The 57,671-nt window shown below is 56.9% G+C and carries 45 protein-coding genes and 4 pseudogenes (2 of these 49 running past the window's edge); 25 read left to right on the plus strand and 24 right to left on the minus strand.

The window, feature by feature from the left end; translation table 11 throughout:
- The 7 genes from KGB06_RS28475 to KGB06_RS28505 form a co-directional block, all read left to right on the plus strand.
- Positions 1–893 carry the 3' portion of an acetyl-CoA C-acyltransferase gene (locus KGB06_RS28475; RefSeq protein WP_223521699.1) on the plus strand. 316 nt of this gene lie to the left of the window's left edge, so only the last 893 of its 1,209 coding nucleotides appear in the window; the start codon falls outside the window, past its left edge; the stop codon is at positions 891–893.
- Between the two features lie 75 nt (positions 894–968).
- Positions 969–2,171 (plus strand): helix-turn-helix transcriptional regulator, encoded by a 1,203-nt coding sequence (locus tag KGB06_RS28480; protein ID WP_223521701.1) that lies wholly within the window; start codon positions 969–971, stop codon positions 2,169–2,171.
- 101 nt (positions 2,172–2,272) lie between these two features.
- Positions 2,273–3,649: a DUF1329 domain-containing protein gene (locus tag KGB06_RS28485; RefSeq protein WP_223521702.1), complete on the plus strand. Its 1,377-nt coding sequence runs from the start codon at positions 2,273–2,275 to the stop codon at positions 3,647–3,649.
- 180 nt (positions 3,650–3,829) lie between these two features.
- A complete protein-coding gene (locus KGB06_RS28490; protein ID WP_223521704.1) occupies positions 3,830–4,870 on the plus strand; it encodes a Rieske 2Fe-2S domain-containing protein in 1,041 nt (346 codons plus the stop codon).
- 33 nt (positions 4,871–4,903) lie between these two features.
- Positions 4,904–5,155: a hypothetical protein gene (locus KGB06_RS28495; protein WP_223521706.1), complete on the plus strand. Its 252-nt coding sequence runs from the start codon at positions 4,904–4,906 to the stop codon at positions 5,153–5,155.
- Between the two features lie 219 nt (positions 5,156–5,374).
- Positions 5,375–6,052: a dTMP kinase gene (locus tag KGB06_RS28500; protein WP_223521707.1), complete on the plus strand. Its 678-nt coding sequence runs from the start codon at positions 5,375–5,377 to the stop codon at positions 6,050–6,052.
- A 456-nt stretch (positions 6,053–6,508) separates the two neighbouring features.
- Positions 6,509–7,414 carry an NmrA/HSCARG family protein gene (locus tag KGB06_RS28505; protein WP_223521709.1) on the plus strand — a complete coding sequence of 302 codons (906 nt, stop codon included), beginning with the start codon at positions 6,509–6,511 and terminating at the stop codon, positions 7,412–7,414.
- An 18-nt stretch (positions 7,415–7,432) separates the two neighbouring features.
- Here the strand turns inward: KGB06_RS28505 and KGB06_RS28510 are convergent, their stop codons facing one another.
- Entirely contained in the window at positions 7,433–8,344 is a 912-nt protein-coding gene (locus tag KGB06_RS28510) for a LysR family transcriptional regulator (protein WP_223521711.1), read from the minus strand.
- 128 nt (positions 8,345–8,472) lie between these two features.
- Between KGB06_RS28510 and KGB06_RS28515 the strand changes: the two genes are divergently transcribed.
- Together KGB06_RS28515 and wrbA are read left to right on the plus strand one after the other, a co-directional pair.
- Entirely contained in the window at positions 8,473–9,378 is a 906-nt protein-coding gene (locus tag KGB06_RS28515; protein WP_223521713.1) for a pirin family protein, read from the plus strand.
- Between the two features lie 354 nt (positions 9,379–9,732).
- A complete protein-coding gene (gene wrbA, locus KGB06_RS28520) occupies positions 9,733–10,335 on the plus strand; it encodes an NAD(P)H:quinone oxidoreductase (RefSeq protein WP_223521715.1) in 603 nt (200 codons plus the stop codon).
- A 180-nt stretch (positions 10,336–10,515) separates the two neighbouring features.
- Here wrbA and KGB06_RS28525 read toward each other — a convergent pair whose 3' ends face one another.
- The 4 genes from KGB06_RS28525 to KGB06_RS28540 all read right to left on the minus strand — a co-directional run bounded on the left by KGB06_RS28525 (position 10,516) and on the right by KGB06_RS28540 (position 14,482).
- Complete coding sequence (locus tag KGB06_RS28525; protein ID WP_223521716.1) at positions 10,516–11,382, minus strand: patatin-like phospholipase family protein; 867 nt, start codon at positions 11,380–11,382, stop codon at positions 10,516–10,518.
- Positions 11,383–11,606: 224 nt separating this feature from the next.
- Positions 11,607–12,470 carry a phytanoyl-CoA dioxygenase family protein gene (locus tag KGB06_RS28530; protein ID WP_223521719.1) on the minus strand — a complete coding sequence of 288 codons (864 nt, stop codon included), beginning with the start codon at positions 12,468–12,470 and terminating at the stop codon, positions 11,607–11,609.
- 10 nt (positions 12,471–12,480) lie between these two features.
- Positions 12,481–13,260, minus strand: a complete 780-nt coding sequence (locus KGB06_RS28535; RefSeq protein ID WP_223521721.1) for an ABC transporter substrate-binding protein — start codon at positions 13,258–13,260, stop codon at positions 12,481–12,483.
- Positions 13,261–13,306: 46 nt separating this feature from the next.
- A complete protein-coding gene (locus KGB06_RS28540; protein WP_223521723.1) occupies positions 13,307–14,482 on the minus strand; it encodes a M20 aminoacylase family protein in 1,176 nt (391 codons plus the stop codon).
- A 235-nt stretch (positions 14,483–14,717) separates the two neighbouring features.
- Between KGB06_RS28540 and KGB06_RS28545 the strand changes: the two genes are divergently transcribed.
- Complete coding sequence (locus KGB06_RS28545) at positions 14,718–15,632, plus strand: LysR family transcriptional regulator (protein WP_223521725.1); 915 nt, start codon at positions 14,718–14,720, stop codon at positions 15,630–15,632.
- A 671-nt stretch (positions 15,633–16,303) separates the two neighbouring features.
- On the opposite strand, the gene KGB06_RS28550 is transcribed toward KGB06_RS28545, so the two are convergent.
- From KGB06_RS28550 to KGB06_RS28580, 7 genes and pseudogenes are all read right to left on the minus strand, one after another.
- Positions 16,304–16,492 (minus strand): AbrB/MazE/SpoVT family DNA-binding domain-containing protein, encoded by a 189-nt coding sequence (locus tag KGB06_RS28550; protein WP_223521727.1) that lies wholly within the window; start codon positions 16,490–16,492, stop codon positions 16,304–16,306.
- A 339-nt stretch (positions 16,493–16,831) separates the two neighbouring features.
- A complete protein-coding gene (locus KGB06_RS28555) occupies positions 16,832–17,965 on the minus strand; it encodes an aminotransferase class V-fold PLP-dependent enzyme (RefSeq protein ID WP_223521729.1) in 1,134 nt (377 codons plus the stop codon).
- A 127-nt stretch (positions 17,966–18,092) separates the two neighbouring features.
- Positions 18,093–18,889, minus strand: a pseudogene (locus KGB06_RS28560) (transposase); the annotation flags it as partial.
- Positions 18,890–19,228: 339 nt separating this feature from the next.
- A complete protein-coding gene (locus KGB06_RS28565) occupies positions 19,229–20,239 on the minus strand; it encodes a YeiH family protein (protein ID WP_223521731.1) in 1,011 nt (336 codons plus the stop codon).
- A gap of 58 nt (positions 20,240–20,297) precedes the next feature.
- Positions 20,298–21,614 carry an MFS transporter gene (locus KGB06_RS28570; RefSeq protein WP_223521733.1) on the minus strand — a complete coding sequence of 439 codons (1,317 nt, stop codon included), beginning with the start codon at positions 21,612–21,614 and terminating at the stop codon, positions 20,298–20,300.
- A gap of 141 nt (positions 21,615–21,755) precedes the next feature.
- Entirely contained in the window at positions 21,756–23,411 is a 1,656-nt protein-coding gene (locus tag KGB06_RS28575) for a 3-(methylthio)propionyl-CoA ligase (RefSeq protein ID WP_317849419.1), read from the minus strand.
- Positions 23,412–23,448: 37 nt separating this feature from the next.
- A complete protein-coding gene (locus tag KGB06_RS28580; protein WP_223521734.1) occupies positions 23,449–23,787 on the minus strand; it encodes an alpha/beta fold hydrolase in 339 nt (112 codons plus the stop codon).
- Between the two features lie 19 nt (positions 23,788–23,806).
- Here KGB06_RS28580 and KGB06_RS28585 point away from each other — a divergent pair.
- Positions 23,807–24,292 (plus strand): annotated as a pseudogene (locus KGB06_RS28585) (LysR substrate-binding domain-containing protein); the annotation flags it as partial.
- A gap of 49 nt (positions 24,293–24,341) precedes the next feature.
- Here KGB06_RS28585 and leuD read toward each other — a convergent pair.
- The 6 genes from leuD to KGB06_RS28610 all read right to left on the minus strand — a co-directional run bounded on the left by leuD (position 24,342) and on the right by KGB06_RS28610 (position 29,049).
- Complete coding sequence (gene leuD / locus KGB06_RS28590; RefSeq protein WP_223521742.1) at positions 24,342–24,950, minus strand: 3-isopropylmalate dehydratase small subunit; 609 nt, start codon at positions 24,948–24,950, stop codon at positions 24,342–24,344.
- Between the two features lie 3 nt (positions 24,951–24,953).
- On the minus strand, positions 24,954–26,375 hold the full coding sequence (gene leuC, locus KGB06_RS28595; RefSeq protein WP_223521744.1) for a 3-isopropylmalate dehydratase large subunit: 1,422 nt from the start codon (positions 26,373–26,375) through the stop codon (positions 24,954–24,956).
- A gap of 159 nt (positions 26,376–26,534) precedes the next feature.
- Entirely contained in the window at positions 26,535–27,284 is a 750-nt protein-coding gene (locus tag KGB06_RS28600; protein WP_223521746.1) for a sulfite exporter TauE/SafE family protein, read from the minus strand.
- Between the two features lie 123 nt (positions 27,285–27,407).
- Positions 27,408–27,767, minus strand: coding sequence for a hypothetical protein (locus KGB06_RS29945; protein ID WP_263288437.1), 360 nt, complete (start codon positions 27,765–27,767; stop codon positions 27,408–27,410).
- Positions 27,712–27,978, minus strand: coding sequence for a hypothetical protein (locus KGB06_RS29950; protein ID WP_317849420.1), 267 nt, complete (start codon positions 27,976–27,978; stop codon positions 27,712–27,714). Before KGB06_RS29950 ends, KGB06_RS29945 begins: the two co-directional genes overlap by 56 nt.
- 195 nt (positions 27,979–28,173) lie before the next feature.
- Complete coding sequence (locus KGB06_RS28610; RefSeq protein ID WP_223521747.1) at positions 28,174–29,049, minus strand: LysR family transcriptional regulator; 876 nt, start codon at positions 29,047–29,049, stop codon at positions 28,174–28,176.
- Positions 29,050–29,148: 99 nt separating this feature from the next.
- Between KGB06_RS28610 and KGB06_RS28615 the strand changes: the two genes are divergently transcribed.
- The 5 genes from KGB06_RS28615 (at position 29,149) to KGB06_RS28635 (ending at position 35,125) form a co-directional block, all read left to right on the plus strand.
- Positions 29,149–30,318 carry a mandelate racemase/muconate lactonizing enzyme family protein gene (locus KGB06_RS28615; RefSeq protein WP_223521749.1) on the plus strand — a complete coding sequence of 390 codons (1,170 nt, stop codon included), beginning with the start codon at positions 29,149–29,151 and terminating at the stop codon, positions 30,316–30,318.
- Positions 30,319–30,421: 103 nt separating this feature from the next.
- Positions 30,422–31,729: a C4-dicarboxylate transporter DctA gene (dctA, locus tag KGB06_RS28620; protein ID WP_223521751.1), complete on the plus strand. Its 1,308-nt coding sequence runs from the start codon at positions 30,422–30,424 to the stop codon at positions 31,727–31,729.
- Positions 31,730–31,853: 124 nt separating this feature from the next.
- Positions 31,854–32,726 (plus strand): oxaloacetate decarboxylase, encoded by an 873-nt coding sequence (locus KGB06_RS28625; RefSeq protein WP_223521753.1) that lies wholly within the window; start codon positions 31,854–31,856, stop codon positions 32,724–32,726.
- A gap of 304 nt (positions 32,727–33,030) precedes the next feature.
- Positions 33,031–34,323: an MFS transporter gene (locus tag KGB06_RS28630; protein ID WP_223521755.1), complete on the plus strand. Its 1,293-nt coding sequence runs from the start codon at positions 33,031–33,033 to the stop codon at positions 34,321–34,323.
- 25 nt (positions 34,324–34,348) lie between these two features.
- Entirely contained in the window at positions 34,349–35,125 is a 777-nt protein-coding gene (locus tag KGB06_RS28635; protein ID WP_223521756.1) for a substrate-binding domain-containing protein, read from the plus strand.
- Here the strand turns inward: KGB06_RS28635 and KGB06_RS28640 are convergent.
- Positions 35,115–36,020, minus strand: coding sequence for a LysR family transcriptional regulator (locus KGB06_RS28640; protein WP_223521758.1), 906 nt, complete (start codon positions 36,018–36,020; stop codon positions 35,115–35,117). The two genes, KGB06_RS28635 and KGB06_RS28640, sit on opposite strands and share 11 nt — an antisense overlap.
- A gap of 383 nt (positions 36,021–36,403) precedes the next feature.
- Positions 36,404–38,227 (minus strand): NAD(P)/FAD-dependent oxidoreductase, encoded by a 1,824-nt coding sequence (locus KGB06_RS28645; RefSeq protein ID WP_223521759.1) that lies wholly within the window; start codon positions 38,225–38,227, stop codon positions 36,404–36,406.
- Positions 38,228–38,472: 245 nt separating this feature from the next.
- Here KGB06_RS28645 and KGB06_RS28650 point away from each other — a divergent pair, with 245 nt between their 5' ends.
- On the plus strand, positions 38,473–40,368 hold the full coding sequence (locus KGB06_RS28650; RefSeq protein WP_223521760.1) for a sigma-54-dependent Fis family transcriptional regulator: 1,896 nt from the start codon (positions 38,473–38,475) through the stop codon (positions 40,366–40,368).
- A gap of 267 nt (positions 40,369–40,635) precedes the next feature.
- Positions 40,636–40,851, plus strand: a complete 216-nt coding sequence (locus KGB06_RS28655; RefSeq protein WP_223521762.1) for a hypothetical protein — start codon at positions 40,636–40,638, stop codon at positions 40,849–40,851.
- 130 nt (positions 40,852–40,981) lie between these two features.
- Here KGB06_RS28655 and KGB06_RS28660 read toward each other — a convergent pair whose 3' ends face one another.
- The 3 genes and pseudogenes from KGB06_RS28660 to KGB06_RS28670 all read right to left on the minus strand — a co-directional run.
- Entirely contained in the window at positions 40,982–41,161 is a 180-nt protein-coding gene (locus KGB06_RS28660; RefSeq protein WP_223521763.1) for a hypothetical protein, read from the minus strand.
- Between the two features lie 196 nt (positions 41,162–41,357).
- Entirely contained in the window at positions 41,358–41,978 is a 621-nt protein-coding gene (locus tag KGB06_RS28665) for a LysE family translocator (protein ID WP_223521764.1), read from the minus strand.
- 630 nt (positions 41,979–42,608) lie between these two features.
- Positions 42,609–42,931 (minus strand): annotated as a pseudogene (locus tag KGB06_RS28670) (transposase); the annotation flags it as partial.
- On the opposite strand from KGB06_RS28670, the pseudogene KGB06_RS28675 reads away from it, so the two are divergent.
- The 5 genes and pseudogenes from KGB06_RS28675 to KGB06_RS28695 all read left to right on the plus strand — a co-directional run.
- A pseudogene (locus tag KGB06_RS28675) lies at positions 42,917–43,209 on the plus strand (hypothetical protein); the annotation flags it as partial. The pseudogenes KGB06_RS28670 and KGB06_RS28675 overlap by 15 nt on opposite strands.
- Positions 43,210–43,442: 233 nt before the next feature.
- A complete protein-coding gene (locus KGB06_RS28680; RefSeq protein WP_223521765.1) occupies positions 43,443–46,694 on the plus strand; it encodes a CHAT domain-containing protein in 3,252 nt (1,083 codons plus the stop codon).
- A gap of 94 nt (positions 46,695–46,788) precedes the next feature.
- Positions 46,789–49,350 (plus strand): AAA family ATPase, encoded by a 2,562-nt coding sequence (locus KGB06_RS28685; protein ID WP_223521766.1) that lies wholly within the window; start codon positions 46,789–46,791, stop codon positions 49,348–49,350.
- On the plus strand, positions 49,347–52,136 hold the full coding sequence (locus tag KGB06_RS28690) for an NACHT domain-containing protein (RefSeq protein ID WP_223521767.1): 2,790 nt from the start codon (positions 49,347–49,349) through the stop codon (positions 52,134–52,136). The genes KGB06_RS28685 and KGB06_RS28690 overlap by 4 nt, the downstream gene beginning before the upstream one ends.
- A complete protein-coding gene (locus tag KGB06_RS28695) occupies positions 52,136–53,182 on the plus strand; it encodes an MBL fold metallo-hydrolase (RefSeq protein WP_223521768.1) in 1,047 nt (348 codons plus the stop codon). The genes KGB06_RS28690 and KGB06_RS28695 overlap by 1 nt, the downstream gene beginning before the upstream one ends.
- 29 nt (positions 53,183–53,211) lie before the next feature.
- Here the strand turns inward: KGB06_RS28695 and KGB06_RS28700 are convergent, their stop codons facing one another.
- Positions 53,212–55,434: a patatin-like phospholipase family protein gene (locus KGB06_RS28700; RefSeq protein ID WP_223521769.1), complete on the minus strand. Its 2,223-nt coding sequence runs from the start codon at positions 55,432–55,434 to the stop codon at positions 53,212–53,214.
- A gap of 428 nt (positions 55,435–55,862) precedes the next feature.
- Here KGB06_RS28700 and KGB06_RS28705 point away from each other — a divergent pair, with 428 nt between their 5' ends.
- Together KGB06_RS28705 and KGB06_RS28710 are read left to right on the plus strand one after the other, a co-directional pair.
- Entirely contained in the window at positions 55,863–56,312 is a 450-nt protein-coding gene (locus KGB06_RS28705) for a hypothetical protein (RefSeq protein ID WP_223521770.1), read from the plus strand.
- A 75-nt stretch (positions 56,313–56,387) separates the two neighbouring features.
- Positions 56,388–57,671: the 5' portion of a Dyp-type peroxidase gene (locus tag KGB06_RS28710; RefSeq protein WP_223521771.1), read on the plus strand. The gene runs 84 nt beyond the window's last position; only the first 1,284 of its 1,368 coding nucleotides appear in the window; its start codon is at positions 56,388–56,390; its stop codon lies off the right edge, out of view.

Raw genomic sequence — 57,671 nt, forward strand, 5'->3', positions numbered from 1 at the left:
TCATGAGTGGTGAGATGAGCATCGCCATCGGTGGCGGCGTGGAGTCCCTGTCGCTGACCCAGACCAAACACAAAAACAGCTTCCGCGCCCAGTCCGAAGCCGTACTGCAGGTGATGCCCAGCGCCTACATCCCGATGATTGAAACCGCCGAGATTGTGTCCCGTCGCTATGGCATCAGTCGTGCCGCTCAGGATGAGTATTCGTTGCAAAGCCAGCTGCGCACTGCTGCCGCTCAACGGGATGGCCTTTTCGACGAGGAAATCGTCGGCCTGAGCGTGGACAAGCTGCTGTTCGCCGCCGATGGACAGCCCAATGGTCATGAACGCGTGAAGGTCTTGCGTGATGAATGCAATCGGCCCAGCACGCGCCTTGAGGACCTGGCAAATCTGAAACCGGTGTGGAAGGACGGAAAATGGATCGAGCAGGGCGAGTTCGTCACCGCCGGCAACGCCTCGCAGTTCTCTGACGGTGCCTCGGCCAGCCTTTTGATGAGTCGTGCCGAGGCCAGGCGCCGCGGGTTGACGCCACTGGGCATCTACCGGGGCATTGCCGTGGGTGGGTGCGCACCGGAGGAAATGGGCATCGGTCCGGTGATCGCCATTCCCAAGCTGCTCAAGCGCTTCGGCCTGGGGGTAGCGGATATCGGTCTGTGGGAGATCAACGAAGCCTTTGCCAGCCAGGTGTTGCATTGCCGTGATGCGCTGCAGATCCCTGCAGAGCGCCTGAACGTCAATGGCGGTGCGATTGCCATCGGTCACCCATTCGGTATGTCCGGCGCGCGGATGGTGGGCCACGCCTTGCTCGAAGGGCGGCGGCGCGGTGCGCGTTATGTGGTGATTGCCATGTGCATCGGTGGCGGCATGGGCGCCGCCGGTCTGTTCGAGCTGCCGTAAAGCGAGCGGGGCGCCGCCACACACTCGATTAAATCCATGGGGCCCGCAGGTCGGGCCCGCTGCTGGGGAATGGATATGCATAGTTGTTTGCCCAATGCACAGGTCCTGGCGCAAATGGGCCTGGAGTTGGCCGAGTACGAGCGGATCATTGGCAACATCTACGATTCAGCGATGAACACCGCCTCTTTGAGCGACTCGTTGCGCGAGATCCGTGCGCTGTTCAAGGCTAATTTCGTGACCTTGATCCTGCGGGTTCAGGATGAGCCGCTGTTGTCACCGATGGTGGTTGCCGGTGATATCGAACTGGGGCAGGGCGGCATCAACCATTACGCCTACTACGCCAAATCCACCCTGTTCGACGGTTTGCCCACCGACACTGTGTTCACCATCGATGAGCTGATGAGCGATGCCGAATGGGCCAGTTCGGCGTTTTACCTGCTGTACTGCCAACCCTACGATTGTTACCAAATGCTCGGTGCCGATATCCGCATGCCGGATGGCGGCACGGTGCGTTTTCGGATCAATCGACCACAGGGTCACCCACGTTTCAGTGATACCGAGCGGGCCATGTGCGCCATGTTGTTGCCACATTTGCGCCGGTCTTTGCACATGTATTCGCAACTCGACCGCAGCGAGTCGCTCGGCAGCCTGTATTCGCAGACGATCAGCCGCCTCGCAGTGGCGACCTTCGTGCTCGATGAAAACGGCTGCGTGGTGCAACTCAACCCTGTGGCCCGGGAAATCCTCGACAGTCAGGACGGCCTCAAAGTGGTTGGCGGTCGCCTGGAGGCGACCTACCCCAGTGACAATCGGGAATTGGCGCGCCTGGTGCTCAATGCCTTTCAGCGTACCAGGCAAGGCGCCGGCAAGGGGGTGCAGGTGGCCGAGGCGACGTCGATTTCCCGTCCTTCAGGGCAGGTCAGTCTGGGCGTTGTGGTGGAGTTGATTCCATCCCGGGAACTGCTCGAAGGCAACGGTAAACCCACGGTGGTTGTGTATGTGCGCGACGCCGTGAGCAAGTCGCTGGTGAGCACGGTGCTGACTTCGCAACTGTACAGCCTGACCCCAGCGGAAACTGCGCTGGCACTGGAACTGGCCAACGGCTTGTCGCTGGAGGAAGCCTCGGAAATCCTCAATATCAGACGCAATACCGCGCGCGCGCATCTGCGTTCGATATTTTCCAAGACGGGCGTGCGGCGCCAGACCGAGCTGGTGCGGATCATGCTCAATAGCGTGGTAGCTCTGGGCGCGCCGCAGCCGGCCGGGTCCCGGCTGTGACGCGGGCCCGGGTAAAAATGCGTTAGTCCGTGCGGACGATGCTGTCGGGTTCCTGGCCTGTCGATACTGGGAAACCGTTGTCGAACCCATGGAGAAGAAAAATGACCGGCAGTAATCAGTCCCCTGGCTGGGCTTTGACGTTGTTATTGGGATGCTGTGCCATCGGCACGGTGAATGCCGCACCGGAAGACATCCCGCGCCTTGGCAAAGACTTGACGTGCCTGGGCGCGGAAAAGGCCGGCAATGCAGACGGCAGCATTCCCGCGTTCAGCGGCAAGTGGTTGGGCGTGCCGCCCCATGTTGATTTCAAAGGCACGGGTAACCACCCGGTGGATCCGTACCCGGACGAAAAACCGTTGTTCGTGATAACCGCGCAGAACATTGCGCAATACAGCGACTCCCTGTCTGACGGCCAAAAAGCCCTGTTCAAGCTCTACCCGGCCACCTACAAAATACCGGTCTATCCCTCGCATAGGGATTTCCGCGTCAATGACGCGGTATGCCGGGCCACTCAGGAGAACGCCAGCGTGGCGCGTCTGGTGGATGACGGCGAAGGGGTGGTCGGCAAGACCGGCGGCACACCATTCCCCGTGCCGCGCAGCGGCCTGGAGCTGTTGAAAAACGCCTCGGCCTTTTCCTTGCGGGCCTGGACCGAAGAGTACACGTCCGACAACGCCTATGTGCTCAAGGACGGCAACATCAACTGGGGCCGCGTGCATTCGCGCAACCTGGCGCCAGCGCTGGAGCCAGGAAAGATTGCCGATACCACCGGCAACTCGTCGTTCTATCTCAATGAAACCCTGCTGCCGCAACGGGACAAGGGTGAGATCAATACCGGGACCGAGTTCTGGAACGACAAGACCGAACCGCGCCAGGCCTGGCGTTACGATCCGGGCACTCGGCGTGTGCGCCAGTCGCCAGGCTATGGTTTCGACATGTCGTTCCCCGGCAGCGGTGGGTCGATCACCGTGGACGAAGTGCGCCTGTTCAACGGTTCAGGTCAGCGCTACGACTGGAAGATCGTCGGCAAGCGTGAGATGTACATTCCTTACAACACCTATCGTCTGCACGACGCCAAACTCAAATATGCCGACCTGTTGACCCCCGGCCATATCAATCCCGATGTCATGCGTTATGAGCGCCATAGGGTCTGGGAGCTGGAAGGCACCCTCAAGCCTGGCTATCGCCACCTGTATGGAAAACGCAAGTTGTATGTCGACGAAGACACCTGGTTTCCGATGCTCGCCGACAACTACGACAACCGTGGCGAGCTGTGGCGCACCTCGATGGTCAACTACTTCTATGCCTACGAAAGCCAGGCCCAGCAGGCGGGCGTCGGCCTGTATTACGACCTCAATGCCGGCAGCTACCTGGCGTTCAATCTGATCAACGAGCAGCGCAACGGCTACCTGTTGAATAAACCCGGTTTCAGTCCCCGGGACTTCGGTCCGGAAGCCGCTCGCCGCTTCGGCCAGTGACCAGGAAGTTTGGCGCCCGCTTTGAGCAGGGGCGCCCTTTGAGAGTCGCTCCCATTTGATCTAGTCCAACTGAACGATGATCTCCTTGTGCGTCCTGCTCAATGATGTCCGCCATGGGATCACCCTGTATTTCTTGGGGGCATTGCCTGCCCCGAAGTCTGCATTCGAGGAACAATAACAATGACGAAACTCGCTGAAATCAACATAGAGAACGCCCAGCGCACCCACCGTTACGCGCGCGGCTGGCACTGCCTGGGCAATGCCAACGATTACCGTGATGGCAAGCCCCATACCCTGGAAATCTTTGGCACCCGCCTGGTGGCCTTTGCCGATAGCCAGGGCACCATCAGCATTCTGGATGCCTACTGCCCGCACATGGGCGCCGACCTGTCCCAGGGCACCATCGAGAACGACAGGCTGGTGTGCCCGTTCCACCACTGGAAATACGACACCGGCGGCAAATGCGTGGAGATCCCTTACTGCAAGCGCATTCCACCCAAGGCCAAGACGCGCAGCTGGTTGACTTGCGAGGAAAACTATCTGCTGTTCGTCTGGAACAACCCCGAAGGCCGTCCGCCAAAAGAGGGCGTGGTCATTCCGCACCTGCCCGAGATGGATGATCCAGACTGGATTCATGACTGGAACATCGACACCATGCTGATCGAGACCAACCCACGGGAGTTAGTCGATAACCTGGTGGACGCCCAGCACTTCGGGCCGGTGCACGGTACACCGACCAAGTATTTCGCCAACATATTCGAAGGGCATATCGGTCATCAGATTTTCCATGGCGACTCCGAGCGCTTGGGCGGCGACCTGATCGCGCCATCGGCCTACTACGGGCCGGCCACTCACTTCACGCATATCAGTTCGATGTTCGGCGATGCGCGGATCCACGCCATTCTGCTCAACAGCCACGTGCCGGTGACGCCAAACAGTTTCGACCTGCGCTTTGGTTGCATGGTCAAGCGCGTGCCGGGCTGGACTGAAGAGCAGAACCAGGAAGTAGCCAGGGCCTATGTCCAAGGCAACCGTGAATCGTTCTATCAGGACGTGGTGATCTGGAAGCACAAAATCCGTATCGACAAGCCGGTGCTGGCAGAAACCGACGGCCCGGTCTATCAGTTGCGCGAGTGGTATGAGCAATTCTTCACCGATGAGGATGACGTGCCCGCGTCAATGGCGGAGCGTCGCGAGTTCATTACGGTCGACGAGCGCTGATAGAGGAGCAGGGCGCCTTCGAGAGGCAAGCGATTGTCTCTCGACGGCGCCGCTCCCAAGGGCACTGCCGCCCTTGAGGTCATGGTCATGACTCAGGTCCGATTTGAAGGCAATGAGGGAATGCATAATGAAAATAAAAACGGCCTATACCTTTCCTTTGTTAGTAGTGTTTCTCTTGGTTTCGGTTGTACAGGTTTCGGTGCCGCCGGAATCGGCCAGCGTCAAGGCGTGCAAGCGTTATGCGAGCTGTCTCACCATGAGTTCGAGAGTTTCGAACTGGCTTGATTTCCGCTAGGGGTGTTCTGGCGAGCCTCTTCGTTTTGTAGTGACCGTTGTTCAAAAGCGGCTACACCCTGGATTTTGAGACCTGTTAGCCAGAAAGCAGGTTAGAGTGTTCATCAATGTCTGTTCATAAGGGCCCTCCACTCGATTCGCGTAGTCACGCCAAGCGGCTCCAGCGAACGACCGGGCAAAAAAAACCGTATATCAATCGTTATGTGAAGAATGAATCGTCCGCTGTTTGTTTCTTTAGATGGGCCCAAGGGAGCCGGTAAAACCACACTGTTGGAGGCCGTTACGAAAGTACTGAGGGCAGACAACAAAAAGGTGATCCGGCTTTGCGAGAAAAAAAGCGATCCCTATAGGGGTGAAACAATGACCCTCGTTAACAAACTCGTCAGAAATCCCACCCGGGATTTGGAGTTGGAGGTTTGTGAGCGCTTTGCTGATAGCCGTACCTGGATTTCCCAGCACGTGCTGGCTAAACAGCCACCAGGCAGCATTATCTTGATCGATCGCTGGTACCCATCTGATGCCGCGTTTCGCCGGATAGTACCGTTTGCAGAAATTCTACAATTGAACATTGATCGAAACGTGCAAGTGCCAGACCTGCATGTCGGGGTTGTCACCAACCCTGAAATTTCATGGGCAAGGGCAGCGGCACGACGGCGTGGGCTGAGCAGTACGGTGATCCATAAGCTGGAAGAACATGTCGCTTGTACCCAGGCGTTCGAGCAAGCGATTGCAGATCACGGCTGGGTTTTATGCCGTAATGAAGGAACGATCGAAGACGCAACGATGCAGGTGGTTTCTGAGATCTATAGAGTCCTTCAATGCCCCGTAGGCGAAGTTCGCTGCGCCGGCCTTGATGCGGTTGAGATAGCCGTAGATATAGATCGTTAGCAGAATCGAAGGGTTGATTTGTCGCCGCAGCGGTAGCCGGCTGACGCTTTGATCTGGGTGCCAGTCATCGAACTCTGAGCCGAAGCTGCCCGGGGTGGGTCTTACATGATCAGACGGTTCGAGCGCCCATTGCTGGAGATGTATGCCAAGTGAGTACCACGCGGGCATGATTCTTTATCGCGAGATGTAGAAGCCTGGCGCGGCAGTGGCGGGTTGACTGCAAGCCTCGTGTTTTCCCGCAACTCTCCCGCCAGTTCCAGGTCACTTGGCCGCGCGCTGATCTCCTCGCCAATGTTCTCGAAAGTGGTGCATGACGGGTCATTCCTCTTGCAGGTGGATGAGTGCAATCCAATTGTCTCGGCTAGTCAATCAATCGGTCCAACTCTACTGTTTCTGGCATCGGGTCGTGAGGCCCGCCGATTTTTCTATCCAGCCAACTTTCACAGGAAAACGACCATGTCAGACACCCGGAAACTCATCGCCGTTGTCGGTGCCACCGGTCATCAGGGCGGCGCAGTTGTGCGTGCGTTGCAGGCGAACGGTCAATTCAAGGTCCGTGCATTGACGCGCAATCCGGCGGAACATCCGCAGTTGGCGGACGAAGTCGTGCTGGCGGATCTGACGCATCCGCAAACCCTGGAAGCCGCGTTTGCCGGGGTACACGGGGTGTTTCTGGTCACCAATTTCTGGGAGCCTGGCACGGACGAGCACACCCAGGCACTCGCGGCTATCCACGCGGCGAAAGCTGCCGGCGTTCAACACTTCATCTGGTCGACGTTGCCGAACGTGGAGTCGATCAGCCAAGGTAAGCTCGATGTCCCGCATTTCACCAACAAGGCAAAAATCGACCAAATCGTGAGTGAAGCCGGATTCGCGCACCACACCTTCGTGATCGCGCCGTTCTTCTACCAGAATCTGCTCGGCGTAATGGCTCCGACTCAACAAGCCGATGGAACCATTGGCTGGGCGATGCCGATCGACCCGCAGCAGCGCGTTATTCACATGGGCGACATCACCGAGCTTGGCCACGTCGTTGTCGGGGCATTCACGCAGCCTGAACTCGCCGGTAACGGCGAATATCTGCCGATGGTCGGTGACTTCCTGAGCTTCAACGAGGTAATTACCGAGTTGAATCGGCTGGGGCACCATTTCTCGTTCAAGCACGTCCCGCAAGAAGTTTTTGCCGGCTGGTTCCCGGGGGCCGGGGAAGTCGCGCAAATGCTCGCCTACTTCGAGGCCCATACCTACCTCGGTGCGGATTCGCCCGATGCCATCGCGCTGGCCAACCGAGTCGCCGGCCGACAGCCGACGAAATTTGCCGCGTGGGCCCGGGAGAACTTCGAAATTCCGGCGTCCGCCTGACGCAACAATCGCCACTCGCTATCGATACCCTTGCGGCGTGTCTGGCGCATTCATCTTCTGGATCACCAGCCCGATGAACGCCGACACGGCAAGTGGCAGCTGCCGGCGGCTCGGGTACAGCACGTTCAGTCCATAGCCTTTGGGCTGGTATTGCGGCAGCACCGGGACGAGCACGCCGGCCTCTACTTCAAGCCTGGCCATCACGGGCGGCAGCAGCGCGATGCCCAGCCCGGCCGCGGCAGCCTTGCGCAGGGCCTGGGCGGTATTGCCGCTGAAGCGCCCGGCAACTTGCACTTCTTCCTCGCCATCGGGACCGACCAAACGCCATGTGGCGTGGCCGCCGGGTTGCGCGGAGATCACGCAGTCGTGGCTCGCCAGATCCTGCAACGTGCGGGGTGAACCACGCTCCGCGATGTAGGCGGGGCTGGCCACCATCCCGACGCTAAGCGGGGCAAGGATCTGACGGCCGACATAGCCCGAGTCGCGCAATGGCCCACCGCGAAAGGCGACGTCGATCTGCTCTGCGATCAGATCGGCCTTCGCATCGCTGAGCACGAAATCGAGTCGCACACGCGGATGCGCGGCCAGAAACCCGGTGACCCATTCCATCAGGAAAAAGTCGAAAAAGTCGGCCGGAGCTGCCACGCGCACCAGCCCACTGGGCTCGTTGCTGCCCGTCATCAACGCCTGTCCCGCTTCGAGCAGGCCATCGACGGCACCCACGCATCGCTCGTGAAAGCCTTGGCCGGCACTGGTGAGCGTGAGCTTGCGAGTGGAGCGTTGCAGCAGCCGCGTGCCGAGTTGCGCTTCGAGCTGCTGGATGCGGCGACTCACGGTATTGGCTGGCATGCCCAGCCGCCGTGCCGCTTCGGCAAAGCTGCCGCAGCGTACAACCTGCACAAACATGGCGATGTCATTGAGGTCGATCATAACGGGACATTCCTGCCGTTGGTGGACGAGTGCAATCCAATTGTATCGACTAATCAAGTAATCGCCCGGGCCTTATTGTTTGAGGCATCGGCCCTACAGCCTCCCAACTTCGCACGGCAGGTTTACCCATGGCCCTACTACAAACTCAAATCGGTACTCGCTCTGACCGCGAAACCATCACCGACCGCGCAATTAGCTACCGCACCACCGGTAGCAGGCATGGCTCTATTGTCCGGTTGATGAGCCCTTCCGATCTGGGCCACCTGATCAAGCCTTTTGTGTTCCTCGACCTGTTTGAAGGTGAGAGCTCATTCATCAACGGCATGCCAATGCACCCGCACTCGGGCATCGCCACCGTCACCGTTATTACCGAAGGCAATTTGCGCTTCGAAGATGCTGATTCGGGCAAGGGGATGATTGACTATGGCGGTGTCGAATGGATGCGGGCCGGAGGTGGCGTGTGGCACGGCAAGGAAATGTCGGTCGGTACATCGAAGCGGATTCAGGGGTTTCAACTGTGGGTGGCACTCCCACCGGCGTTGGAAAACGCCAGCGTCGACAGCCAATACCTCGAGTCGAGGGTGATGCCAGAAGTGGGGCCGGCGCGTGTGATTCTCGGATCGTATCAAGGGGTTCAAAGCCCGGTCCGCGCTCCCGCCGGGATGAACTACCTGCTGGTCACGCTGCCCGCCGGGGAATCCTGGACCTATATTCCACCCAATGGACACGAGTCATTGTGGTTGAGTGTCAGCCGCGGAACCCTTTCCGTTCCCGGTGTGGTCATGGCGGGAGAAATGGTCATCTTCGAGCCAGGTAACGGTGCTGTTACGCTCAAGGCCATGCACAAGGATACGGTCTTCGTGATCGGCTCGGCAGAACCTCATCCCTACGATCTGGCTCTGGGGAACTACTCGGTGCACACCAACCCGCACGCCTTGCGGTCGGGGGAGGCGAAAATTGCCGAGATTGGCGCCCGGCTGCGTGAATACCTGAAAAAGTCAAACGGGTCAGCCAGCGTACCGGTTTTCAAGTGACCCACTGAAACTCTGATGCTTTTGCTGTTGGTCGATTTCAGCCTGTCGCGAAGGGCTATAAACGACCCATAGCCGACGCTCACCGAATGAATGACTCAATTGGAGGCCAAACGGTTTCATAGCATCGCATTGGACATCACGCTTGAAGGGCGATGGCTACGATCCTGCTCAGAAGCGCCATGCCATGTCTGACGGCAGGCAAACTACTGAGCTGCTAGTGTTAGTCAGCACGCCGTCAAAGTCTCAGCAGTCTCATGGGGCATCCGGCGCTATGCCTACGCTGTTGTCCATCGACGGCGGGGTAATCCAAGGTGTTTCAAACCGATCGAATGGTTCTGAACCGAGGAAAAAATCATGGCGAAGGTACTTGTTCTCTATTACTCAATGTACGGTCACCTCGAAACGATGGCTGGCGCAGTGGCCGAAGGCGCACGATCCGTACCCGGTACCGATGTGACGCTCAAGCGTGTCGCCGAAACCATCCCGGCCGAACAGGCAGCTGCCATCGGCGTCAAACTCGACCAGAAGGCACCGGTGGCGACACCTGACGAGCTTGGCAATTACGATGCCATCATCTTTGGTACACCGACGCGCTTTGGCAATATGGCGGGACAGATGCGTACGTTTCTCGACCAGACCGGCGGACTGTGGATGAGCGGCGCGCTGGTCGGGAAAATCGGCAGTGTCTTTGCGTCGACCGGCACCCAGCACGGTGGCCAGGAAACCACTATTACGTCGTTCCACAGCACACTCCTGCATCAGGGAATGGTCATCGTGGGTGTGCCTTACACCTGTGCAGGGCTGACCAACATGAGCGAGATCACCGGCGGTACGCCCTATGGCGCGACCACCCTGGCAGGTGCCGACGGAAAACGACAACCGTCACAGAATGAACTGGATATTGCGCGCTTCCAGGGTAAGCACGTCGCTGAGCTTGCAAAAAAGCTCGCCGGTTAATCCGTGATGGACTAGCACTTTCAAATGATTGGTGCGACGGTTGGCAAACAAAAAAGCACACAGCGCGGCTGCGCTGCACCAGACGCCGTGACCACCTGCGCTATCAAAGCAGGCATCGTTCTGGGTGCTCCGGCCTGAAGGTTCGCTGGTGCGGGCCTTTTTTTTGGTAATTCACATCACTCAATGCTCATGGGCATGCGAATGGATGGTGAGGGCACCAGGAACCTTGGTGCGTTCGAGCCCCCCACGTTCCAGCCACCGGAGGGTCTGCTCATAGGCACGCTGCAGCAAAGACTCGGTCTGGTCAAAGTTGAAAACCGAGACATCCACCGGGCACAAGGGCGGGACGATGTGCAGACTGGTGAAAGTGCGGAAGTGTTCGATGTCGCTCACCAGTTGGCGCATGCTCATCAGATTGACGGTGTGCAGGGCTAAGGCGACCAGTCCTCGGGGAGGTTGCCTTAGGTCGCAACTCATTCCGGTGGGGATTACCACGACGTTGGTGGCTCCCAAGGCTACGGCAGTCGAAATAGGTGTATTGCTTGCCACGCCGCCGTCAACCAGGAACTGATCGGCGATTTGTACGCAGGGGAACACCAGCGGAATGGCAGCGCTGGCCAGTAACGCCTGCTCGAGTTCGCCACTGGACAGAACCGTCTCGGCACCACTGAGCAGGTTGGTGGTGACGATGTATAGGGGCAGCACCGCATCCTCAATGCGGTGAATGGGCAGTGCCTGACCCAGCAGCCGATTCAAGGCCGACGGCTGCAACAGATAGCCACGCCGTTTGATCAATCCTCTACAGGTATCGAACCAAGAGAGGGGGAAGATGTCAGTTTTACTCAGTCCGCGCCAGAATCCGGCGAGCGCCTCGACGCCGTCGGAGTCGGGCCTTGCGGCAAAGTAGGCACCGTTGATAGCGCCTACCGAAGCGCCAACCACCATATCGCATCGAACATTGGCCTCAACCAGGGCCCGCAACATGCCCACCTGCACCGCCCCCAAACTGCCACCGCCAGCGAATACGATTGCGGTTTTGGTCGCCATGGCGGAAGTCTCTGTGCGGAAATGTATCGAATGAGTGTAGCTGGCGGGTCGGCATTACTTCCGGCAGCCCGCCACATGATCGATATTTCGCAAGTCAGGAGTTACGGACCATGCCGAATCCCAACGGAAACGGGATGAATGCGTAACATGCCCCGGCTTTCCTGTTCCGTGAAACAACCGACCCACTCCCATCACCTGTTTTTGAGCCATTCTGCATCATAAACTTATCGCTCGGAGATTCTGGTTTCTCGATGCCAGAGCGTCGGAAAAAGCTCGTGCTCCATAGGTACATCTGATGCCAGAGCATCTTTCAGCCCTGGAAAGTCGGGTGAGGTGGCCCAAGGTCTCGGCGCATGCCGCACGTCATCGCCTATGACCCTCACTGAAAACGCGCGGCGACGGTTATGCCCGCCCACGCCAGCAGAGGCATGCAAAGTCAACATGTTGAAACACACCATGTCCCCCGGCGACAACGTCCATCCGAGAATGGGAAAGTCCTCGCGATGGCTTTCAATATCCGGTAGCTCGCCTAGTGTTCCCTCGGAGAACCATTTGGCTTGGCTGTCCATGAAGGACCGAGGCATCAACCAGGGGCCCTTGTGTGAGCCGGCGATGAATTCGAGGGTCGATTCCCTGGGCACGGGGTCAACTGGAATCCAGAAACTCACGGTGTCCGAACCAGTGATGTTGTAGTAAGGCTGGTCCTGGTGCCAAGGCGTGCGTTGGCGCGTATTGGGCTCTTTCACCAGCAAGTGATCATGGTGCAGGCGCACCTGTTGGCTGTTCAGCAGGGCGGCCGCGATTGGGGCGATGGCGGAGTTGAAGATGAAGTCGCGATAGTGTGCATTCTCTTGCCAGTTACAAAAGTCCTCGAAGAACCATCCCGGATCTGTAGGGCTGCTCGCCACTTTTGCGCGAGGGCTGGGATGGGCAAGGTTGCGCTCGATGCCTTGCGTCAGTTCGCTGATTTGCTGCGCAGTAAACGCATTACGGATACACACTGCACCATCAGTTTGAAAGGCACGCACAGTCTCGTCGCTGACGGGGAAGGCAAAACGAGATTCACCGCGTTGTGTCATTTCGTCCATGGGGATTACCTCATTCGCCGTAAATATCGAAGTTGAAGTACTGCTTCGCGATCTGGTCGTACTGGCCTGATTGGCGAATACTGGCAATGGCCGTGTTCAGCTGCTCTCTGAGATCAGGCTCGTTTTTTCGGACACCGATAGCAACGCCATCGCCAATGATGCTTTTGTCGGTGATGGGCTCACCGGCGAAGGCAAAGCCCTGGCCTTGAGGCTTTTGCAGTAATCCGATGTCGGCTTGTACCGAAGCCTGGAACGAGGCATCCAGGCGTCCAGTGATGAGGTCTGAAAACACCTGGTCTTGGGTTTGGTAGGAAAGGATATTGACGCCTTGGCGGCCCCATTGCGACTTGGCATAACTTTCATGTAGCGAGCCTTGAACCACCCCAACCGACTTGCCTTTCAATGATTCTGCCGTCGGCAGCAATCCGGTGTCTTTTCTGGCAACGAGAGAAGACGGCGCGGTGTAGATTTTGTTGCTGAAATCGACCTGCTGGCGACGTGCCTCGGTGGCGCTGAATGCAGACAGGATGGCGTCAAATTTCTTCGCCTTTAACGCAGGGATCATGCTGTCGAAGGTCTGCTCGACCCAAATACACTTGACCCGCAACTCGGCACATAGGGCATTGCCCAGATCGATATCAAAACCACTCAATGAACCATCTGGCTGCTTTTGCTCGAAAGGTGGGTAGCTAGGGTCGACGCCGAATTTGATCACCGGTTCTGCCTGCGATAGCGGGGTGATGATCAACCCGAATAGCAGGGTGATGTATTGAAATTTGCATAGTTGCATGATGACCTCATTTTTTATTGGTTTTCACGGTTTGGCAGGTCTTTGCTCAAGCGTCGAGTGGCAAGAAGGCCTCAGTCAACTTGACCCAATAGCCAGCGCCCCGTATCAGGATGTCGTCATTGAAGTCGTAGCGAGGGTCGTGAGCCATGCAGCTCTTTTCACCGTCGCCATTGCCGATAATCAGATAGCTGCCAGGGCATTGCTGCAGGAAGTAGGCGAAATCCTCGCTGCCATTGAAGGGCACGATGTCGTTCATCACCTCGTCCTCACCGAGCCAGTCGATGGCCACCTGGCTGGCAAACCGGGTCATTTCTTCGTCATTTACCAGCAAGGGGTAGTCGGCACTGTAGTCGATCTCGGCGGTCGCGCCGAATGCCTGCGCCTGGGCGTGAATGAGGTGTTTTATCTGGCTCTCCAGACGGTCCCGGACGGCATTGTTCAGTGAGCGGACGGAAATCAGCATGTGCGCGCTGTCCGGGATCACGTTGGACGCCTTACCTGCGTTAATGGCCCCGACGGTGATAACGCTCATTTCCTGAGGTGAAGTGTTGCGCGAGACGATTGTCTGCAGGGCCATGATGATGCTTGCGCAGACCACCACAGGGTCGACGCTCAGATGCGGCATCGCGCCGTGACCGCCTTTTCCGTGAATCGTGACATTGACCTGGTCGGCGGAGGCCATGAAGGGCCCGGCTCGGAACCCGAGTTTTCCGACAGGGTAACCAGGCATGTTGTGTGCAGCGAACACTGCATCGCAGGGGAACTGTTGCAGCACGCCTTCCTGAATCATTCGTCGGGCGCCGGCCAGACCTTCTTCGGCCGGCTGGAAAATCAGACGGACCGTGCCATCGAACGGATGGCCATGGGCGAGGGCGTAGGCGGCGGCGAGGAGCATGACCGTATGCCCGTCATGGCCACACGCGTGCATCTTGCCCGGTATCCGGCTTGCATAGGGGAGCCCGGTTTTTTCCAGAATTGGCAGTGCGTCCATGTCAGCCCGTATGCCGATCACACGCGAACTGGTGCCTTTCTTCAGCGTGGCGATGACCGCGGTTTCGGCGAAGCCGCGCGTCACGTCATAACCCCATTTGATCAATCGTTCGGCTACCAACTCACTAGTCTCGACCTCCTGATAACCGAGTTCAGGGTTGGCATGGATCTGGTGGCGCAGTTCGCGCATTTCCTGCTCAATCTCTTTTAACAGCGTGATGGACTGTGTCATTGGCAGCGTTTTTCCTTGGTGACCAAGAGGAGAAACCAATCTGTCGCAAGGGGCACATCCTACGATGGCTTACGGCATCATGCGTTTCATCAAAGTGCCCGGGCTTTTTCTGGTACGGTCTTTTGGTGAGGTTCGAAGCCCAGGTGGTGTTGGTCCGAGAGTAGAGGGCCAAGGCAGCAGCTGACAGGCAACCGAAAGTGAACAAGGCAACCCAGGGTTAACACCGGCGGACACTATGAAGTTCTATCAACTCAATGCACTGGTGGCGGTGGCCGATGCGGGCAGTATCCGCGGCGCTGCAAAAAGGCTCGACACTTCGCCGGCAGCGGTCACCAAGGCCATCCAGAAGCTGGAGGCAGACACCGCGACACAATTGCTGATCCGTAATACCTCAGGGATTGTGTTTACCGAACTCGGCAAGAAGCTGTTGATTCAGGCACGTCTGCTGGTGGCACAGATGGTCAGTGCCCGTCAGGTGTTGCCTGATTGCAAGGGGGAACTGGAGGGGTGCTTGTCGGTAGCCGTGACACCCTGGTTGGCGATGACACTCATGCCTAAATCCGTCGTGCGTTTTCGCCAGCTGTTTCCAAAGGTGCAACTTGAGTTGTATGAGGGGCTTTCATCGGTCGCGTGTCCGCTGCTGCGGGATGCGAGCGTCGATCTGTTTATCGGACGGCTTGATACCCGGTTTTCCAGTGCCGACCTGACCTATCTGCCGCTGTTTACGGCCGACTGTGCGGTGGTGGCCCGTCAGCAACACCCGTTGTCGAACAGCAGGACCATGGAGGATCTGGCGTCGGCTGACTGGATACTGGCCTCGCAACAAGACGGAACGATTTCGACGCAGGGGCATGTGCATTTCGCCCATTCGCTCTCGATCATCTTGAGCTTGCTGCGTGAAACCGACATGTTAAGCATCTTTCCCTGGCCGCTGGTGGAGATATGTGCTCAGCGCGAAGGCTTGTGCGCCTTGCCTCTGCGCGAGCCGGTCGGCAGTGCCTCGGTGGGCGCCATCAGCCGAAGCGGGCAGCCCCTGCGGCCGGCGGCCGAACGGTTTCTGGAGTGTCTGATCGAAACCATTCACCTGGAGATGGGGCATGCGCATTCTCCTTATCGACGGATGTTGCAGACCGTCGATTTACTGGTCTGAGAGCGGTTATCGAAACTGAGTGGAACGTCACTGGTTTCATAGTCATACCTCACTGTCCGCTCCTGGCCGAGCCCTGCCTGTCGTGACCGACCATGTAACCGGTCATTGAGCAGAACTTCATGCCCAGTTCGCTTGTCAGGTACGTCGGGTAGGGCGCGTATGCTGTTGATTTCCGGGGATTCTGGTGATTAACGGCAAAGTCCGGTTTTTAGGTACCTGTGACAGCGATAGAAGTTCCATCCAGACACATCATTTATGGGCGATGTTTACTGTTCATAAGTGGGCCGGTGCCTCGTCCTGCTGGGGGTTTAGGGCTAATGCCGTGGGCGAATGTTCATCGATCTATGTTCATGGAGCTGGCCAGCGACTTCCGGACCTACCCGCTTCTGTAGGCCGGGTTTCTTCAATGCAGTGTGCTCCCGGATTCGAGCGTGTTGTTTTGGCTACGGTTTGCGTTTGCTACCCACATCCTCACGTCTTTCCGCCCTGGACATCGGCGGGGATGGCAACTACTAATCATTTCACATGGTCGATTGCTGCCTGTCAGCAAGTACGGCTTGCGACCCAATGTAGCGGACTTTCGCCGACGGCAATTTAGTCCGATCGTTGCCGCTCAGATGTGCCGTTCGCGTATGCCCGTTTGAAGACTAGGTAAAGCGCGCCAGTTCGATTCAGCGTGTAGCTGAGTGGCTCGACTTCGGCGTCAGAACTATCGCGCCGTCGATCACTTCTATGGTCAGTACGTCGCCGACGCTCAATCCTAAACTGGCGAGTAGTTCAGGTGGCAAGTCGACGATGACGTCGCCACTTCCATCCGCAGGATCTTGGCATTTCACTGTCCAGCGTTGGGCTTCGGTCATGATGTTACTCACATGCGGGGATGACTCATTATGCTCGCAATGTCTTTGCCGGTTGAAGCGTGCTGCTGACTGGTGATGACTTCTCCTGGCCGATCCAAGTCATACAGCCGCCAATCATCCGCCCCGTGAAAGGCTTCGTTGGAACCCTTTTTTGATAGCGCTGAAGGGCGCACGTGTCAGTAAGACGCGTGCACGGGCTTTCCCTTATGGTTCTAACATGACGTCCGGGCGACCAGCGTCATATTCGTCGAAGATCAGCGCCATGGGCCGGCAGTGCCCAGGGCAGGATGCCTTCCTGGAATTCACAAGTTCGGTATGTGCTGCGGGCAAGATGAGGGCTTAGTTAACCATCACCTCGTCCAGTGCCTGCTCGAGGGTGCTGACCGTGCGCTCGATATTGTGCAGCTTTTCGAGTCCGAACAGACCGATGCGGAAGGTCTGGAAGTCAGCCGGCTCGTCGCATTGCAACGGCACTCCGGCGGCGATCTGTAGGCCGTGGTTGGCAAATTTCTTACCGCTCTTGATGTCGGCATCATCGGTGTAGCTCACCACTACGCCAGGGGCCTGAAAGCCGGCTGCGGCCACGCTTTTGATGCCTTTGCCGGTCAACATTGCGCGCACCCGATCGCCCAGAGCCTGTTGTTCGCCGCGGACCTTGTCGAAACCGTAGGCTTGCGTCTCTTTCATCACTTCGTTAAATCGCGCGAGGGAATCGCTGGGCATGGTCGCATGGTAGGCATGTCCGCCCTGTTCGTAGGCCTGCATGATCTGAAGCCACTTTTTCAGGTCGCAGGCGAAGCTGCTGCTATGCGTCTGTTCGATGCGCTCGAGGGCCAAAGAACTGAGCATCACCAGGGCGCAGCAAGGGGAGGCGCTCCAGCCTTTCTGCGGTGCGCTGATCAGCAGGTCGACTGCGCATTTCTGCATATCAACCCAAAGCGTGCCAGAGGCGATGCAGTCCAGCACGAACAGGCCACCCACCGCATGCACGGCGTCGCCGACGGCCCGCAGGTAGTCGTTGGGCAGGATAATTCCTGATGAGGTTTCAACGTGGGGGGCGAAGACAATCTGCGGCTTCTGCGCCTGAATGGCTGCCAGCACTTCGTCCAGAGGGGGTGGGGCGTAGGCAGCCTGGCGACCAGTGTCGACCGGTCGGGCTTTCAGCACCGTGGTGGCCACCGGGATGTTGCCCATCTCAAGGATCTGGCTCCAGCGATAACTGAACCAGCCGTTGCGTATCACCAGGCATTGCTGGTCGGTGGCAAACTGTCGCGCCACCGCTTCCATGCCGAATGTGCCGCTGCCCGGGACCACCGCTACAGCCTGGGCGTTGTAGACCTGTTTCAGGGTCCTGGAAATGTTCTTCATCACGGCTTGAAATGACTGCGACATGTGGTTGAGCGAGCGGTCGGTGTAGACCACTGAGTACTCGACCAGCCCCTCAGGGTCGATACTGGGATATAGCTTTGACATGGGGTGACTCCTTTGGCAGAGATGTCAGTGGTATCGACCCTGCCCTAAGCCTTGGCAAATGACAAGATTGCTCGGGATTGAATTGCGACTTCTGTCGAGCGGCTGGCATCACCTGTGGGCGGCAACTCTCATGGGCAATGATCAGATGGTGCTTGTCGTCAACAGCTGTTTGGACGTTATAGCCAACCGTTCCGGTGCCTCGGCCGCTCGTGGCCATTGAGCGTGCATCGGATCGGTAAGAGAGATTTGTTGGTCTGGACTGTCGTGGAGCTGCGCCTCGATGTCCTTGAGTTTCTGCATCTGCTGTTTCAGGGTTTCGATTTTTTCTTTCAGCCGCTCGGCTTTGGCCTCGGCCACTTCGGGCGTTGCCCGATCCACCGAATCCATCGCCGCCAGATAACGATCAATGCGCTGTTCGATCTGTTGCATGCGCGCCTTCACTTTGCCCTGGGTGAAGTTACGGTCACGGTTGTTGACGGCTTTGAACTTGCTGCCATCGATGGCGATGATCGATTGAGAGAAGAGGTCGAGGTTACGGCAAAGCACTACGAACTGGCGGCAGACGCTGCGAATGGCTTTGCCGTTGTCCTTGCGAAAGTCGGCAATGGTTTTGAAGTCTGGAGCCAAACGTCCCGTCAGCCACATCAACTCGCCGTTACGCTCGGCCTCACGCTCAAGCCGACGGCTGGACTGAATCCGATTGAGGTAGCCGTAGATATAGATCTTTAGCAAGGTCGCTGGATGGTAGGCCGGACGCCCCGTTGCTGCAGGATCAACACCCTCAAACCCAAGTGCACCCAGGTCGAGTTCATCGACGAAAACGTCGACCACTCGCACTGGGTTTTCTTCGGCTACGTAATCGTCCAGACACTCCGGCAGCAACGTGACTTGCGTCCGGGCCTCACCTTCAATGAATCGCTTCATTATCGTCCCCGCCACGATCTCGACGATTTGAAGGTTAGACAATCGCAGGCGTTTTCACACAGCCTGGACCCAGAGCGGACATTCGTAAGAAGGCGGGGCGGCTCTGTTGCGTCCGGAGAAAAACACCTCTGACACCGCGTTATAGCGTCATGTTTCTTTCATGCAAGCGGTAACCGACCCGACTGCTCAGGCGCTCGTAATAGTTCCTCACGGTAGGTAAGCCCGAACAAGCAAATTTCGAGATAAAAAATGCCGCGTAACGGAGCAGCTGGTACACAGCTCCGACGCGGCAAAAAGCTCTGTTTGACGAGAGCGTCGATAACCCCGCAGGGGTTCGGTTTACATGGCCCAGTGCAGCATTGCCAGCACCAGTGCGCCAAGGAATACGGTTTCTCCCACCATCAATAGAATGGGTTTGATCCCCACTGAGGCCAGCTCCTTGAGCTGCGTCTTCATGCCCAGTGCGCTGATGGCGATCACCAGGCACCAGCGTGACAGGCTGTTGCCGGCGTCCTGAACCATCTGTGGAATGAACCCGGTGCTGTTGACTGCGGCAAGGATTACGAATCCCACCGCGAACCACGGCAGCAGCGGTGGTCGCTTGCTGCCAGGTTCGACGCCGCGGGCGCGGGTGATCATGGCCGCACACAGAATTACCGGTAGCAGCATCGCCACGCGCATCAGTTTCACGACCGTGGCGCTGTCGCCGGTCTCGTGTGACATGCCGTAGCCGGCGCCAACCACCTGGGCGACATCGTGAATGGTTCCGCCGAGGAAAAAGCCTGCATGGAGTGGGCTTAGGTTGAAAAATTGGGCGATCATTGGGTAAAGGATCATTGCCATGGTGGATAGCGCCGAAACGCCAATGACCGTGAACAGCGTCGCCCGCTCTTTCTTCTCATGGCTGGGCAGCGCTGCCGCCAGGGCAAGGGCTGCCGAAGCGCCACAAATTGCGGTGGCACCGCCGGTAAGCAGGCCGAACAAGGTGCTGAAGCCCATGGCACGAGCCGCGACGATGGACACCAGGATAGTCACCACCACCAGCGTCACCACCATCAAAACTGGCTGCCAGCCAAGGGCAACGATCTGCTCCAGGGTGATGCGGATGCCGAGCAACGCAACACCGACCCGAAGGATCTCGCGGGCCGTGAATTCGATGCCAGGCTTGCATACGCCGTCACCGGAAAGAAAATTCATCGCCATGCCCAGTAGCAGTGCGAAGAGCATCACCGGTGCACCGTAGTGCTCGGAGAGGAACGTGGCCGCAGCGGCGACCATGGCGCTGACGATAAAGCCGGGCATCAGCAATTGGCTGCGTACCCCCAGCGAGGCAATGGTTGCGGAGCTCATGCAGGACTCTCCTGAGGGCAGGGCAGTGGTTGTGCCACGGGCAGCTCGACGGGGGCGCTCATGACATTCTTCCGGCTGGCGATGTACCTGTGACAGTCGTCACGAGTCTCTGGATATCGCGGTGGTAGTGGCGCTTGCCGTAGCAGAACACCAAGGCTGCAGCGATGCTGACCAGCGGGATCAACTGGAAAGCGCGATCGAGACCAAAGGCGTCAGCCAGCAGGCCGGTGACATAGGGACCGGGCCCCTGACCGAGCAGGTTGTTGGCCAGGGCCAGAATGGCAAAGGCCGTGCCGTGCACCGAAGGGTGGGTCAAGTTGGCAATCACGGCGCCGGCGGGGCCAAACGTGCCGGTGACCACCAGCATGGCCAGAGCAATGCATACCAGTTGCGCCAGGCCTGGGGTCAATAGCATGGCCACTGACAGCAACAGGCTAGTAATCAGGCAGTAGGCGATGGCGAGGGAAATCTTGCGCCCGGGAGCTTTACGGCATAGGCGGTCGCTAAGGATGCCGCAGAGAATCATGCCGGCGCCACCCGCCAGGATCAGGATGGCGGAAATCATGCCAGCCCGATCGGTGCCCATGTGGTAGTAACGGTTAAGGTAGCTGGGCAACCAGGCAATCAACGAGCCGGCGATGAACATCTGCAGACCGCTGCCGATATAAGCGCTGATGACCGAGCGGCTGGCGAACAGCGTACGCAGAGGATTCTTGCCGCTTGCTTCGGCGTATTGGCCTGCGCCCTTATCGCAATTGCCAAGGCGCGACTCCTTGACTACCAGTGGATAGAGGATGGCGAGCGTCATGCCAAAAATCGCCATGATGATGAAAGCGGTGCGCCAGCCCAGGTGCTGGGCGATGACGCCACCGAGTGCCATGCCCAGTACTGAGCCAAACATGCCGCCAGCCATGAAGGTGCTGATGAGGGTCGCACGCAGCTGCTTGGGGAACACCGAAAGCACCACCGCGACGCCAACGCTGGCATAGGCCGCCTCGCCGATGCCGACCAACGATCTGGCGAGGAGCATGTGCTGGTAATTTTGCGCAAGGCCGCAGCCCAGAGTAGCCAGGCTCCAAAGCGCGGCCATCAGTACCAGGCTGCGGACTCTCCCCCAGCGGTCGGCCATTATTGACAAGGGTACGGCCAACAGGCCCACCATCAGAGCGACGATGCCGCTCAGCAGGCCGAGCTGGGAGTCGCTCAGGGTCCACTCGGACTTGAGCAGTGGAAAGATTGCGTTGAGCACTTGTCGCGACATGTAGTCTGAAATCAGCAAACCGAAACTTAGTGCAAATACGCACCAGGCATACAGCCGGGGCACGCTGACGGTCGAAGTTTCGATATTGTCAGCAAGGGCGTGGTGAACATTCATGGCGTTTCCTTGAATCTGGGCTTCTTGTTGTTATTGCACGGCCCTGATCGGACTCGTGAACCGGGCCTTGACCTGCGTGCGGCTCGGGCAAGCATCGGTGCGTGTCACTACCCGCCCGAGCGCATTGAGCGAGGCCGGCCCTCAGGCGGTGGGCAGACGGTAGTCGTGGAACATCTCGCGAAGCTTGTTCTTCAGCATCTTGCCGGTCGCGCCGAGCGGGATGCTGTCGACGAATACCACGTCATCCGGGGTCCACCATCTGGCGATCTTGCCTTCATAGAAGCCAAGCAATTCGTCGCGCGAAACTTCGCTACCGGGCTTGCGGGTCACGACCAGGAGCGGGCGCTCATCCCACTTCGGATGGTAGGCCGCAATACACGCGGCCATCGCCACCGCCGGGTGGGCCATGGCGATGTTTTCCAGGTCAATGGAACCGATCCACTCACCTCCGGACTTGATGACATCCTTGCTGCGGTCGGTGATCTGCATGAAGCCCTCGGCATCGATGGTCGAGACATCGCCTGTTGGGAACCAGCCATCGACCAGCGAATCGCCAGTGTCGCTCTTGTAGTAAGAGGAGATGATCCAGGGACCGCGCACCATCAGCTCGCCCGAGGTTTTGCCGTCGCGGGGGAGTTCCTTGCCATCATCGCCGACGATTTTCATGTCGACGCCGTATACGACCCGACCCTGTTTGGCCTGCAGGACGCGGCGTTCGGCGCTGTCCATGGCGAGGTGCCTGGCCTTGGGGGTGCAAACGGTCCCGAGCGGACTCAGCTCGGTCATGCCCCAGACGTGCAGCACCTGTACGTCATAGCGGTCCTCGAAAGCCGCCATCATGGCCGAAGGGCAGGCCGAGCCACCGATAATCGTCCGGCGCATGGTCGAAAATGTCTTGCCCGTTGCCTCGACATGCGCGAGCAAACCTTGCCAGACGGTGGGCACGCCGGCGGACAGGGTGACTTTCTCCGCCTCGAACAACTCGTAGAGCGATTCGCCGTCGAGCATTGGCCCGGGAAAAACCAGCTTGGCGCCGACCATGCAGGCCATGTACGGCAAACCCCAGGCGTTGACATGGAACATCGGCACCACCGGCAGGATGGTGTCGCGCGCCGAACAGTTCAAGGTGTCGGGGAGGGCGGCGGCGTAGGTGTGCAGAAGCGTCGAACGGTGGCTGTAGAGCACACCTTTGGGATGGCCGGTGGTACCGGAGGTGTAGCACAGCGACGATGCACTGTTCTCATCGAAGGTTGGCCAAACGAAGTCGTCGGTGTGGGTTTCGATCAAATCTTCGTAGCACAGCAGATCGGGGATCGAGGTAACCGCCGGCATATGCGCTCGGTCGGTCATGAGCACGAAACGGGTGATGGTCGAGACTTTTCCGGCGATGGATTCGACCAGCGGCAGGAAGGTCAGGTCGAAGAAGAGCACGCGGTCCTCTGCGTGGTCGGCAATCCACTGCACCTGGTCGGCATGCAGGCGTGGGTTCAACGTGTGCAGCACGGCACCCGAGCCGGATACGGCGTAGTACAGCTCCATGTGGCGGTAGCCGTTCCAGGCGAGCGTGCCGACGCGGTCACCAAAGCTGACGCCGAGCGTGGCGAGCGCATTGGCCAGGCAGCGTGCGCGTTGCCCAAGGTCGCGATAGGTTTGTCGATGGATATCGCCTTCGACGCGGCGGGAGACGACCTCCTGGTAGCCATGGTGGCGCTCGGCATGGGTGAGGAGCGTCGAAATAAGCAGCTGCTGTTGCTGCATCAGTCCATTCATGTTGGACACCGTCTTATTGTTGTTCATGTGAAATACCTTGGCGAATAGCCAACGAGGGATCGACTCAGTTGTCGTCCAGTTGTTCGAGGAACTCGAGAAGCAACGCGTTGATCTGCTCTGGCGTTTCTTCCGCCGCGGCGTGGCCCACACCGGGTAGCAGTACTTTCTTGCGCAGCCCGACCAGATAGGTTTCGAGCTGGTCATACAGCCTACGAATCTGTGGCGGCTCGATGGATGGGTCGTTGGCGCCACCGATGAACATGCTGGGCTGGCGCACCACCGCGCCATCGAGAAAGGCGGAGATCTCCCAGTTGCGGTCGCGGCAACGGTAGTAGTTCAGGGGGCCGGTGAAGCCAGCACGGGTGTACTCATCCACGTAGTAGTCGATCGCCTGGGGGCTCAACCAAGCGGGAAATGCTACAGGGTTCGATTTGGAGATACGTGTGGGAGATGACCTGCCGGGTCAGCATTTGGGGCGCAAGCTTGTGAGTAATCGGCGCGTGCTGTGTGCAACGCCCGAGTATCTGGAGCGGCGGGGCACGCCTCAGTCGTTGGAAGATCTCAAAAACCATGATTGCCTGGTGCTGAAAGAGCGAAACAACGCTTTTGGCGTGTGGAACCTCACCAGAAACGGGCAGGAAGAATCCGTGCGCGTCAGCGGCCCGTTGTCTTCCAACAGTGGCGAGATTGTTTTGGAGTGGGCGCTGAGTGGTGGCGGCATTCTGCTGCGTTCGATGTGGGATGTGAAACCGATGCTGGAAAAAGGACGTCTGGTGCAGGTGCTTGCTGATTACTCACAGAGCGCCAATGTCTGGGCTGTTTATCCCACTCGCCTAAGCGAGTCGGCTAAATTGCGCGTCTGCGTCGAATTTCTGGAAGAGTACTTTCGCGATCTGTCGGTTGGGTGACTTCCGGGGCGGAAGATCAACACACGTGATCTTCCGCCAGGAATTTTCATCAGCTCAACCAGGGGTTTTCCGCCAGATGCCGAGATTCGAAGCTTCGAATCTGATCGGCCCGCTGCAACGTCGTACCAATCGCATCAAGTCCTAGCAAAAGGGACTGTTTGCGCAGTTGGTCGATCTCGAAAGGAATCACAGTACCGTCCGCCAATTCGATTGTTTGCTCTGGTAAATTCACTTCGATCCGTGCTGTCGGCGCGTCACTGATTACCCTGGCAATCTGCTTTAGCTGGGCTTCAGAAAGCTGTATGGCCAACACACCATTGCGCTGGCAGTTGTCATAAAAAATACCGGCAAAACTGGTACCGATGAGTGCTCTGATGCCGACTTGTTTCAGGCCCCAAACGGCATGTTCTCGACTAGACCCACAACCGAAGTTGGGGCCGACCACCAGGAAGGCTGCGTCGTTCCAGGCTGGTTGATTGAGAATGAACTCAGGGTTGGGTTCGCCTGACTCCAGAAAGCGCAAATCGAAGAACAAACCGCGATCCAATCCCTTGCGATCAATACCCTTGAGAAACTGTTTGGGCATGATCACGTCGGTGTCAATGTTGGAAGCCAAAAGTGGCGCGGCGCTGCCGCTGACCGTGTTGAAAGGTTGCATGCTTCAAGCCTCCAGAGCGAATGAGCGAACGTCGGTCAAATGTCCGGTGATCGCTGCAGCTGCGACCATCGCCGGACTCATGAGATGGGTGCGCGCGCCGGCACCTTGGCGACCTTCAAAATTGCGATTTGTACTTGATGCGCAGCGGTCACCTGGAGCGAGGACATCGTCATTCATGGCCAGGCACATCGAGCAACCCGACTGCCGCCATTCAAAACCGGCATCCAGGAATATCTGCGCAAGGCCTTCCTGTTCGGCTTGAGTACGAACCAGTGTTGAGCCGGGAACGATCATTGCTCGTACATGTGCCGCTACGCGCTTGCCGCGCACCACACGGGCAACGTCACGCAAGTCTTCAATTCGTGCATTAGTGCAGGAGCCGATAAACGCATGGCTGATGACCACGTCGCTCAGCGGCATGCCCGCCTGCAGACCCATGTAATCCAAAGCGCGTTGCATACCTTGGCGAAGAATGAGGTCGGGTTGAGTGGCAGGGTCTGGCACATAACCGCCGACTGGCGAGGCTTGATCGGGGCTTGTACCCCAAGTGACCATCGGTTCCAGATCATCAACGTTGAGTATTACCTCGCGGTCAAATACAGCGCCTTCGTCAGTGTGCAGTTCTTTCCACTTAGCAACTGCCTGCTTCCACATTTCGCCTTGAGGCGCACGTGGTTTGGTTTGCAGATAAGCGAAGACTTTGTCATCCGGAGCCATGAACGCGCCCCTGGCACCCGCTTCGACGGCCATGTTGCAGATCGTCATTCTGGCCTCGACACTTAGCTCAGAGATCGCCGGCCCGGCGAATTCGATTGCATAGCCAGTGGCGCCTGATGCGCCGATATTTTCGATCAGCGCCATGATGATATCTTTGGACGTGACACCGCTACTGAGCAGCCCGTTCACTGTAACTCGCATGGTTTTCAGGCGTTTGTAGACCAGTGTTTGCGACGCCAGCAGGTGCTCGATTTCAGAGGTGCCGATGCCAAATCCGAAAGCACCCAATGCACCGTAAGTCGTGGTGTGGCTGTCACCTGCAGCGACGACCATCCCAGGTAATATGAAGCCTTGCTCTGGCGCTACGACGTGCTCAATGCCTTGTCTCTTGTCCAGCACATCAAAGAGCTCGATTCCAAAGTCTCGGCAGTTTTCTTCAAAGTACGAGACCTGTTGCGCACCGCCGGCATCCGGCATGGTCGCAATACGAACCGGTGCGGTCGGGTTCACGTGGTCGACCACCGCAAGCGTCGCGTTTGGCCGCCATACTTTACGGCCTGCTTCGCGCATCCCGCTAAATGCCTGGGGGCTCGTGTATTCGTTAGCGACCTGGCGATCAATGTACAAAAGCACGTGGCCTTGATTATCAAGAGGGCAAACGGTGTGGCTATCGATGTGTTTCTGGTAGAGCGTTCGAGGCATATTCATGGCTGGATTCTTTCTCTGTCTTATTCGAGATCACGGGTACAAACATGCCTACAGCATATTGATCCCTGATCACGCATCAAGAGCGTGAAAGTGAACGCGTTCAGCACGAATTGTGAATAATCGAATTAACCCGTTTTCAGTGTGATTGCTCAATGCGTCTCAAGCTTTAGTGATCATCAAGGCAGCACACACCATAAGAAACAGGCAAAACCAGGTGCGAAGAGACTTTTCGGGCAGGGCATGAGCGAGCTTGACTCCCCAGCTGACACTGAGAAGCCCACCTAACGCCATGGGCAGGCCAAGATGCCATTGCACATGGTCGTGGAGTGCATAAGTCAGCAGCGTTACACCCGTACTCGGAACGGCCAGTGCCAGTGATAGCCCTTGCGCAACTACTTGGGTTGTACCGAAGACGGTGGATAAAACGGGAGTGGCCAATACCGATGCTCCCAAACCGAAAAAACCGCCCAAGATCCCGGAACCCGATCCCAAGACCATCAACCATGGCCATGGATGTCGCAGCTCTTTGCTGGGCTGCGGTTTAGGTAAGTACATCTGCAAATAGCTGTAGGCCGAAAGCAGCATCATGAAGACGGCAAAACCTATGCGCATGGTATCGGGATCCAGGCCTACGGCAATGATCGATCCTATCCAGGCGAAGACAAATCCTGCTGCCGCTAATGGCGCCGCATGACGCAGTAAAATTCGTGTTCGTTGGTGGTATCGCCACAGCGCGAGCATCACGTTGGGCACGACCATGACGAGCGTCGTCCCCTGAGCCAGCTGTTGATCCATTCCGAACATCAACACCAAAGCCGGGATTGCAATGAGTCCACCACCGATCCCGAATATCCCTCCGAGCGTACCCATTGCAGCGCCCAACAGCAGGTACATAGCCCAATCGATCATTTGAGGCTGCCCACCTTTAGCTTATGAGTTAGATGGTTGAGAGATACTGGCGCGCATTGCATCGCGCTAACAAAGAAGTAAATTGAATGCCGCTCGTAGGGATGAGTCGGCGTGCCTGAGAAATTAAAGCGGACAGCCCTTTGCCCGCAAAATAGCGTCGAAGCGATTCGGGTCTAGTGTGCCGGCTTCAATAGCCTTCAATGTTGCCTGCTCGCGTGCAAGCAAATCGTGGCAACGCACAAGCAATTCAGGCAGCTCTGAACGGGCGGCAGCAACTACACCATCGCCGTCGCCGATCATCAAATCACCAGGTGTAACCAACATTCCAGCGCAGGAGATCGGGACATTGATTTCTCCTCCACCATCGGTGCTTGGCCCTCGATGCACCCCGCCGATAGCGTAGGCTGGCAACTCGCCGGTCTGCCACTCATCGAGATCGCGCAGAGCGCCATTGATTACCACGCCAACAATTCCGGCCTTCAATCAATGCCATTGCCCGCATGATGCCTCCGAAGACGGCGCGCGTTAGGTCGGCACTACCGTCAATTACGAGGACATCGCCAGGCCGCGCCATCTGCATCGCTTTCAGGATCATCAAATTATCGCCAGGTCTGACCCTTACAGTCAGGGCGCTGCCAAGCATTGGCGCGCTCCCATGAAACGGACGTAAACCTAAGGCCAGAAGAAACAACATTAAACATAAAACCCTCGCTGCCAGGCCGCACTAGCTGTTGTTGGGGAGATGCGCGGCCACGAGCGTAGTGAGGTTACTAGCTTCAAACAATGGCGATTCAGTGATCAAACACTTCACGAATCGTGGCGTATTTGATCTTGCTTTGGCCCTGAAACGGCATTGGATAAATTGAAACCGGAGTCAGCAAAATGGGATTTAGTCGCCCAGCTTGGCCCAGAATTCTTCTGCAGAAGGGCTGATTGGGGCTGTCGGTCGCGTTAGATGAATTTCTAAAGGGATATCCCAGCTTTCATCGAGGGCCCTGACAAGGCGTCCATCAGCCATTTCCTGTTCCGTCAGGCTTTTCGGTAACCACGCTACACCCTTGCTTTCCAAAGCCATGGACATAAGTACTGCTGCAAGGTGGCTACTAAAAAGAGGCTTGAGGCGAAGGTAGTCTTCTTTGCCGTGGAGTCGGTGAGCGACGATGCGGCCTAGACCCGATTCGTGGGTGTATGCCAAGTAAGGCAGTGTTTCAGGTGAGGTACCAAAATTGGCAGAGGCACTTGCCAAAGGCACGAGCACATCCTCTCCAACCTTCTTCCCAATGAATTGATCAGGGGCCAGCAAAGGTGGGACGTCGGGATGGCGATGGCAAAGCAGGAACTGAACTTGGCCGTGAATCAGCATCTGCTCACAAACAGCCATGCTATCTGAGTGCAGGCGTACAGCATCTATCGGGGCGCCATTCTCCGTGCTTCTCAGCCATCTTGGAAAAAATGTAAAAGACAGGGAGTGAGTGGCTGCGAATTGCAGTGTCTTGGCGGCCATCCCAGCCACCTCCTGTGCCTCTGTGCGCATCCTGTACAAGCGTCTGGCAGCCTCCTGAGCGCTGGGCAAAATCTGCCTTCCAGCCTCGGTCAGGGTTGCTCCCTGAGGCGTGCGCACAAACAACTCCACGCCCATCCAATTCTCCAGTGAACGGACTCTGCGGCTGAAGGCCGGCTGAGTGACGTGGCGCGCTTCAGCGGCACGAACAAAGCTGCCGTATTCGGCAAGCGCTGAAAAATCTTCGAGCCAGACGAGTTCCAAGGGCAATGCCTCCTGTGCATAGGGCGCGGCATTAATAGCATTGGGCGGGTGTCATCGCAAAGCATAACGTGGGGCCACCAACAACAAGAGGAACCCGTCATGCGTATCGTAGACATCCGTGAAAAAACCGTCTCTATCGCTTCTCCAATCGCCAATGCCTACATCGATTTTTCGAAAATGACCTGCTCGGTTGTCGCTGTCGTCACGGATGTGATTCGCGATGGCAAACCTGTCATCGGTTACGGTTTCAACTCCAACGGTCGCTATGGTCAGGGCGCATTGATGCGTGATCGCTTCTTGGCGCGTATCACAGAAGCTGATCCAGATACTCTCGTCGATCATGAAAACAACAACCTGGATCCGTTCGCCATCTGGAAAACCCTGATGACCAACGAAAAGCCAGGTGGCCACGGCGAGCGCTCAGTCGCAGTTGGCACCATTGATATGGCTGTGTGGGATGCCGTTGCGAAGATTGAAGGCAAGCCCCTGTATCGCCTGCTGGCCGACCGTTACCGCAACGGCGTGGCAGATGACAAGGTCTGGGTCTACGCGGCGGGCGGCTACTACTACCCTGGCAAAGATCAGACCAAGCTCAAAGCAGAAATGCAGAGCTATCTGGATCGTGGCTATGACGTCGTCAAGATGAAGATCGGTGCGGTGCCACTGGACGAAGACATCCGTCGCATCGAAGCAGTACTTGAAGTGGTCGGGGACGGTCGTCGACTGGCGGTCGATGCCAATGGCCGCTTCGATCTGAAGACAGGTATCGCTTACGCGGAAGCCATCAAAAAGTACAACCTCTTCTGGTACGAAGAAGTTGGCGATCCGCTGGACTATGAACTGCAGGCTGAGCTTGCAAACCACTATGAACTGCCCATGGCTACTGGTGAAAACCTGTTCTCCCATCAGGATGCTCGTAACCTGCTGCGCCACGGTGGTATGCGCCCTGATCGCGATTACCTCCAGTTCGACTGCGCCCTGTCTTACGGGCTCGTGGAGTACATGCGCACCCTGAAGGTGATGGAAGAAATGGGTTGGTCTTCCCGCCGCGTAGTTCCTCACGGTGGTCACCAGATGTCCCTGAACATCGCAGCAGGTCTGCACCTGGGCGGTAACGAATCGTACCCGGATGTGTTCCAGCCTTTCGGCGGCTTCGCTGACGGGATCCGCGTGGAAAATGGCTATGTAGGTCTGCCGGATATCCCAGGTGTCGGCTTCGAAGCCAAGTCCGCTTTGTACGCAGTAATGCGCGAGCTGGGCGAAGGCTGATAGCCCTCGAACGGCGGCCTCTTGCAGGAGGCCTGCCGTTATTAGGCGTCACTCACTGACGCCACGCCACACGCCCATCACAAAAATAAAATGAGGTGCTCCCGTGGAAATCTCCAAGTCCCGCTGGTACAGCCAGCTGTATGTGCAGGTGCTGATCGGTATCGTCATCGGTGCAGCAATTGGTCACTTTGAACCGCAATTCGGAGCCAAGCTCCAACCTTTTGCGGATGGCTTTATCAAACTCATCAAAATGCTGTTGGCGCCTATTATTTTCGGTACCGTCGTCGTTGGTATCGCTAAGATGGGCAGCATCAAGGAAGTCGGGCGGATCGGCGTCAAAGCGCTGCTCTACTTTGAAATCCTTTCAACCATTGCGCTGGTCATCGGCCTTATTGTGGTCAATATCGCAAAGCCAGGCGCTGGGATGAATATCAACGCTACCACGCTTGATGCCAGCGCTATCGCCAAGTACAGCCAAGCCGCCAGTGAGCAGGGCGGAACAATCGATTTCTTTCTCAACATAATCCCGAGTACCTTCATTGGCGCATTCTCGAATGGCGTCATGCTTCAGGTCATCTTGATTTCGGTGTTGATGGGCGTTGCCCTCGTTCAAATGGGCGAAACCAGCAAACCGCTGATCAATACCATCGACCTGTTTCTGCAAGGGCTGTTCAAGATCGTGGCAATGGTTATGCGTCTGGCTCCGATTGGTGCCGGCGCTGGGATGGCTTTCACTATAGGCAAGTACGGAATTGGTACCTTGCTGTCACTCGGCCAGTTGCTGATAGCACTCTACGTCACCACGCTGATATTCATTGTGATAGTGCTGGGGGCGGTTGCTAGATGGTCAGGAATGCCTTTGTTTCAGTTCCTCCGGTACTTTAAGGACGAGATTCTCATCACGCTTGGAACTTGCTCAACTGAAGCGGTGCTTCCGCGAATGATGGTGAAACTTGAAAAGCTGGGCTGCAGGAAGTCAGTGGTGGGCATGGTGCTGCCAACTGGATATGCCTTCAATGCGGATGGCACCTGCATTTACCTCACCATGGCGGCGATTTTTATCGCACAGGCAACCAATACGCCACTGACGTTTATGGATCAGATGATTCTGTTGGGCGTCTTCCTGCTGACCTCAAAAGGCTCCGCTGGCGTGGCGGGTGCCGGGTTCATAACACTGGCGGCAACGCTTACAACCATCCACTCCATTCCGTTGGTGGGCCTTGTATTGCTCTTGGGCATCGACCGGTTCCTGAACGAAGCGCGAGCCGTGACTAACCTGATCGGCAACGGTATCGGCACCATAGCCATTGCCAAGTGGGACAACTCGTTCGATGTAGAAGCCTGCGAGCGTGAAATGGCCGCGATGAAAAACGAAAAGGCGGCGCGTAGAGCGTTAGCAACTCAAAAGTAATCAGCATCGCTTACCGGTCATTCCTCATCGAACAGAGCGCAATGACCGGTAGCCATTTTGCTGTCTCGTTCTCGCAGAACGGTTCATGCGAAGTACTCAGTTGAAATGTGATGGAGCCGGGAAAATGATTGAGCGATCTCATCATGAACTACGCAAGGCGTTCGGTGATTTGCTTCATGGAACAGTCTGTAAATTTGCCGCATCAGTTTTCGATCCGATCTCGGTTCGAATGGCTTCCGACCTTGGTTTTGAGGTCGCCATCCAGGGCGGTTCCGTCGCCTCGCTTCAGGTACTCGGCGCTCCCGACATCGCGTTGCTCACGCTTGATGAATACGCAGAGCAAGTTTCCAGGGTAGGACGGGCCAGCCAAATCCCAATCATTGGCGACGCTGATCATGGGTTCGGCAACGCGCTCAATGTTATGCGGACGGTCACGGAATTACAGAAGGCTGGCGCTGCTGCTCTGACACTGGAAGACACGCACCTGCCCGCCAAGTACGACGAGCAATCGAATGTGCTCATCGATATTGATGAGGCCGCGAGCAAGATCTACGCTGCGCGTTTTGCGCGGTCGGACGATGCACTCAGCATCATCGCGCGTACAAATGTGGCAGTCACCACCCTGGAAGATTCGATTGCCCGAACGACGGCCTATCAAAAGGCTGGGGCTGATGCGATTTGTCTTGTCGGTGTTAAGAACTTCCAGCATCTGAAGGCACTGACCGCGCATCTTTCCCTGCCGATCATGCTCATCAACTACGGAAATCCCGAACTGAGTAACGTTGATAAATTGAGCGGCGCCAACGTGAGGATCGTGGTCAACGGTCACGCACCTTATTTGTCCGCGATCAAAGCGACCTACGATGCACTGCATGAGCAAAGCGGCATGGAAAACAGTGAGCTGTCCCTTCCTGAATTGCTCTCCAAATACACACTCTCGGACAAATATCGTGAATGGGCAAAGACCTATCTAAAATCAGGTCACGGTTCCCATTGAGTTCGAGCCAGGTAAGTAAAGCGTTATCTTTTTCAGTCAGCGGTATTGAGTCCGGTTCTGAAGTGGCAAGGCCCGCGTTTGCGGCGCTCTCAGCGTGGCGGATCAACCTTACGAGCTTCATCGCGGGGCTTCGGTTTGATTTGGAAGATCGTTTCACAATGCTATGCATTGATTCGCTCCGCGCATCAATGCATGCCAACAATGCACTTATCAAATCGGTCTACCTGCTCCACCATTCACCCCAATAAGAACCGTGCAGCGCGTCCAGGCGGTGCACGTCATAAAAGCGGTGGAGTACAGGTCAATGACAACATCAATTCCTTCCGGGCGTTCACGCGCCAGTGCGATTTTCCGGGTCACCTCGGGTAATTTCCTTGAACAGTTCGACTTCTTCCTTTTCGGCTTTTATGCCACGCAGATTGCGGCCGTGTTCTTCCCGGCCAGCAGTGAATTTGCCTCCCTGATGATGACCTTTGCGGTGTTCGGTGCTGGCTTCCTGATGCGTCCATTGGGCGCGGTGGTGCTGGGTGCTTACATCGATGATGTAGGTCGGCGCAAAGGCTTGATCGTGACGCTGTCGATCATGGCCAGCGGCACGATCCTGATTGTGCTAGTGCCAGGTTACGAGACCATCGGGCTCTTCGCCCCAGCCATCGTGCTGATCGGGCGCTTGCTGCAAGGCTTCTCGGCCGGTGCGGAAATGGGTGGCGTCTCGGTGTACCTCTCGGAAATTGCCACGCCCGGCAACAAGGGCTTTTTCACCAGTTGGCAATCGGCCAGCCAACAAGTCGCGATCGTCGTCGCAGCAGCGTTGGGCTACGGACTGAACCAGTGGATGGCGCCTGCGATGATTGCCGATTGGGGCTGGCGAATTCCGTTTTTCGTCGGCTGCATGATCGTCCCGTTCATCTTTTTCCTGCGTCGCAATCTGGAAGAAACCGAGGTATTCGCCGCGCGCAAGCACCAGCCGAGTATGGGCGATGTGTTCCGCACCCTCGCGCAGAACTGGGTGATCGTATTTGCCGGAATGATGATGGTCGCACTGACCACCACCGCGTTCTACTTGATCACCGTTTACGCGCCAACATTCGGCAAATCCGTGCTGCACCTGAGCACATCCGACGCGTTGTTGGTGACGCTGTTGGTGGGTGTTTCAAACTTCTTCTGGTTACCCATTGGCGGTGCATTATCTGACCGTATCGGTCGGCGTCCGGTTCTGATCGCCATGGCGCTACTGACCCTTGCCACCGCGTATCCGGCGCTGACGTACCTGGTGAACGCGCCGAGCTTCGTCAACATGCTGTTGGTCTTGCTGTGGTTGTCGTTCATTTACGGTTTGTACAATGGCGCGATGATTGCGGCGCTCACGGAGATCATGCCGGTCGAGGTCCGCGTCGCCGGTTTCTCGCTGGCGTACAGCCTGGCCACAGCGGTGTTTGGCGGTTTCACACCGGCGATCTCGACCTTCCTGATTCAGTACACTGGCGACAAGGCAGCGCCAGGCTATTGGATGAGTTTCGCCGCGCTCTGTGCCCTGTGCGCGACGCTCTATCTCTATCGCCGTGCGACCGGTCGCTTACAACCAGCGATCTCTTGATCCCGCCAGTTTTCGAGAAACAATTATGAAACAGCTATTCAATCTTGCCGCCTTCGCCTTGTTGACCAGCCTCGGTCTGAGCACCACGGTCCAAGCGGAAGAAATCCGCGTGATGACCTCCGGTGGTTTCACCGCCGCCTACAAAGTCCTCGGCCCTAAATTTGCCGTGTCTACCGGCAACACGCTCGATACCGCCCTTGGCCCGTCGATGGGCAAAGCGCCGGAAGCTATTCCCAACCGTCTTTCTCGCGGAGAAAAAGCTGACGTGGTGATCATGGTCGGTTATGCCCTCGATGAGTTGATCAAACAGGGCAAAGTCGATCCCGCCTCACGGGTAGAACTGGCGGATTCGCGGATCGGTCTCGTGGTGCGCGAAGGTGCACCGAAACCTGACATCAGTACCGTCGATGCATTGAAAAAGACACTACTAAACGCGGAGTCTGTCGCCTATTCAGACAGCGCAAGCGGCGTATACATCGAAAATCAACTGTTCACGCGCCTGGGCATAGAAGACCAGCTCAAACCTAAATCGAAAATGATCCCGAAGATTCCCGTGGGTTCGGTGGTCGCCACCGGTGACTACCAACTGGGCTTTCAGCAGGTCAGCGAATTGCTGCCAGTGCCGGGCGTGAGTTTTGTGGCAAAGATTCCGGAGCCGGTGCAGTCGGTGACGCGTTTCGCTGCCGGAATTCCCGTGGGCGCACAACACCCTGCTGAAGCCAGGGCGTTGTTGGAATACCTGGCATCCTCGGACGCACAAACGGACATAAAGGCCACCGGCCTGGATTCGGTCAGTCGCTGATCTGAACTTTCATTTCCACCACCAAGCGCTCCAGCTCCAGCGCCGCCGGGGTCAATGTACGACCTCGGCGTTTGATCAGCCCAACACTGCGCATCACCTGCGGATCGGTCAGCGGCACCCGCGTCAATATCGGATGATCCGCTGCCGGCATCGCCATCAGTGGCACCGCCGCTACCCCCAGCCCAGCCTCCACCAAACCGATCATCGTCGTCACATGCCGGGTTTCACAGATGCTCTGGCGCTGCGGGACGATGCCGGTCAGCGCCTGATCGAGCAGAAAGCGATTGCCCGACGTCTTGTCTAGCGAGATGTAGTCCTGCTGATAGAACTCGTCCCAGCTCACGCTGTGGCGATCCGCCAACGGATGATCACGCCGGCACGCGACAACATAACTTTCCTGCACCAGCGGCTCGAACTCGACTTCAGTCTCCAGCGTGCCTATGAAGCTCAAGCCGAAATCCGCTTCGCCGTTGACCACTGCACTGAGTACGTCGTGAGCACTGGAATCCAGCACTTTGACTTTGATGCGTGGAAATTGCCGGTGGTAATGCGCGATCACCCGCGGCATGAAGTAGTAAGCCGCTGACGGTACGCAGGCGACAGTGACATGGCCAAGACGGGTCGAAGCCACTTCGCTAATGCCCAGCAACGCCACGTCCAGATCATCCAGCAAGCGCTCGACGCTGGGCATGAAACTGCGTCCGGCCTGAGTCAAACTGACTTTACGCGTAGTGCGCTCGAACAACCGCACACCCAAGGCATCTTCAAGCTTATCGATGCGCCGGCTCAGGGCAGGTTGAGAGATGCGCACAGTGTCGGCGGCCCTTCGAAAACTGCCTTGCTCGACAACAGCACGAAAAGCTTGCAAGTCGTTGAGGTCGAAGTTAATGGCCATAGGTATGTACTCGGGAACAGGCAGATTGATCAGCTTATTCTATGAATAGAATAAATTAATGCAAAATCTAACTGAATTTGGTTTCTGTGCATGCCCTATCTCGGGGAGGTGCGTTATGGAGTTTGCTTGACATTGTTGGCGCCGACATCGAATTGAGCTAGTTGCCGAGATATCACTGCCCCAGTCTGATTCTTCTCGAACTGGAAAAGTACAATCAGCTTTTACGGATTGGGGAATCTCTGGGGCAAGCAGCTGTTTACGTCGGCCATTAGGCTTTTGTACGCTGAAACCGTACACAGTGAACCCCTCTCTTAGAGGCTATTCATAGGCTGCGTCCGGGGCATTGTGGAGAGGCGCCCAACCACGGCTGGGCGCCATTTGACTCAGCCAGTGTGGTGACTCTCGGCAAGGCGGTAGACGGATGTGTCGATGCCTTCGAAGCGCGCTTTTAACTGCAGCGCCAGATACAGTGAATAATGCCGTGACTGATGCAGGTTGCCACCGTGGAACCATAGGTTTTCCTGCTGTGTTGGCTTCCACATGTTCCGCAGTTCGCCCTCATACGGGCCAGGATCATTCGTGGTTCCAGAACCCAAGCCCCAGCAGCGGCCGACCTTGTCAGCTACTTCCTGGGAAATCAGCTTCGCCGCCCAACCATTCATTGAGCCATAGCCCGTGGCGTAGACGATCAGATCTGCCGGTAGTCGGCTGCCATCGTTGAGTACGACGGCATCTGCTTCGATGCGTTCGACACCCAGGCCAGGGGCGCTCTTGAGCTTTATTGTGCCGTTAGCGATCAGTTCTGAGGCGCCGACGTCGATGTAGTAACCAGAACCACGGCGTACGTACTTCATGAAAAGGCCAGACTCGTCGTCACCGAAATCGAGCATGAAGCCGGCCTTGGCCAAGCGTTCGTAGAAGTCCTTGTCACGCTCCTTGATCGCGTCAAAGATGGGTTGATGAAAGCTGGGCATAACCTTATAGGGGATCGAGGCGAACAGCATGTCAGCCTTGTCCGTGGTCAAACCCGTCTCCAGGGCGTCTTCTGAGTAGAGCCCGCTGAAGACGAGATCCATTAAACTGTCGGAACGCACGATGTGGGTGCTCGAGCGCTGCACCATGGTCACCTCGGCGCCGTTCTCCACCAAGTCGGCGCAGATATCGTGAGCCGAATTGTTCGCACCGATTACCACCGCGCGCTTGCCACTCCATGCGTCTCCACCGGGATGGCGACTGGAATGATGCTGCTGGCCATTGAAAACCTCGGCACCCGGATAATTGGGAACATTGGGTACGCCAGACATGCCGGTGGCGAGGATCAACTGGGTAGGCTGTAAAGTCACACGCTCGCCATTGCGCTGCACTTCAACCTTCCAGGCGCCACTTTGCTCGTCAAAGCTGGCGCTCACGCATTCTGTACGCGGCCAATAATTGAGCTCCATGACTTTGGTGTACATTTCCAGCCAGTCGCCAATCTGGTCTTTTGGGGTGAAAACTGGCCAGTGATCGGGGAAGGGCAGGTAAGGCATATGGTCGTACCAGACAGGGTCGTGTAGGCACAGCGACTTGTAGCGACCGCGCCACTGATCGCCAGGACGCTCGGCTTTGTCGACGATCAGAGTTGGCACGCCCATTCGCTTGAGCCGCGCAGCGAGCCCCAGCCCACCCTGGCCGCCGCCCACGATCAGGCAGTAGGGTTGGGTGGTGATACCCAGCGAAGCTTCTTCATCGCGTCGGCGCTCCAGCCAGTTGCGTTTGTCGGCGTGGGCGTGACCATGACTGGCACCCATCGGACGACGGCGGCCACTGGGTTCTTCAAAACCTTTGAGCTCGCGCATGGTCGTCAGCAGCGTCCAGCACAGGCCTTCCTTCAGACGCACGTAGCCTTTTCCTCGCGCCGCTTCGGTTTCCAGGCTGATCCAACCTTCGAGTACACCGTTATTCAGCGTCGCCTCACCTTCCAGTTTCCATCGCTCAGGACGAGTCTGGTCGAGGCGTGTTTCGAACATGTCTCGGATGGCAGGCTTGCCTTCCAAGGTCACTAAGTTCCAGCTGAAAAGTAGCAGGTCACGCCAGTGACACTCTTCGGCAAACAATTCCAGCGCGTCGTCCAAATCACGTTGGGCGAGACGCTCGCCGAGGTTTTCGACCCAGGCCGCGAGCTGAGCAGTTGGCGTTTGCAGAGGTGTTTCGATAGCGATGTTCATGGAGCCTCTCCCGATCTTGTTGTTTTTGTAACAACTTGCCCTAGAGCAAGGGCCGGGCCATCTTCATGAAAGCCCCGTTGCAGAGCGGCTGTCGCAGTAGTGCTCAGGCATTGACTCGGATCTATGTCACGATTCTGGGAACGGCGGATGACAGAGTGTCACGCGGTGCAAAGAGCGCTCGTTGCAGTCTTTTCATATAAGCTGCGAACAACCCCGTGTCCTAACCGTAGCGGAGAACAAGAACAATGAAGCCGGCCTTGATCAACGCCCATGCACAACAAGTGCTACAAGCCGTGCAGGGCACTCCAGCCAGCCACGGCCATACTACTGACCTGGCTATCACACGGTCTTGGCGCCGTTGCTTGGATCAGCATCAGCTCGATCCCGCCAGCCGCCGCGCGCCTAATGTAGTTGAGCACCCACGCTTACAGGATCACCGCGCGCCACTGGAACACATCATCTCTGTGGCGCACTGGCAGATGAGCAGTTTGCACCAACAACTCGGGCGTGACGGCCACGTGGTGCTACTCACCGATGCTCGCGGTGTGGCGATTGACAGTGTGTTCAACGAATCCGAACGAGCCGAGTTCCAGCGTTCCGGACTGTGGCTCGGTTCGGTATGGAGCGAGGATTGCGAGGGTACCAACGGTGTCGGCACTTGCTTGGTCGAGCGACAGCACGTAACCATCCGTCGTGATGAACATTTCCGTGGTAAGCACGTCGGCTTAACGTGTTCGGCTAGCCCGATATTTGATGCGAGCGGAGAGTTGCTTGCCGTGCTCAACCTCTCCTCTGTACGGGAGGAACACAGTCTTCAGCAACACTTCAAGGCCATGGCGTTGACCAACCTGTCAGCCAAGTTGATCGAGAGCTGTTTTTTCTTAGGGCATGATCCGCAGCGATACTTGCTGCGCTTCCACCCTGAGGCAGGCTTCGTTGGGCTGCTGGGTGAAGGTCTGCTCAGTTTCGACGAGCGTGCCCGTATCTGTTCAGTCAATGATGCTGCGCTGGATCTGCTGGGCCTCAGCCGTGATCAGGTGGTTGGGCAATCTCTGACGATGCTGCTGGAAACACCTATCGATCAGGTGGTGAGTCAGGCCAGCTCTCAGCCGAGTGTCTGTTGGCCAATGCGGCTGGTGGACGGACGCCTGCTCTATGGACAGTTGCGAGAACCCTTACGCCAGGTGCCTTTAGTCACTCCCGCAATCCCCAAAATTAACGACGTGAACGTGTGTCTGGAAGACCCGCGCCTGCAACGCGGCTTTGTTCGCGCATTGCGTGTTTTGGAGCGTGACGTTCCGGTATTTTTACAGGGCGAAACCGGTACCGGCAAAGAAGCTTTTGCGGCGGCGCTGCATCGCGCCAGCTCCAGAGCGAGCCAGCCGTTTGTTGCGATCAATTGCGCGGCCATTCCAGAAACGCTGATCGAGAGCGAGCTGTTCGGCTATCGCGGGGGCAGCTTCACCGGCGCACGCAAGGACGGGATGATCGGTAAGCTGGAGCAGGCCCATGGCGGCATTCTATTTCTCGATGAGATAGCCGATATGCCACTGGCGTTACAGACTCGCCTGCTGCGTGTGCTGGAGGAACGTCAAGTGGTGCCGCTAGGCGGCGCGACGGCACGTCCGCTCGACGTACGCCTTATCAGTGCCAGCCACCAGGATCTGCACGCCTGTGTGGCCGAAGGGCGTTTTCGCGAAGATCTGTTTTATCGCATGGCTGGGTTCGCCGTGCAGCTCCCGCCGTTGCGTGAGCGTTCAGACAAGGGCCGTTTGCTCGACCTTCTGCTGCGCGAAGAGACAAAAGGTGCAAGGATTCGGCTGGAGGCGGGCGTCAGAGAGCGCTTGCTGACGCAGCCTTGGCCGGGCAATGTCCGGCAGCTGCGTACGTGTCTGCGCACACTGGTAGCGTTGTCGTTGGAGGGGCGTGTCACTCTAGACGACTTGGTGGAGTTGCTGCCGACAGTACCAGTGACAGTCGCGTTGGCCGAAAATCCGCTTGGAGTATCCGAACGGCAGACGCTGCTAACGTTGATTGAGGCGGAATACTGGCATATCGCCCATGTTGCCGCCCGGCTAGGAATCAGCCGAAATACGCTCTATCGCAAACTGCGTCATCACGGTATTTCACGACCCGGCTGAGTGCAGAATGACATCGTCGCTTTTCCTGCCTCTGTGGACTTGGACTGAGGGTAGAAACGACATGTGTTCTCGACCTTATCGGTTGACCGAAGAGGGAAGGGCTCGGTTGAGCTTCGTTACGTGCCTCAGTCAGCGGTAGCACCTGATGTTGATTGTTGTAATCGCTCCAGCCCGAGCTGGTGATTCAAAACCAGTTCATGCAACTGAAACACTGACGAAACATTCCGGCCATATGATTCGCGTCACCGAAACCTAGGAGGGTTGGAGATGAATCGGCCATCAAGAAGCATGCGCAAACTGCTCGACGCCGTTGCCACCAACAATGAGGCAGCGGCTCTTGATGTGATGCGTGCTGCTGAGCAGCTCCAAGATGAGGTGCTGCGCCAACGATTGTTGAACTTGATTCATCGGCTCAACCAAGACGCCAATGACTTGCGAATAGCGCGGGACGATATCCAAGGCGGAGCCATCAAGCTCGCGTGACCCGCGTCCACCACTTAAAGCTAGTCCGCCTAAGCCACACTTTGGATGGCGCGATGAACAGCTTTATTTCAATCCCGGCAGCGCTGAGCCCTCCATGGCTTACAGCCAAAGCTGTTGCTAGGCAGAACGCTTACATTTGCTCGGAATCTGTTGTTCCTTGAGCGAATGAACTGGATGCGGCTTCAATCCGTTCCTGCAACTGAGTCATGTATGTCTTCGCTTTCTCCAGGTTCTGGAACGACACTGCATTGTTGTCGAGCCAGACCGTGCATCCACTGCCTTCCTCATGCGCTTCAATTCTGACGTTCATCTGCAATCCCTATGCGTTTTGGTGCGGCGGATCGTAGCGTACTTTTCAGATGTATCAAAATGAATCAAAGGCTCTAGGTCAATGCTTTTGCGAAGCATCCGGCTCAGGCCGCTTTGCAAAAAACAGTAGGAATACTGCCTCGACAGGTATCACCCCAATCACTGATAAAAATGTGAAAGCAGGGGAGATGCCGATCTCAACGCTTGCTGAAAGCCAGTCGAGTGGCAAACAGAACAAAGACCATGCCGGTGGTGCGATCCATCCACTTGATCACCTTTTCACGCCGTAAAATGCCAGCCAGTGGTTGAGTGGCGCCAATCAACATTGACGACCACAGTAAACCGAGCGCCACGTGGATGCTGACCAAGCCAAATGTCCAGGCAATCAAGGAGTGCCCTTGGGGAATGAACTGAGGGAGAAAAGAGACGTAGAAAATGCCAACCTTGGGATTAAGGACGTTCCCCATCATTCCCTTCAGAAACCAGTTTGCATTTGGCTTTCCGTCGGTTTCAGCGGGCGACAGTGAGGTACGTGGACGCAAGAGCATATTCAAACCAAGCCAAGCTAGGTAAGCGGCGCCACAGTATTTCAAGAGATTGAATGCCAGCTCAGAGAGTGCAATCAACGCACCCAGACCAAAGGCGACGGCGGCGCCCCACAACAGGCAGCCAGCATTGATACCCAGCGCAGCTCGGAATGCCTGTTGCTTACCTTCCACAGTTGCGGTTCTCAAGACCAATGCGGTATCGAGGCCTGGCGTCAGCGTCAGTAGAGTGGTGGCGAAGGTAAACGCTAAAAGATTTTCGGCGACGGACATGGGATTTAGAGGCTGCTACTAAATGAACACTCGCGCACGTTAGCACATGCGAAGAGGCGGCCGATGTAAGGGCGATATCAGATCGCAATTCGTTCAGGGGAACTATTCCAATGCAATGGTCGTACGGCGGAAATAATGGAAATGGGACTAACGGAGCAGCCAGGTTCGTGAAATTTCGTTCGTAGGTTTGTGGAAACAGACAACGGACGGTAGGAAAACGGACATGACCTGTCGTTTAACAAGTGGGCGATGTTATATATTCATGAGTATGGCTATCATTTGATAAATCAACAGAATTCCCCGCAAGCAGTACATCTAGCGTTCACCAAATCTTGTTCATAAGCGAGGGCTGGCATGTACAGGCTTGAGCAACATTTCTGGCACATCATTTTTTCCAAACTGCCACCGGCTGAGGAAGCGCTAAACAATTAACCCGTTCGCGTCGCCACCATTTTCAAGCCGGTTTTTCAACCTACCGGCCTTGCTTTGCGTTTATGGGGGCAGATTTCTGCCCTCGTTTTGCTAATTAGCGAGTCAGCCCCGCCTTTTCAAACGGATCTATCCCACCGCCCGTTGAAGATATCGCTTAGCCAGTATCAGATTGGCCAACCCAAACAGACTGAACAACTGCATCTGGTGCTTTTCCAGCAGGTGCCTAAAGTTCATGATCGTGGTGTCTCGGGAATCGGCCCGCTCAGTGTCAGGCGTGCGAACTGGCGCATGGGGGGGGCGTAGAGCGCTCCTTCCATGGCCGGATCGCTCAGGGAGAACCAGCTCTGCAACAGATGAATGCGTAGCATGGTTTCCAGCGGATAAGGTTTTCGGCCGCCGCCGGCCTTCGGGTAGAACGGCTCGATGAGCTCCAGCAATCCACTCCAGGGCACTACCTGATCCATCTCGGCGAGGAAGCGTTCTCGGCGTGTCTGTTTGCGCTTACCGGCGTACCCTTGCACCTCACGCTCTCAGGAGGACAAGCAAGCGACATTTCGCAAGCTCAACCGCTGCTCGAAGGTGTCCAAATTCCCTCTGTTCGAGGTAGGCCACGCAAGCGATGCTGTTGGCTGTTGGCTGTTGGCTGTTGGCTGTTGGCTGTTGGCTGTTGGCAGACAAGGGCTATGATGCTGAGTCCTTGCGCCAGTACTGTGACATTTATCGAATGCATCCAGTAATTCCCCTGCGGAACATGAAACGTAAGCCCAAGCTCGGCTTACCGCGCCTGTTCGACAAGCCCATTTCGTACAGTGCCTAGGCCCCGTCTTTTCGTCATCCCTCGCGCAAAACATTAACCGCATCTATGCTGCATGGACGCCAATTAACATCACGTTCAGTCGTGACTGTTTTGGTTAACCCACCGATACGCAAACGCCCCAGTTTCCTAATTCGATCTTGACCAGGCATCTGGTTGTGGGCTTCTGCCGAAGGACGGAATTTCAGGAGCTACAACCACTTGTTGGGGAGAACATCATGCGTGTTGTCCGGACTGGTCGTTCATCCACTGAGCTTGACGTTGCTTTTCATTTACCAGCGGGCATATCGCTGGAAATCATCAGCGGGGGACCTGGTTCAGCGTCGCCCTTGGCTAAGCGCAATGCCACGGTCTCCCCAGACTGGCAGGTGGATGCCCTGCAGGACGCACTGGCCGACGCAGGATTCGATGTCAGCAGCAACGTTGAGCTACGCAGCGATACGCAGACCCAGGAAAAAAGAGGTCCGGGGGATGCCATCCAGGTGAAGGTCGACGTCGACGTCGACGAGCTCGCCGTGATTCTGCTAGAAGGCGAGGGCGGCGTATTTGCCTGGCAGCAGGCGGATCCCGAAACAGGTCCTCAGACCCGGAACGGCAAAAAGCTCACACGCACGTTCACCCTCACACCGCGTGGTCCTGAGGACGCGGCGCCCATGCACCGCGGTCCGTTGACCGATTGGGCGATCGACAAACTGATCAAGCCGATCCGTGTACTGGTGCTGAGGTTCGTCGCTCAGAAGACCGTCGATGCCATTGTGTCGCGCATCGAGTCAGGCAATCCGACAGGGCTGGTGCTACTGAACGGCATGGACCCGGCCGCCTGGGTTCCGCGTGGCGATAAGCTACCAGCGCTCGGCAAGAAGGGCACGCTGCAAGTACTGCTTATGGTCCATGGCACCTTTTCCTCCACCTCCGGCAGTTTCGGAGCGCTCGGTACTTATGAAGACGGGCGCGAGTTCCTGAGCGAGGCCTATGAGAAGTACGACGCCGTCATCGGTTTTGATCACAAGACCCTGGTCGAGGATGTGGAGACCAATGCCAAAGCGTTGGCCGCCGCACTCGACACGCTGCCCAAAGGCACTATTGTCGACAGCATTGCGTTCAGCCGAGGGGGGTTGGTCTGGCGTGTATTGGCACAGGAACTGTTTGCCAAGAGTCGCCCCGACATCATCTTTCGCAATACCACCTTTGTCGGTTGTACCAACGCGGGCACCCACCTTGCCGAACCCGAAAACTGGAACGATCTCATCGATTTCTACACCAATGTGGTGATGGCCGGTGCGCGTGCAGTCGGGGCAATCACTGGCAGCGCCTTGGTGTCTCCGCTGATTAACCTGGCGATCAAGACGCTGGGCGAGTTCATGCAGATGCTGGCACAGGTCGCAATCAACGAGCGAAAAGTGCCGGGACTTGCCTCCATGGAACCCGACGGCAAGACCGTGATGCGGCTCAATCAGGCCGATAATCCATTGGTGCGCCTGCATACATATCGGGCGATCACGGCAAATTTCGAGCCCGGCCGGTTCGACATCAGTAACGGCGTGACCGAGGCGCTGGCAGGCTTCCTGGCCGATCGTCTGACCGATCGGCTGTGGCAGAACGACGCAAATGACCTGGTGGTGGACACCGCTTCGATGACCTCGTTCGGCAAGGGGACCACGTTGCCCGATGCCTCGGTTTTCACCTACGCGGGCAAGGATGTGATCTACCACACCATCTATTTCGCCCAGACTCGAACCTGTGACCAGTTGTCCGCTTGGTTGAGTTTGCCGCAACGGTTGAAACGTACGATCCGTGACGCGGCGATTGCGCCTCCCTCCACTCATTATTCAGCCAAAATCCCGATACTCGCAGATGACGTAGAGGTTATGGCGGAGGAATTACCCAGTCGCAGGGGGGACTTACCTCTTTCCTTCGACCCGCCCCTTGTGGGATACGTTGACGAGGCGTTGCAGCCGCCACCGAAGCCGGATCCGCAAGAACTGACCCCTTGCCACGTCAATGCGTCCCTGCCTGAGTCGCCGGTGTTCGGAGAGACCGCCGAGCTTGAAGTCATCCTGTCACAGGAAGAAATAGCCCAGGCGGTCGGCAAGACCTATGTCAACGACCTCGTCACTTTCAAAAACGGAATCGCCCTGCAAGTCAAAGTGCGCGCGCGGACAAACTGTGAGGTTGACGGTCCGGCAGTGGAAAGCGTCCCGCCGCCGGGCAAGGGCAAGCCCCAGGTTTTATCTTTCGGTCTGCGTGGCCTGGCTGTCGGGCCAGCTGAAGTGTGGGTGGACGTGCTTCAAGGTGCACGTCGCCTGTCACGTTTGATTCTGCAACCCCTGTTCGTGGCGAAAGGCAATATGGGTGTTTCGGCAGTGGTCGACAGTGCCCGGGAGGATCCACCACTGGTCGACCTGCGCATCATGGAAGAAGGCAGCCCGGATAAATGGCGACTTCGGTTCATCGCCCGCTGCGATGATCTGGAGATCAACCATGAGTTCGTGACCCAGGATTTTACCGGCAATAAAGAGGCTTACGTCGGCACACTGTATAAGAAACTGGAAGCTTGCTGGTCAATCGCAGACGTTGCATTCGAACAACTGATGCAAGGTGTCCGCGCTGAAGGCGTACAGATGTTCGTCGAGTTGTTTCCCATTGATCTACGCCGCCTGATCTGGCGACATCGAGCCGCCATAGGCAGTTTTCAGGTTATCGCCAACGAACCTTCAATCCCTTGGGAAGTCGTGCACGTGGTGGATCCTGACAAGCCGCCCCCCCTGAGCGGCGGGGTGTTTTTGGCTGAGCTGGGCCTTACGCGCTGGATGAGTAACGTCGGCATCGCGCCAGCCAGACTCCGCTTGCGTCCCGGCAAGGCGGGTTATTGCATCCCTCGCTACCACGATAACAAGCTGAACCTGGCGAGCGTTGCGCAGGAAGCGAAAATGCTCGGCGATTTGCTCGGTGCTGTGTCCATTGGCGACGAGATTGCGCCTGTACTGAGTGCACTCGCTCGCGACAAGGGCGAGGATTTCGATGTCCTGCATTTTGCCTGTCATGGCAGTACCGACTACACGCAGGTATGGAACGCCGGACTGTTGCTCAATGTGGCGGGCAGTGACAAAACCACACTTCTGTCGGTGGCATCAGTACAGACTTTTGCCAACCTGGCGGTCGATGGTCAGCGGCCACTGATTTTCCTCAATGCCTGCCAGTCCGGGGTTACAGGTCCCACCCTGTCGGGTGCGGGAGGGCTTGCCCAGGCGTTCGTCCAGCGCGGCGCCGGGTTGTTCGTCGGTACGCTGTGGTCGATCGGTGACAGACCGGCGCTGGGCTTCGCCTCGCAGTTCTACGGCCAGCTCAAGGCCGGCCAAAACGTCAGTCACGCGTTGCGTGCCGCCCGTGAACAGGCCAAGCACGATCTCGACACGTCATGGCTGGCGTACACGGTCTACGGTCATCCCTACGCGCGCTTTACACCATAACGAGGGGGGAAGGGGGGGGAAGTAACGCCTGTTATCGGGCATTCTTTTGTCGCTGCGCTTGCATCGTGGGCCCAAGGTCCGCTAGGAGCACCCCATGTGGCTTGACACACTTACGCCTCTGATCCAAGAACGTCTGCCTGAGCTGATCGCCGATGCCGAGAGGCGGCGCGCGCCGGTGGATGCCCTGGCGCCGCTTCTGGAAACCCACCTCGCCGATGCGCCTCCCGCCGCCACGGATGAAGTGGAGGCGCTTATCAGCGAGTTGCTCGCCAAACACTATTACGCGCCTTATCGCAGTGATCCGGGCCCCATCGGTATCCGTCACCTCAGCGGTCAGCGACTCAGCTACTACCGCAGAAGCTCGGCAGATTTGCATGAGGCCGTCGGCCGGCGCCATCCGGTGATTCTGGCAACGACCAGCGAACCACGACGCCAGGCTCGCGAGTTGATCGAAGCCGCGCGTGCAGAGGAACGAACGGTGTACATCTGGACCCTCGCCTCGGGACTGTTCGAGATCACTTGGGACGATGAAGGCACCCGTAGTTTCCTGCCCGCGACACCGCAACGAATCCGTACCGCCCTGCAGCGCACATCACAACTCCAGGACCCCATACAAAGACTGATCATGCTGCACGTCATGGAGGAGAAGCGTCTCGGGTCGACGGGGGGCGACCTGCCGGTGTTCATCGATGTGAAGGCCGAGTTTGCCAGTACAGATGTGTACCTGCTTGTCGATGATGTTGACGAGAATGGCGATCCTATTCCGTTCGATGGTGATTTGGGCGATGAGGTGCACACCGCACTGACTGATCGACTACATGAAATAGAACAACTGACTGCTGGCAAACATTATCCCGGCAACGACCCCAAGAATCCTTTTGCACTGGCGGAGCTGGTTGGCTACATCGTCGAACGACGGCCATCCAATGCATTGATTGTCATACAGGACGTTGATCAATATCTGGACAAGTCCATGGATCGCATCGCCAGCCACACGGCCAGTGTGCTGCGTGATGCCAGTATTCGCCTGGGACGCTTGGAGCAAGGGCCTCAAATGGTGCTCCTGGGCACAGAGTTCAGCGCCCCGGCCAATCTCACCCGTGAAGTATTGCAACTGCAACTGCCGCTGCCGACGGCCCGGGAGCTCACTGCGTGTTTCCGACAAATACTGCCTCGTCAGTTCGGTTGGGGCGATGCCTATCCCCCGGACGATCCCTACGCCACCAATGACGACCTTCTGCGTTTAGCACAATCTGCGTCCGGCATGTCCTTGAGCGAAGCGACCGAGGCAATCCGCTCCGGTCTGCAATCGAGCAGCGGCGATGCCGAGCGCCTGTTGCAATCGGTTCAACGTGCCAAGCGTTCCGGGGTGCGGGTCAACCCCGCACTCGAAGTGGTTGATACCAGTGCTTTGTCGGCGTCACTGGGAGGCATGGAAAGTTTCATGTCTTGGTTGCAGCCTCGTGAGAAAGTCTTCAAGCATCCGGACAGAGCACGGGATGCCGGCATTGGCCGGGCTCCGCGCGGCGTTTTGCTGCTGGGCATACCCGGAACGGGAAAGAGCCTGGCCGCCAAGGAAATCGCCAGGCGATGGGGTTTCTCTCTGGTTCGCCTCGACATGGGGGCATTGCAGGACAAATGGCTTGGAGAATCCGAGCGCAACATCCGCAGTGCCCTGCGGATCGTCGACGCGATGAGCCCGTGCATTTTGTGGATCGACGAAATCGATAAAGGACTTGGACAGGAGCATACCCATTCGGCAGCGCAAAACGTGAACGCCACGCTGCTGACATGGCTGCAGGAGTCACGGGCGCCGGCGTTCGTGGTGGCCACAGCTAACCGTTTCGGCGGTCTGCCGCCTGAGCTCACGAGGGCGGGGCGTTTCGACGGCCGATTCTTTTTTGGTTGCCCAGGCGCCGAAGGGCGGCTGGAGATTCTGCGAATTCACCTCTCAGCACGCAATTGCGAATTGTCCGAAGCACCGCTCGACACCGTGATATCGCTCACCGAGGGCTTCACGGGGGCCGAACTGGAGCAAGTAGTGCTGGATGGCCTCTATGCCGCCTTTGCCGAGGACCGTCCGTTGTGTATCAAGGATCTCCAACAGGCCTGCCATGGCGTCAAACCGCTGGTGGCCAGTGTCGGCAAGGGACTCGATGAGATTTGGGCGCTGATCGACCATGGGCGGGTGACACCGGCGTCTGAACATATGCTCAATCGTACGCAGTTGATGAAGCTGATCGACCCGCAGCGGTTCCGTCCGGTCTATTGTCGACTGGAAAGCATCGAGGGTTGGGACAAGATCAGTTCGCGCGGTGCCGTTTCATTGATGGACGACCCTTATCGAGGCGCCGCCGCCATCGTTCTGGAAACCGGTGATGATCAGTGGGCGCTGGTGCAGACCAATGTCTACGCCGAAAAAGGTGATCGCTGGCACTGGAAGTTTCTCGACCGCGTGGAAACGCTGGGGACCAACGGCGTCTTCGATGTGTTGATAACCGAACATTGTGTTGAAGTAATCCTGTTCGAATCGCCATCCACCTTGGCACGCTTCGCCGAGCATGAGTATCTGGGGGCCTATGCAGAGCTGTTTCAGGTGGTCGGGCGGGGACGGGAGTTCGCGGGTTTCGCTGACGCGCAGGTGGTGAAACCATGAGCGCGTTGTCCTTTGAGTTACTCAACGATGACGAGGATCCCAGTCTCGGGATTTTCTTCCTGCAGTCGCGCTCAAGCTTTGTCGATGGCTACGACATTGTGCGCAAGCCCGATCCAGAATCGGCCACCGGCATGGCGTTCCTGATAACTCAACAAGGAATTCTGGCGACTTGCCGGCATGTCGTCGATGCCCTTGCATTACGCCCCGGAGATCAGGTGCGCTTGTATGGTCTGTCATCCCGGATGCCCATCACCGTACAAGCTCAGGTACTTGATGCCGGGTCAGCCGGCGTAAGTTGGGATCTGCCCGTGACGCGGCGGCAACATCCTGCCTACAAGGGGGTCGTCGACATGCGGGACGACGTGCTTGGCGAGGATCTGGCGCTATTGAAGATCATTCCAGGAACCGCCCGCGCTCATGTGATATTCGAGGGCGAGACTCCGCAAAAAGACGCGCGAGGACGAGTTAAGCCGCTCAATGCTCCCGAGCATTGGTTGTATCACCATGCCAGGGTTCTCCCGGCAGGCCCCCCCGGTTATTCCGCGCCAGGTCGCCAGCTGTTGACCTGGCGCGGTGTCTGGGTGGCGGGAGCACCTGTGATGGAACAAGCCAAATCGACATTCCAGGGATTGGCGCATAGCCGCCATCGGCTCGTGCATGTGCGCTCCGATGAAATTTTCCCCGGATTCAGCGGGGCGCCGCTATGGGACGACAAGCGCCGTCTGGTGGTCGCCATAGTGCGCCAACACCTCGCGGCGGGGACCACAGAGATTGGAGCGACGGATGTGCGAGCGCTGGAAGTCTGCCCTGGTTTCGTGCTGGCTGCCGATCGCCCCTTGCGCCAGGCGCTGGCATTTGCCGCTGCCGAACTGGAGGCGGCAATGCCCCAGCGCCATTCGGCATTGTTGGAGTGGGCTGCGGCGGAGGGCTTTGTGGAGCCGCAATTGCGTGCCGCACGGGATGGCGATTCGCTGACGCAAGATGACAACGAACACGTGATGTCGGCGCTGCAACTGCTGGACGCCTATGTCCGGCAAGGGGCTGGCCTCATCCTGACCGGGCAAGCGGGCAGTGGAAAGTCCACGCTACTACGAGCGTTTTGCCGAAAAATGCTGGAGACCAGTGTCATTGTCGCGGGCCGAAGGCTGGTGCCGTTCATTGTCCACGCCAGCGCATTCGTGTCAGCTCACTTCGACTTGCGCCAGGTGCTGGAAGGTGCCAGCGCCCGATTGGGTGTGGGCCACATGGACGCGCCGACCTTCATTTCGGCTTTGCTGGAGAATGACGCACGCATCGTCCTTCTACTGGATAGCCTGGATGAGGTGAAGTTGGCGGATCAGAATCAAATGCTTGCGCGTCTCTCTTTGCAGGCGCAGGGCGTGTCACGACGTAGCGAACGGCCTCTGGATAGACTGGTTCACTCTGTGCTGATCATGTCCCGTCCGAGCGGGGCGATCAAACCTAAAAAAGGCATTACCCCTGGTGGATATCATGTCTACGAGGTCCGACCGTTCGATGCGCCACGCATTCAGGCGTTAGCGGCGCTGCTGTATTCCGATCAGCAGAAACAGTCGGATTTCCTCGGCGAATTACAGCGGTTGCGCTGGTATCGGAATGGAGCATCACCTATCCAGGTCAGGATCGCGGCGATGACCCTCGCGTTCGACGCGCAATTGCCAGACCGCCCCAGCGACTTGGTCGTCAATGTTATTGAACTGATGTTCAAAGCAGCACAAAAGGAACGAGGTCCCGGTGAAGGTCTTGCGATTTACCGAGATGAAATCATCGGTTATCTGGCACGCGAGGAGCTGCGTGAGTCCTGGTCACTGAATTATCAGAACCTTCACGATCATTTTTCCGAGGTCAGTTCGCAACCGGAGAGCCCTCAATGGATGAGTGATGCCCAAGCGTTGCTGACATTCATCTTCGAAGAGTTGCCGAGCAGGGCACCTGTGCTTGCCATTGACGAATCGAAGCAACTCCAGTGGCTGCACCGCTCGTTCGTTGAAACGCTTGCCGCCAAATGGGAGGTTCGTGGCTGCGTAGATGATCATGCGCTGATGGCCCGGGTCGAACAGACCATGCAGCCCAGCGGGGAGGGTCATCTCTATGCCCTTGCTCTACTGGCTGCAATGGAACGGGGTAATCGCTTGACGGCTGTGCAGAAAGTCCTGGAATGCTGTTTGCAACGCCCCGTACCCGGAGTACGTGCGCAACTCCTGGCGTTGCGCGCGCTTGCGGATGGTATTGATGCCGGTGGAACGCTACGCCAAGCTCAAGTGAAGCTATTGATTCGTATCATTGTGACCGCTCAGAACGAAAGCATGGCCTGTCAAGAAATTTTCAGCATGGATGAGTTGTCCGATCCCTGGGAAATACTGGAGCGACCTGAGCTTCGAGCCGATGTGCTGGCTGCCCTGGAGGCTCGCTTCGCCGCCCGTCGCAGCAGACTTGGCGCCAAGCCGTTGCGTGTTCTCGATGCCGAGGCGCGCATACTAGATCGACTGCAGTTGTGGAGTTCCTTTCGCAATCTGGTCAGCGGAACACAGCCATCCACCTCACCAGCGTTGGTGGGCCTGCCAATGGGCATTGGCGGGCAGGGTATCGACGGGTACACACAATTGGAGCTGCGCAGGGCTGATGGCGCTGTAGACCTGTTGCAAATGGGGATTACGGATTTTATCGACCGCGTGCGCCAGGCAGACCTGCAAGTTCAAGGGCGGACATCTGCTGAACTGGTCAGCATGGTGGTCCACCTGATGGTCAACGAGGTGCGTGAGCGCTAATGCGCCTGATCATCACGCTTCTACTGCTGTGCATTGCTGGATGCACCCAGGATGTCGCCGACCTCAATCTACCGACGACCCAGGACACCAAACTCAAGGAACCAAAACTTACCTACCTGGGGGTAGGGGGCTGGTTGGTGCGATGGAAGGGCGAGGCTCTTTTATTTTCGCCCTCTTTTAGTAATCCGTCGTTTCCGCCCATTCTGGTCTCGCCAAATGACAAGCGGATTGATCAGTACATGCCTGAGGCGTCCGACGTGACCGTCTTGCTGATTGGCCATTCCCACTACGATCACCTGCTTGATGTTACTCAGATAATGCATAAGTACACCCCGCTGGCGAAGGCCTACGGACCGGAGACCGCCGGCCACATACTGATGGCTGCCCGGCCACCCCTGGACTTTGAAAATGTTGAGCCGAAGATGGCGAAAGTAACGTGTGATGAAGATGGAAAAACACACTGCCGTGCGGCAATGACCGGAAAATGGTTATGCAAGGGGCCTTTTCGTTTCATGCCAATCAACAGCAAGCACGCCCCGCACTTCATGGGAATTGATTTACTTCCGGGAGACCAATACACAAACCTCTCGACCTTCCCCCGAACGGTGTGGGGGTGGAAAGAAGGCACAACACTCGCCTGGCTTGTGGACCTGGTCGACGACACCGGCAAAACGGTCTATCGCATTCACTATCAGGACTCCGCCAGTAGCCCACCTATGGGTTTTCCACCCATCACAACCGGTAGAAAGCGTGTTGACGTCGAGATTCTCGCCGCAGCCTCGTGGAGCCAGGTCAAACAGTACCCCTCGGCATTGCTGAAGGTGACGAAGCCACGATTGCTTGCGCTCGGGCACTGGGAGGATTTTTTTGGCAATGATCCTTACAAACCAGAAGTGTCGACCTTACAAAAGGAACCGGCGTTGATCAATAAGATCCACGAGACTAATCCTGGACTTCCGGTGGTCATGCCGTACCCACTGACGGAGGTTGCACTTCCTGCGCCGGATTCAACCGGACTCAAGGGCCCGGAAGGTCGGTGCGAGTAAAGTGCGCCATGTTTTCTCATGCCACTAACTTATCCAGGTGGGTCCATATAGCGGCCGAGATCAAGACAGGAATTGCCCCCGGCCTTGAGCTTTCTCCAGCGGAAATGGGAGTACTCCTTCAACTCCATCCGGCTTTTATCCTGATAGGCGATGCCCACATGGAATCGATCGACATTGACCTCTTTGCCTTCGGGGAAGAACCATTTGATCTGCCGGGTGTAATAGGAGGCTAAATCGCGCATAGCACCATAAATCATGGGCGAGGAGTTCAGGGTCACGTTGATGGTCGAATGCTGAGGGTAGAAAGGGCACCCGTCCTTCGCGTCAGCATGCCCGAATGAGTTATTCATCAAGAACCCCAGCATCTCGCATGACTGTGTATCCGCCGCGGTCCAAGGCGTTTGCGTATTGGGGGTAATGCCCTTTGCCTGCGACTGGCACAGTTCCACAATCTGGTTTTGACAGTCCTTGCCGTAATGACTCCTGCACATTCTGGCAAGTGTGCGGATTGAGGTTTCCAGCTCCTCGTTCGCCAGCGCCGGCTTGATTAAAAACACGCGGGCAAAATAAGGGTTCTCTCCGTGCTCACCCGGTCTCCATGTTCCGGGACGCCCTTGGCACGGGTTGTTCTTTTCCTCCACGCCATTAGGACTCTGAAAGATGCAACCGAAGAGTACCGGGTGTTTCCAGTCGAAGATGTCGTAGCCCGTCTTTGCGTCCGAACCTTCATTGCAATGTTGCGCCAAGCCATCCAGGCCGGGGATCTGCAAAGCCATGTTCAATGTAGCCAACTGGGTCTTCAGCCGGCAGATATCACCCATCGACCCAGTGCGATCTTGCGCATGATCCGAAATGATGATGGATGGAACGCCTCTGCGGATCAGGGCATATGCCCCAAGATTCTCGCTCATCCCCCCATCGCTCAAATGAATCCAAGCCTGATCACGCGAAGGGAAAAACCTGTGTGCATAGTAGAAGGGCCAAGGTAGGACCATGTGGAAGTTGAAGGATTGATCAGAAATGTGCGGGTTACGGAAGGAGTATCCCCAACTCAATGTTGACGCTTTCATTCCGAAAGCCGCGATGTTACGTAAACCTGGGTCCAGGACAACTTTTTGTTGTGAGTCAAAGAACGCTGCTGATGCCATTGCAGCCGTAAAAGGCGTGATGTTTTTCAATGACTGGTCATACCAATACAGGCCCGACCCCATGCCATAGGGGGTGATCTCGTAGACACTCAGGTTCATGTCCAATTGTTTGCCGAAGTCCCATGGGCTGCGGTTCTCACCTGCTGTCGCATTGATTACCCACAAGGGTGCCCCACGATTCTCGTAGGCGTCTCTCAAGTTGCTGAATGTCATGGCCTTGGCGATGCCAATATCACCTTCCAAGCGGATTCGCCCTTGCTTGGTATAGGGGCACCCACCCGATTTGCACCGAGGTGGAACAGCGCCGTAGGTTCGGGCAATCCCGTCGATATAGGTGCTTTTGCTTGAGGAGACGTCTACCCCCCAGTCGAACAAAATATTGGGGACAACGTTCACGAGTGCAGATCCAGTGATGAGGAGCAGATTATCGGGCAGCGCATACCAGAAACTGTGATCTTGTCCGGTCGTCGTGTAATTGAAAGATGTGCGCTCCCAGAGATTCCGGCTGGTCGTAAATGGGTCCTGATACCCCCGCAAATAATTCTGGTAGCGATAGATGTCCCCGTTGCCAGGCTCTGTCGCTGTGGGTGGCAAGTAATTGGTGTAGTCCGGCGGGCCGTCTTTGTCAGGGGAGGGGCACAGAGGTTTTATCTTGAATTTCTGACCTTGAAGACTATTCGCTTTGCTGACCATAAATTCAGGTAAACAGTCCTCGAAAAACGTGTTGAGGCCCTCGGTGGTGACGGGCTTCTGAATGTCGATATCCGGTTCATAGGCCGTCAGACGTGAAAAAAACCAGTACCCCGTGTAGCCACCCCCGGAAACCGTTGAAATGATGTCTACGTCTTTGAGCATGCCCTTTTCGTTGAGCCCATCCAGTACCCCCATGGAGAAGGACGCGGCTTTGGTTCCACCGCCCGCAAGGGCGACACCTAGCAACGGTGGAGCCTTTCTCACCTGGTGCTCGGCTTTGAAAAGCTCGTCGAGATGAGGTCTGGAGTAATAATCCGAATCGCTAATGAGATAATCCGGTTTTACCTGATGATGGCAACCGGACAAGGTCGCAGCCAACAACGCGAGGGGGAGAGAGAAGTTCCTGTTCATATCGCACTCAATCCTTGAGAACAGTCCCTTTCTCACCGGGTATTTGGATTTGGTACTGCCGACCATCTTCATCGGAGCATAGGAGCTGCGCTGAAAACTTCCAAAGAACCGAGTGCCAATCTCAGTCATTTCTTACCTTGGCTGTTGGTAAAAGATGTCCCGGGGCTTTTTTCTGAACTGGATACCCCATTAACTCAATGTTTTCCTCCACTTGCCCATCGTATATTTTTTGCCGCAAAAACGGTTGTCGCCTCAAACGCAGCTACGCTCAGATGACGGGCGGACAGGTGAGCTTGGTCTGCTTGGCAATTCCGAACCAGTGCAGCAGTGTCAGCACTGTGAACCCGGCGCATGACCAATACATACCCATCTGCGTCCGGTTTGTCCGTCGCGCGGTGTTCCAAATTACTTCGATGAGGAGTCTCACGATGCTACACGCGCTGAACATGACGATGCCGTTGAAGCAGGATTTTCAGTCTCAACGAAAGCTGGACGACCTCAAGGCGAAATTTGGAGGCGAGATACAGCAGGCGATCGGCCAGGCGCTGGGCGAGTCGAATATCGTCCATTTCGCCCGGGTTTTGGTCATCGACAACAAATACATCCAGGTACTCACCGAATACGACGGTGACCCAATAGCTTACGCACAATTTTTTCTGAGGGCGCTGCCTGATGTGTTCGAGACCATCTTTGATCTGGTCGAAGATGTTCCGCAGTGGAGCGAGTTGGTGAATAATGAAAACCTCTTTGTTCAAGTCTCGCAGAGCTTCAATCTGAGGGCGCTAGGAACGAAGGATGACGACAAAAATGCCGGATGGCTGTTCTCGGCCTTTGGTACTCACACTGTGGAAGACATCAAGTCGGCACTGGCCAAATAGAACGAGTTTTGTGTCCTCGGGGGATCAGCAGACAGTTGGTCCCCTGTTTTCCGTCACTCTTTAAGGGGCATCCATATGGCGTTGGATCTGACGGACATCCAAGGTTTGATTCATCACTTCTACCCATATCCGATGACTCGACACCTGTTGTTCCAGATAGGCAATCCGGCGGCGGGCATGAATCTGCTCAAACACCTCGCGCCACTGACGAACGCGGCGGACCCTCTCAGTTCGACTCGCGAGTCGCTGCTCAACGTCGGAATCACTTATGGCGGACTCAAAGCTCTCGGGGTGAGGACCAGTATTCTGAAAGCATTCCCCGATGATTTTCGTGATGAACCGGCCCAGATAACAATGGGGGATTTCGAGGCGAGCAATCCCTCAAAATGGTGGAACGGCAAATTCAAGACCCAACAGGTACATCTAGTCGTTCATCTGTTTGGCAAATCTGTCGAGGCTCTCGAACAGATGACAGCCATAGTCCGCACGGCGGCTGTTGGGAATCAGGAACTACTCCCTACCATTAAGCAGGGTCCGATCGAAGGGAAGTGGCTTGGAGACACTCCCGGTGAACTTCACTTTGGTTACCATGACGGAATTTCGCATCCGGCGGTTCGCTGGGATGACGACCCTATTCAGGAGGGGGAAGTTGACTATCGTCATTTTATTCTCGGCTATTCCACAGGTGAGATCCCCTCGACACCACCAGCGTTTGGCTCCGACCCCGATTCAGTACGGGCTGGTGAACTGGTACGCAACGGCACATATTCGGTCTTTCGCTGGCTCCACCAAGACGTGGCGAGTTTCAACAGTTTCCTAAACACGGAGGGCCCCAAGGTATTCCCGGAGTTGTCGCTGAAGGACGCGGAGGAATTACTCGCCGCCAAACTGATGGGGCGGTGGCGTGACGGAACACCGCTGGTCAGTTCTCCCACCGCACCAAATACAGCACTCTCCAAAAGCGATAACTTTGGCTATGCCTTAGACGATCCCGATGGCCTTAAATGCCCGTTCTCCGCACATATTCGTGTTACGAATCCGCGCGATCAGGTACTTAATCACCTTATAACGTTGACGGGTGGGGTTCCCCGTGTGATTCGACGCGGCACACCGTACGGTCCGAAACTCACTGGGACCGTCGATGACGGTGAGGAGCGCGGGCTGGTGGGTATGTTTCTCTGTGCCAACATCCGGCGGCAGTATTACAAGCTGGCCGCTTGGATGAAGGTAAACGATTTCAGTCCGGCATTTCCCAACCAGCACGCGCAGGACCCACTAGCGAATCGAGAGACCCCGGATGCCAGCGACCAGTTCCTGATCCCGACGGCAACCGGCGATCGTACAGTGACATTGCCAGAT

The sequence above is a fragment of the Pseudomonas sp. GL-B-19 genome (genome assembly GCF_019956415.1).
Taxonomy (GTDB): Bacteria; Pseudomonadota; Gammaproteobacteria; order Pseudomonadales; family Pseudomonadaceae; genus Aquipseudomonas.

What these genes read in the sequence shown, in the direction of transcription:
- KGB06_RS28540 (WP_223521723.1), bottom strand. Translation starts at nt 14,482, where the DNA reads ATGACACAGTCCATCACGCTGTTAAAAGAGATTGAGCAGGAAATGCGC.
- KGB06_RS28625 (WP_223521753.1), top strand. Translation starts at nt 31,854, where the DNA reads ATGATTGAGCGATCTCATCATGAACTACGCAAGGCGTTCGGTGATTTG.
- KGB06_RS28565 (WP_223521731.1), bottom strand. Translation starts at nt 20,239, where the DNA reads ATGAGCTCCGCAACCATTGCCTCGCTGGGGGTACGCAGCCAATTGCTG.
- leuC (WP_223521744.1), bottom strand. Translation starts at nt 26,375, where the DNA reads ATGAATATGCCTCGAACGCTCTACCAGAAACACATCGATAGCCACACC.
- KGB06_RS28545 (WP_223521725.1), top strand. Translation starts at nt 14,718, where the DNA reads ATGAAGTTCTATCAACTCAATGCACTGGTGGCGGTGGCCGATGCGGGC.
- KGB06_RS28695 (WP_223521768.1), top strand. Translation starts at nt 52,136, where the DNA reads ATGCGCCTGATCATCACGCTTCTACTGCTGTGCATTGCTGGATGCACC.
- KGB06_RS28705 (WP_223521770.1), top strand. Translation starts at nt 55,863, where the DNA reads ATGCTACACGCGCTGAACATGACGATGCCGTTGAAGCAGGATTTTCAG.
- KGB06_RS28535 (WP_223521721.1), bottom strand. Translation starts at nt 13,260, where the DNA reads ATGCAACTATGCAAATTTCAATACATCACCCTGCTATTCGGGTTGATC.
- KGB06_RS28645 (WP_223521759.1), bottom strand. Translation starts at nt 38,227, where the DNA reads ATGAACATCGCTATCGAAACACCTCTGCAAACGCCAACTGCTCAGCTC.
- KGB06_RS28505 (WP_223521709.1), top strand. Translation starts at nt 6,509, where the DNA reads ATGTCAGACACCCGGAAACTCATCGCCGTTGTCGGTGCCACCGGTCAT.
- KGB06_RS28480 (WP_223521701.1), top strand. Translation starts at nt 969, where the DNA reads ATGCATAGTTGTTTGCCCAATGCACAGGTCCTGGCGCAAATGGGCCTG.
- KGB06_RS28665 (WP_223521764.1), bottom strand. Translation starts at nt 41,978, where the DNA reads ATGTCCGTCGCCGAAAATCTTTTAGCGTTTACCTTCGCCACCACTCTA.
- KGB06_RS28485 (WP_223521702.1), top strand. Translation starts at nt 2,273, where the DNA reads ATGACCGGCAGTAATCAGTCCCCTGGCTGGGCTTTGACGTTGTTATTG.
- KGB06_RS28640 (WP_223521758.1), bottom strand. Translation starts at nt 36,020, where the DNA reads ATGGCCATTAACTTCGACCTCAACGACTTGCAAGCTTTTCGTGCTGTT.
- KGB06_RS28685 (WP_223521766.1), top strand. Translation starts at nt 46,789, where the DNA reads ATGTGGCTTGACACACTTACGCCTCTGATCCAAGAACGTCTGCCTGAG.
- KGB06_RS28630 (WP_223521755.1), top strand. Translation starts at nt 33,031, where the DNA reads ATGACAACATCAATTCCTTCCGGGCGTTCACGCGCCAGTGCGATTTTC.
- KGB06_RS28550 (WP_223521727.1), bottom strand. Translation starts at nt 16,492, where the DNA reads ATGACCGAAGCCCAACGCTGGACAGTGAAATGCCAAGATCCTGCGGAT.
- KGB06_RS28650 (WP_223521760.1), top strand. Translation starts at nt 38,473, where the DNA reads ATGAAGCCGGCCTTGATCAACGCCCATGCACAACAAGTGCTACAAGCC.
- KGB06_RS28525 (WP_223521716.1), bottom strand. Translation starts at nt 11,382, where the DNA reads ATGGCGACCAAAACCGCAATCGTATTCGCTGGCGGTGGCAGTTTGGGG.
- KGB06_RS28490 (WP_223521704.1), top strand. Translation starts at nt 3,830, where the DNA reads ATGACGAAACTCGCTGAAATCAACATAGAGAACGCCCAGCGCACCCAC.
- KGB06_RS29950 (WP_317849420.1), bottom strand. Translation starts at nt 27,978, where the DNA reads ATGTTGTTTCTTCTGGCCTTAGGTTTACGTCCGTTTCATGGGAGCGCG.
- KGB06_RS28690 (WP_223521767.1), top strand. Translation starts at nt 49,347, where the DNA reads ATGAGCGCGTTGTCCTTTGAGTTACTCAACGATGACGAGGATCCCAGT.
- KGB06_RS28570 (WP_223521733.1), bottom strand. Translation starts at nt 21,614, where the DNA reads ATGAATGTTCACCACGCCCTTGCTGACAATATCGAAACTTCGACCGTC.
- wrbA (WP_223521715.1), top strand. Translation starts at nt 9,733, where the DNA reads ATGGCGAAGGTACTTGTTCTCTATTACTCAATGTACGGTCACCTCGAA.
- KGB06_RS28655 (WP_223521762.1), top strand. Translation starts at nt 40,636, where the DNA reads ATGAATCGGCCATCAAGAAGCATGCGCAAACTGCTCGACGCCGTTGCC.
- KGB06_RS28530 (WP_223521719.1), bottom strand. Translation starts at nt 12,470, where the DNA reads ATGGACGAAATGACACAACGCGGTGAATCTCGTTTTGCCTTCCCCGTC.
- KGB06_RS28680 (WP_223521765.1), top strand. Translation starts at nt 43,443, where the DNA reads ATGCGTGTTGTCCGGACTGGTCGTTCATCCACTGAGCTTGACGTTGCT.
- KGB06_RS28600 (WP_223521746.1), bottom strand. Translation starts at nt 27,284, where the DNA reads ATGATCGATTGGGCTATGTACCTGCTGTTGGGCGCTGCAATGGGTACG.
- KGB06_RS28700 (WP_223521769.1), bottom strand. Translation starts at nt 55,434, where the DNA reads ATGAACAGGAACTTCTCTCTCCCCCTCGCGTTGTTGGCTGCGACCTTG.
- KGB06_RS28575 (WP_317849419.1), bottom strand. Translation starts at nt 23,411, where the DNA reads ATGAACAACAATAAGACGGTGTCCAACATGAATGGACTGATGCAGCAA.
- KGB06_RS28660 (WP_223521763.1), bottom strand. Translation starts at nt 41,161, where the DNA reads ATGAACGTCAGAATTGAAGCGCATGAGGAAGGCAGTGGATGCACGGTC.
- KGB06_RS28510 (WP_223521711.1), bottom strand. Translation starts at nt 8,344, where the DNA reads ATGATCGACCTCAATGACATCGCCATGTTTGTGCAGGTTGTACGCTGC.
- KGB06_RS28635 (WP_223521756.1), top strand. Translation starts at nt 34,349, where the DNA reads ATGAAACAGCTATTCAATCTTGCCGCCTTCGCCTTGTTGACCAGCCTC.
- KGB06_RS28515 (WP_223521713.1), top strand. Translation starts at nt 8,473, where the DNA reads ATGGCCCTACTACAAACTCAAATCGGTACTCGCTCTGACCGCGAAACC.
- KGB06_RS28500 (WP_223521707.1), top strand. Translation starts at nt 5,375, where the DNA reads ATGAATCGTCCGCTGTTTGTTTCTTTAGATGGGCCCAAGGGAGCCGGT.
- KGB06_RS28615 (WP_223521749.1), top strand. Translation starts at nt 29,149, where the DNA reads ATGCGTATCGTAGACATCCGTGAAAAAACCGTCTCTATCGCTTCTCCA.
- leuD (WP_223521742.1), bottom strand. Translation starts at nt 24,950, where the DNA reads ATGCAACCTTTCAACACGGTCAGCGGCAGCGCCGCGCCACTTTTGGCT.
- KGB06_RS28555 (WP_223521729.1), bottom strand. Translation starts at nt 17,965, where the DNA reads ATGTCAAAGCTATATCCCAGTATCGACCCTGAGGGGCTGGTCGAGTAC.